The organism is Paenibacillus sp. FSL H7-0942 (genome assembly GCF_045040715.1).
Classification (GTDB): Bacteria; Bacillota; Bacilli; order Paenibacillales; family Paenibacillaceae; genus Paenibacillus; species Paenibacillus amylolyticus.
This window is the reverse complement of sequence record NZ_CP150279.1, coordinates 230,685-288,355: the sequence shown is the minus strand read 5'-3', so window position 1 is coordinate 288,355 and position 57,671 is coordinate 230,685. Positions and strand designations below refer to the sequence as shown.

Below are 57,671 nucleotides of genomic sequence, written 5' to 3'. Positions count from 1 at the left end.
TTGATACTGATTCCGATGTTCGGATTCTACGGAGAGTCCTGCGGGATATTGAAGAACGCGGACGCACGATCCAATCCGTGTACAAACAATATCTCGAAACGGTAAAACCAATGCACGATGCTTTTATCGAGCCATCCAAAAAGTATGCCGATATCATTATTCCAGAAGGCGGACATAATGAAGTAGGTATTCAGATGTTATCCATCCTCACCGAGAAATACCTCACCGGAGAGAATTGGAACGGCGCTTAGTTTGTTTCAAAGCAACACAATAGAAATCCAGGTTACGATACAGCGTAATCTGGATTTTTTGTTGATTTTTCATTTATAATAATCCCCAATAGTTGAAAGGAGATCTCCCCTATGGCTACTTTTGAAGAGTTCATGCAGCATGACATCCGGGTTGGTACTGTGGTGGAAGCCGAACCCTTCCCCAAGGCTCGCATTCCCGCTATTAAAATGACGATCGACTTCGGACCACTTGGCCTGAAACGTTCCAGTGCTCAAATTACCCAGCGATACACGCCTGACATGATCATTGGCAAACAGGTCGTTGCTGTAGTTAATTTTCCACCTCGGCGGATTGCCGGTTTTGTCTCTGAAGTACTTGTGCTGGGCGGCGTGCCTGGTGAAGGCGATGTTGTCTTGCTCACACCGGATAGTCCATTACCTAATGGAACACCGATAGCCTGACTTTATTTTGAGTAAGAAGAATATGGGCTTTTCAAATGTTTGGAAATCGAGTATTCTTGATTTATTGATTGTTGATGGAATTACATATGTTGGAGACCTTAAAGCATAAGGCTATGAATCTACGGATTCGTGGCCTTTTTTTGTGTTTTTTTGAGGAAGTATAGGTCTGGAGAAGTAGTAAGGGTTGAGCAGAGAGGAGGAGTTTTGTTGATAAATCATACCAACAGCCTAGTTATACATGGTAGAATATTGATTATTATTACAAATTTAGTATCTAGCAGCCTGAAAAGTACATATCAAGGAGAGAAATTCACAATTGAGAGGAGTAAGATTCATGAGAAAAATGATGATTTCCGGCGTAACGGCATTGGCTTTATTAACAGGGGGTATCGTAGGTTTTGGAGGTGTTGGGAGTTCTGTAGAAGCCGCACAAGCTACAACTAAATTCAAGGACGTTTCAGCTACACACTGGGCATCTTCAGCGATTAATTTGGCCGTAGAACAGGGGTATTTCAAGGGGTATGCCGACGGGACTTTTAAACCCAGCTCACCGGTCACCAAAGCTGAAATGGCAAGTATCCTGGGACGTCTATCCTATCACCCTAATGCATCGACACAAGAACAAAACAATTTCACGGACATACCCGAGTGGGCAAAAAGCGGTGTCTCTACTGCTATTGCAAAAGGTTTTATCAGCCCTTCTAATTACAAGGGTAAACTGGATGCACAGGGCGCTCTTCAACGAGGTGAAATGGCTACATGGCTGACGCAAGGACTAACCGTGGTTGATCCTGAGTACAAACAAGCACTCTCTGATGTGACAAACACCGTTGTGCCTGCAAAGGAATATTTCACAGGTAAACTCGCAAGCGCTCAAAAAAATGCAGTAGCCGTTTCCCTGGGAACAGGGCTGATGAGTGTAGCAAACGATAAAACATTTGGCGTTGATCGTACTACAACACGAGCGGAAGTTGCTGTGTTGATTGCCCGTTATGCAGCAGTTGCCAAGACAAAACCTGCCGATTTTCAGGGTCTGAATGAACTGCGAGCAGTGGGTTTGACGGGTACGAATTTGAATATTATTGCGCCTAAGTATAAGGTGATTTCAGAGAGCAATTATCCTTACGACTACAGCAAGGTGACTGGGGACTTTTCCAAAATTCGTAATCAAGAAATAGTTACCAAAACTAATTACGCTGATCTCAAGGTGAGAAATTGGATTATTGTTAACCCTTATGTTACAGATGCCGATAGAAGCATTTACTACCCTGTCTTTGTAGATGAGAAAGACAGACTGGTAAGAGGAGCATATTATTCATTTGTTGAATTCGATCTTGAAATAAAGAACACTATGAATCAATTACAAGGTGGAAGTCTAATTAACTCTCCTACTATTAACCCTCTTAAATCACCTAATAGCGAAGCGATTTTTAGTTACAGCGCACCTCGTATCAGTAATTTACTTGGTGCAAAAGGAGTATTTAATGTTAAGAATCCAATTTATTGGGCAGAAGGTTTGTTACATTTCGACAAAGAACTCAATCCAGAAGTTTTACTCACTCTAAAAAATGGGACGGTTTTCAGAGTAAGACCTAATTAATAATTAATGATAAGGGTGAAGTAATGTGTATTTGCTTAAGCTATTGAAAAAAACACTTCTCGCAATTCTCGCATTAAGTTTAGTCTTCATTTCACCTCCTGCTGTTTTTGCAGGAGGTGGTCCTGGGGACAAGCCCATTTTGCAATCTTCCAGAATAGAGCCTTCTACTCCCTCAAAATCCCAGAAAAAAATAATCCCTCTTCAAGGTAAGGGAACTACTAATATCGGGATTTATATTTTTCAACTAGATAATATGAAATGGAAAGTAGTTGGAGAATGTAACGGACAAGAGTTAGGTAATAATCCTGCTACCAATAAGCCAAATTCTTCGATAATATGTGTAAATTTATCTTTAGAAGCCCCTAGCTATGAGCCTACAGAGTATTTAGATAAACAAGGTAATCCGCATCCAAGAACCGAAATTACTTCTACTTCCATATCTCCTATCTATATGGATAACACAGCATACTATCGGCCTGGACTACCTATCCTATTAAATGTAGAATCATTTACTGAGAAAAAGACAAAATTTTCTGTGCAAATTGGTGCAGCTATTGAGCCTACTGAATACAGACCCTATGAGTTACCCAAATATTCTGCAGATTATCTTTTTAACACAGATCTATACTGGGAAGGCCAAGCCGAAATAACCAAAGAGATCAATCTTACCGCTGGTGGGCAACTTAGCTTGAACCAGTCCAAACAATTGAATGCAACGGTCAAAACGAAAAATGGAGATGGAAATTTTGGAGCAGAGACCAATGTTAACACCGGCAGCGGTGGTACAACTACATGGGAATCATCCAATCCTGGTGTTGCTACCGTTAGTAATTCCGGATTAGTCCAAGCTGTCAGTAGGGGAACTACAACCATCACCGTACTGTGGAAGAAAGATGGATTTCAGTTAACTACCACAACAAACATTGGTGTTGAAGAGAACCCAGGTACTGGCGAGGGCGACGGTAACGGGGGCGGTGGTGGAGGTTGCACGCCAACGATTGGACCACCTTCTGCTGGAACCATCATGAGCATGAATGATCTTGATCCAAATGCCAACGGTGTTATTAAGTCAGATAACAGAGATAATGAAACATTCAATGTGTTAAAAGGAATCCCTACTTCCGAGTCACTCTACACAAATGCCTTTGCTGACAATTATCTGTTTAAACAAGCCTGGGCGAAAATGAGCGGTAAAGTTACATACAACTGTAATGTCACAATCTCGTACGACAGAGAGTGGACAGTACCTGGACCAGAGGAATGTGATGATGATGGTTGTACACCAGGGCCACCTGTACCCGCGAACGACACGGTACCCAAGCCATACAACTTCCAGATCACAAGAGACTACTCCTACTGGAAAATTAACAATCTGGAAGTATACAAGATCGCTAAAGCAACCATGAATAATTACGCTTTGCCCGGTGAGACCGTTACGATGAATCCAACAGGATACACACCACCAACACTAGAGTCTAAAAATGATGAAGCCGTAGAAAGCCATGTACGACCAGGACAAACCACTTCAATCTCATATACTCCACCCAAATTAACAGGTGGTTTGAACCAACCTCCCAGTGTGCCTGATGATACATCACGGTTAAAAGGGATAGCTGAATCCAACACACCTCAAAGTAAAGTGAATAATGATTTAGTGAAATTCAACAACACAACCATTATGAATGATGTGGAAGCAACCCAAGATGGCCCAGCGCCATCCAATATTCCTAATCCAACGACGATTGGGCGGGATGTGCTGTACAAACCGGGTAATATGATCAGCAATTCCCTGCTGAATAAAGCAAATACCACAAGCTCTGGTGAAATCTATTATGATTTGCTACCGGGTAACGTGAATGGCGGTTCCAATAAAATATTACCGATTAACGGCATCAACACGGTCACCGTACACACCCCTGTCGTCAACTACGCCTGGGTATCGGATGATCAGCCGCATAATCAGAAAACCGTACCGGACCCAACCAGCGCTGCACTCATTCTGGAACGCCCGTTCATTGTGCGAATTCCCACATCGGGACAGCACTTGGACGCAGCGAGTTATCCCGGTTATGGAAATCGGGACTATGCCAAATATTTTCGAATCAAACAGGTGCAATTCCCGTTTGATGTCTATAACGCAGATCGGAGCCAGTTTATCCCTGCTAAGACATGGGTGGATATTCCGATCAATCAACTGGACACCACATTCTATCTCCCTGTATGGGTAGACGAAGGCAAATACCATATTGTATTCCGCAATATTGCAGAGAATGCACCTGCAAACTTTACCGAGCAACAGGATGCCAATACCAATCTGGCACATCATGTTGCAGCAGATACCGTACCGGTAGATGTCATCGGAAGGTTATATGATTTTCACGTCACTGATATCTCCGATTACAACTGGGAAAATGTATTTCGCAAGCGATTGGGCAGTCCCGACCCAACGGGCTATAGCTACTGGACTGGGATGAATAGCATTGATGGTGATCCACGAGGTAATCTGGCTCCATTTGTATTGCCCATCCGACCAGGAAGCCATCCGGTGCAGGGATTCGCTAACGCGACTGTGAAGACAGGGTACCATTTCAAGTTCGATCTGAAGACCAAGGGCAATATGTTTGGCAAACAGGATGGTATTCGAATTACACCCACTTTTGCTTTTGTGAGTAAAGACGGGTCCTCCCGACAAGAAGTGGATCTGTACTACCATCGAGGCCAAGAACGCCTGATCCGTATCGGATCGTCTCAGGATCTGGAGAAACGCTTTGTTGTGCTGAACTCACGGCTTCGAAATGTACCCGGCACAGAGTTAGGTGATACAGCACGTTATCAGTATACTTATGAACTGACAGCGGAAGAACGCAGCCAGCGTACGTTGGCAGAACATATGGTTCGCCTGGTCGATCAGACTTCTCATCAAAAAACATGGGTAGGTCGTTATGATTGGATGATCCTTTCCGCTCCGATTAGGACACTCATTGGACCTAAAACGGACATTCCTTCTGGGGTCAACGCGGACCGAGCCAATGCAGCAATCCAGCGTTGGTACGGGGAGTACAGCTTGCCAGCCGATGTATATGCTGTACCAAAAGGGACGGATCTCGAACCCCTCGCCCGACAAAATCAGCTGGATGAGAAATCGAAGATTTTTCTAAAGAATGGTTATATCGTAGTCAACTTCAACATGGAGAGCCTGCGGAATGGAAATACAGAGGCGCCCCATCTGCAATACATTCATGCACCACTGATGAATCAATGGCAGATGGAAGGTTTCAACAAAAAGCCAACAGACAGTCAAGGTAGAACCTGGCCGCTGAAGGATGGCGATATTGTCTTTTACCATGCTGATCAGTCTAGCCGGAATGACTTCCAATCCCAAGTACCGCACTAGTTTGAATCTCTCATGTCAGCACGACTGGCTAAGTATATGTAGCCAACTGCATGTGGACCGAAGAGTCTGTATGCGGAGTACCTCTCCAAAAGAAGACTGAATATCTGTAAAGCGATAATCACCCAAGGAAGCAATCAATAATTGTATGATAAAATAGCCATGAAGTGTCAGACTAAGTACTATACAGCCTGCGTAAAACTATGGTGTGCTTAATGATATAGGTGTACTGAACCACATACGATAAAGCATTCACAAGTGATTCCAGTGTCACATCCCAACTACACACAACATGCCTGTTATACAACAAAAGGGTTATCCTGAAAGTCATCTATGGACTTCTGGGGTAACCCTTCTTGCATCATTCTTTTTTCATAACCTTACTTAGACTATAAAGAAAACCCTCACATTAGTATTATCCTAACAGACTTTTTCCAGGAGACAGGTAGGTTAGCAGGAACGTGATGCCGAACAATACGACTACGAGTTGTAATAATCGTTTAACGATATATCTGCTCAATTGCTCTAACGTCCTTCCCCAAAACTTTATTTATGTGTCATGATGATGTTCTTCATCCACAGTTCCGCTGAAAACTTATAAATTCTATCAAAAAAAGCGTCCATCTCCGTGTTACTGGATGAGGACGCCTTAAATAAACAGATTTCCAGAAAAAATCATGCTCTCTAAACACCTTCCTATCTCCCGTAGGGTACTACTGTGTTTGTTAAACCTGGCAGGTCTCCTGGCTCCGGAATCATCGTCACTTGCAGCTCCTTCCCGGCTTAAACCAGTGGATTATCGCTACTTGACTCCTCTGTTACAGTGGCGGGACCGCGCCGGTATTACACCGGACTTCCCTATTAAGCTTCCACCCTGACGGGCAAAGCACCAACTTCCACATATTCAATTACACTTCTGTATCAGTATCGCGGGGGACGACGTTTAATGATCAAAACTTTTCTTTTAAATTTGAAACACTAGATGCGTCTAATCTCGATTTCTCGAACCCTTTGGAGACACACCCGTCACTCGCTTGAACATCTTGGAAAAAAGTAATGGGTCCGTATAGCCGACAGAATGGGCCACTTCACTGACCGACAGCCCTGGATTATGAAGAAGTTCGGCAGCCCGATTCATGCGGTACTCCAGAAAAAAGGACTGTAGCGACATGCCATATCGCTCTTTGAACAATCCCGACAGATACGTGCGATCCAGCCCCACAGCTTGGGCAATATCCAGAATGGAGGTTCGCTGGCTGTACCTGTTCTCCATAAACTGCACCGCCTGCCGGATATACGTATCTTTGCTCGAAAGAAGCTGCCCTATTTCTTCCTCCAAAGGCGAAGAAGAGATTAATTCTGCCATCAAGCGGTACAAGAGACTCTGATTCATCACATCGCCTCCCGGACGCGTAGAAGCCTGGACCATCTCCGTATACAACTGTTCCATCGTATTTGTATCATGGGCATCATATATCGGGCGCTCCGGGCTCAATTGGGCACGTTGCATGAATGCTTTGGCTTGTACACCCTTGAATCCAAACCACGAATACGTCCAGGGCTCCTTCGGATCTGCCTCATAATGAATGAGTGTGTCCGGGAGAATGACAAAACCCTGTCCCTCGCTAAGCTTGTATTCCTGATCTCCCATGTACACGGTGCCCCGTCCTTCATGGATGTAATGAACAATGTAAGAATCACGTACACCGGGTCCCCAATAATGCGCAGGATCACATGCCTCCCACCCGAAAAACAACAACATCAGCTCCATCTGTGTCCAGCCTGCGGGAACCACATTCATCTCAATGCGACTCATTTTTCGCCCTCCATCCTGACTTCGTTCCGCTTACCTCTTCATTTAGTCTATTTATATTATAACAGCTAAAGTGCTTCCATATTAGTTGAAAGCGGGAACAAAAATGGGATTATGCCATGTTTGAAAGGGGTTGAGCCATAGTTATATGTGCCGAATCGGCCTATAGTTGGGGTACAACATTTTTCAGGGAGGCTGAACTTAAATGAATAAAATTACATTTCTCGGTGCGGGAAGCACCGTCTTTGTCAAAAATGTATTGGGTGATGTCATGATGACCGAAGCACTGCAAGATTTTGAATTGGCATTGTTCGATATCGATGCTGAACGTTTGAGCGATTCAGAGCGTTTGCTGACCAGTCTGGCCCGTTCACTCGGAAGTCGTTGCGTTGTGAACGTATATCATGACCGCAAAGAAGCGCTACGCGGGGCCAAATATGTCATCAACGCCATCCAGGTGGGTGGATATGATCCATGTACCATTACGGACTTCGAGATTCCTAAGAAATACGGACTGCGTCAAACGATTGCAGATACACTCGGTATCGGCGGAATTTTCCGTAATCTGCGTACGATTCCGGTCATGCTGGATTTCGCCCGAGATATGCAGGAAGTATGTCCGGATGCGTGGTTCCTGAACTACACTAACCCGATGGCTGTGCTTACCAACGTCATGAACGTACATGGTGGGATCAAAACCGTAGGATTGTGTCATAGTGTACAGGTATGTGTACCACATCTGTTTGATGCACTGGGGATCGATCAGACAGGTGTTGTGGCGAAGATTGCAGGGATCAACCACATGGCGTGGCTACTCGAAGTTACCAAAGACGGGCAGGATCTGTACCCCGAGATTAAACGTTTGGCGAAGGAAAAACAGAAAGAACAGCATGACGACATGGTTCGTTTTGAGTTGATGCAGCGTTTTGGCTATTATGTAACGGAATCCTCCGAACACAATGCCGAGTACCACCCTTACTTCATCAAGCGGAATTACCCGGAGCTGATTGAACGCTTCAACATTCCACTGGATGAGTATCCACGCCGCTGTGTGAACCAGATTGAGGGCTGGAAAGAAATGCGTACCAAGCTGTTTGCCAGCGAAAATATTGAACATACCCGCAGCCGTGAATACGCATCGCATATTATCGAAGCGATGGAGACGAATAACCCGTACAAGATTGGCGGCAACGTCATGAACAACGGACTGATTACGAACCTGCCGCGTGAAGCATGTGTCGAGGTACCTTGTTTGGTGGATGGATCAGGAATCAGCCCTACGTATATTGGGGATCTGCCTCCACAACTCGCGGCATTGAACCGGACAAACATCAACACGCAACTGTTGACGATTGAAGCAGCAATCACTGGCAAAAAAGAACATATTTATCACGCCGCCATGCTTGATCCACACACAGCTGCAGAACTGTCTATCGATGACATCGTAGCCATGTGTGATGAGTTGATTGAGGCTCACGGCGACTGGTTGCCAAAATACACATCATAATACAAAAGCACCGTTTCCTTTGCTGTTAAAGGGGACGGTGTTTTGTTCGTTCCATGGCGCTCACGAACTGAATCGTGCATCACATCATTTATCAGAAATGCCTCACCCCCTTGAACCTTATTCGGCAGGGAGCAAAAAGCGATAACCAATGCCAGGCTCCGTCTGAATATATCGCGGATTCGTTGGATCTTCATTTAATTTTTTACGGAGATGTCCCACATATACCCGAAGATAATGGCTGTCGGACTCATGATGATGCCCTCCCCATACTTGCTGCAAAAGCTGACGCTGAGTAATGATTTTCCCTGCATTGGAGGCAAGCACTTTCAGCATCTCATATTCTGTTGGGGTTAATTTGACCAAATTCCCCTCCAGTTCGACCTGCCTTTGGGCCAGATCAATCGTGAGTGATCCGAAGCGCAGTATTGGCTCATCCGTTGTTTTGGCCACATGACGCAGCGCCACCCGAATACGGGCGACCAACTCACCCATCCCGAATGGTTTGGTCACATAATCATCTGCACCAGCATCCAGCGCGGCAATTTTGTCTCCCTCCTGATCCTTCGCTGTCAGCACAATAATTGGCACTTGTGACCATTCGCGAATCCGGCGAAGTACCTCCATGCCAGACATGCCCGGCAGACCAAGATCAAGGATGATCAGATCCGGATGTACAATACTGGCCTGGATAACGCCCTCTTCGCCATCCCCACACTCGTGGATTTCGAATTGGTGTGCCTGAAGGGTGACCTTGAGTAATTTGCGAATCTGCGGCTCATCATCGATCACCAGTATGCGAGCCCCTAGTGGTGCGTTCATGTTATTCTTCAACCTCTCCTTGTTCTGAATAGGGAAACCGTGATCCGTGAGCCTCCATGGGGATATCTATGCGCATTCTCGTCCCCCCGCCCGGATTCGGCTCTGCAACAATGGTACCTCCGTGGACTTCAACAATGCCTTTGCAGATTGCCAGACCAAGCCCCGTTCCTGTGACATGTTGAGTCGACTCTGAGCGATAGAACTTATCAAATATACGCAATCTTTCCGCTTCCGTTATACCGATGCCTTGATCAGCTACCCAGATCGTCAATTGATATGTACTCTTATCGCTTGCCACAGTGATGACAATCTGGCTCTCATCAGGCGAATATTTGATGGCGTTGCTGACGATATTGACCAGCACCTGTTCCAGCAATACTTCATCTCCGTAGATAAAGGCAGGGTCATCAGGCAGTTTAACTTGAATGTTGCGATGCGGACTGAATCCCCGAACTTGTGTCAGTACAACGCTAATTATGTCTCCCACGTCACACCATTTCCGGTTCAGTTGCAACATGCCGCTCTCCAGCCGAACCATACCCAACAGATTTGTGACGAGACGATTCATACGCAAGGCCCCATCCCGAATGTTGCCTGTTAATTCTCTCCGATCCTCGGGTGTAAAAAGAGTATCATTCTCCAACAATCCCGTAGCCGAGCCGATTATGGCGGTTAGGGGCGTACGCAGTTCATGGGAGACGGAATCCAGCAGTGCTGTGCGTATGCGCTCCGATTCAGCAGTGATCTGCGCCAATCGGGCCTCTTCAGCCAGCTTCACTCGGGCAATGGCACCTGCGGCCAGCCCACCACATGCCTCCAACAGACGAAGCTGTTCTTGCTGCTCATGAATCTCGCCAGCGTCCATGCTCACGGCGAGCACGCCATGAACCTGCTCCTCTGTGCGTAGCGGTACATATAGCCCGAGAGATTCCCGCAAAGTGGATGATCCTTTACCAGCGACCTGTCCGTGATGATACACCCATTTGGCAATGGCAATCTCCGACTCCCCATCTCCCCAGCCATCCTTTTCCCCTTCTGATGCGGGTGTGGATGCGGAAGAGCTTGTAACCAGCAAATCCCCCTGTCCATCCGGAAGATACACAGCCGCCGGCTTACCCAGGGTAAGCGATACTTGGGTTGCAATGTTAACCAGCAACGTATTCAGATCCGTAATGGCTGTCATCTGACGACTCAATGCGTACAGGGAGTTAGTCGTGGCCTCACGTGCTTTTACCATCTCCAGTTGTTGTCGCAATCGACCTGCAAGACTCGCTGTCAGGATCGCCACCGCAAGATACACGACAAAGGAAATGAGATACCTCAAGTCTTCAACCGTAAAGCTCAAATACGGCGGTACAAAAAAGAAGTCAAACATAATGACGCTAAAACTGGCGGCATATACAGCTGGCCCCATTCCCCAATACACGGCACTCACCAGTACGGGAAACAGGTATACAAGCGCTACGTTAACCAGATCACCACTCATGCCGATGGCATGAAGCAGCAAAGTTAGCAGCGTCACCCCAAGGGTCACCCATACATATGCCGAAATCCGTTTCCCATGGGATGGCAGTGTTTCTTTTTTTATTCGTTCAGACAATATCCATTCACATCCCGCTCAGTTCATAATCGTAATCTGCAACGATCAATACATCCAGATGCCGCGACAAGCGTACAAGTCGGTTGACCACCGAACCTGAGCCGCGGTAGCCATTCAGCCACCACACCCGTCTTGCCTGCCCGACTACCAACTGGGTTGCTCTCGCCTCCGATGCCTTTCTTGCCAAAATCTCAGGTACATCGCGCAGCCTTGGACTGTGATGAATATGAAATTGACCACCAAGCCGAATCGTCAGCTGCTCCAACGCTTCCAGATGGCACTTCACTTCGTCACTCATGGACTCACCGATGTGGATATGGTGTACATGCCAGATGGCTTTTAGACGATAAGCCATACGGAATCCACGCCGGATCAGCCGCTCGGCATGACGATCACTGCTTACACATACAAAGACCGCTTCCTGTCTGCGCCAAGGTCCTCGAAGTGCAATATTGGCCTGCTGTGCTTCAAGCCGTTCATCGACATCGTCCGCCAGCTCGCGCAGAGCAAGTTCTCGCAAGGCAATCAGATTGCCAATTTTGAAGAAATTCGCAAGGGCTTGCTCGACCTTGGCAGTTGCATAGATTTTACCCTCCCTCATGCGCTGCCGCAAGGCTTGGGGTGCCACATCAATCAGCTGCACCTCATCCGCCATCTGAATGATCCGATCCGGTACGGTCTCGCGGACACGAACACCGGTAATATGTTCAACGGCATCATTCAGACTTTCGAGATGCTGTACGTTCATTGTGGTAATCACCGAGATGCCTGCATTCAGCAGGAGCAGGACATCTTCATAACGCTTTTGCCGGACACTCCCGGGTACATTCGTATGCGCCAGTTCATCCACAAGCACCACTTCTGGGCAAAGATGCAGAATGGCCTCCGTATCCATCTCTTCCAGACGAGTTCCCTGATAATCGCGCTTCGCGCGAGGGATCACAGACAGGTGACCCATCTGCTCCACGGTTTCTGCCCGCCCATGTGTCTCCAGCAAGCCGATTTGCACATCGATGCCCTTACGGAGCAAATCATTGCCTTCTCGCAGCATCATGTAGGTTTTGCCTACACCTGGTGCGGCTCCGATATATATTTTGAATGTGCCGCGCTGAATCTGGCCAATCTGTTCCTTCATTTCCTGCTCGCTTAGTCTGCGGTATGTCAGTGACTCCACATCGTTAACCTTGGCCGGAACTACACGTTCACCCTCCCTGGCCGCTCGATCAGCAACCAGAAAGAGATCCACACCACGTAATTTGCGTAGTAGCGAGTTAACAACGGACCCTTGCCACAATTCCTGCCAGCGCGTACGCCGGGAGTGCCCCATCACAATCCGGGTAATCTGGTGCTCCATGGCGTAACGCGCCAGCGTAGACGGGATGTTACGACGGTGTAATATAGACAGCTCCTCCATATGGCCGCCAAACTTCTCTACCAACTTGATCATATTACGCCGAAATACGGTTGCCTCCTTGCTTAATGGCTGCTTCATATTCCGAAAAACCACAGCGCACAAATCACCATTCAGCCGTTTGGCAATCTGTTGTCCACGCCGGATATAGATGGAGCCATTCCAGTGATATTGTGTAGACACCAGAATCCGTTCCATGATGCCTGTTGTGACGGTAATTCCCATCTCCTCTCGATGCTCACGCAGGGATTCATTCACCCCTTCCGCAACCAATCTCAGGGCCAGTTCGCGCAGAATACCCAGATTGCCTTGACGGAACACAGCTTCTCCCTCATGCCCCTTCAGATGACCTTCTGCCAGACGGCTCAGTATGGTTTCTGGTGTGACGTCTATCAGCTTCACTTCATCCGCAAGCTCCAATGTATCGGCAGGCACCGTATATTCTGCTGCGATCCCCGTAAGTTGTCGTGCCAGCTCTGTATAGCCTTCCAGCTCATACACATTCACCGTTGTCATGACACTGATGTTGTTTCGGAGCAAAAACTGAATATCCTCCAGCCGGGTAGCATACCGAGCACCTTCTCTGTTGCGATGTGCCAAACCATCCACCAGCACAACCTCCGGATTACGTGCCAATAGTGCATCCAAGTTCAGATCCTTCATCTCTACATCATCACTCTCGCGTAACCAGTGAATGCTTGGAATCCGTTCGAGTGCGCCAAGTTGCTCTACCGTTTCCGGTCTGCGCATCGTGGACACGGCACAGATGACCACATCAATGCCCTGCTCGAGCAACGTGTTCCCTTCCCGCAACATGTGATACGTTTTGCCCGATCCGCTGACTGGGCCGATGTAAATTTTGAGGGTACCCTGCTGCAGCTTCGTAATCATCTTCAACATCTCTTCCGGTGACTTGCGCTTAAAGCTGTCTTCCATCCCTCCTCTCCCCTTTCTTGTTAATGTGAAGATAAATATGGAGAAAGCCCCTCCCGATATATCGAGAGCAGGCTAATATGTTCGTTCGTTAGTTCAGTTCTGCTGTCAGCGCCAGATTCAGAGCCGTTACATTCACACGCGGTTCCCCGAATATACCCATTTGCCTGCCTTGCATATGCTCATTTACAAGTTGTACAAGCTGTTGTTCACTAAGCCCGGTAGCTTCGCTAATGCGCGGGATCTGTGCCTCAGCGGCTTCGGGAGAGAGATCCGGATCAAGTCCAGAGCCTGAACCCGTCACGAGATCAGCAGGGATCTGCTTCAATCCCGGGTTTTCCTGCCTAAGCTGAGCAATCTTTGTCTTCATCTCGCCGATATACTCCTCCGAGGCTACGGCGCGATTCGAACCGGCTGAAGCCGTTGGATCATAATTGGCATTTGATGCCCGGGGCTGGAACAGCCCCGGCGATTGGATTTCCTGCGCCAGCAGGGACGAGCCGATGATTTTCTCATCTTGCGTAATCAGACTGCCGTTCGCCTGCGCAGGAAAGAGAAGTTGAGCTACGCCAGTCGTTACAAGCGGGTAGATTAAGCCGCATATCAGCATAAGCACAACGGATAACCGTACGGCGGGCAAGAACATGTTCATACAGATCACTTCCTGAATTCATTAGGATAGAAGGACAATTTTGATAAGCGTTGTTATCTCGTTAAAGAATCCCCGACAGAACCATATCAATCAGCTTAATGCCGATAAACGGTACAATCACGCCACCTACGCCATAGATGAACACATTGCGGCCAAGCAACCTTTCGGCTGACATCGCCCGATACTTAACCCCTTTCATCGCGATGGGAATAAGCAGCGGAATAATAATGGCGTTGAAGATCAGCGCCGACAGGATCGCAGACTGTGGTGAAGCCAGATTCATAATATTAAGCGCCTGAAGCTGCGGCATGGCGAGAATAAACATAGCTGGAATGATAGCAAAATACTTCGCAATATCATTGGATATCGAAAAGGTTGTGAGTGCGCCGCGTGTAATCAGTAGCTGCTTGCCAATGGAGACAACCGACAATAACTTGGTCGGGTCTGAATCCAAGTCAATCATGTTTGCCGCTTCCTTGGCCGCCATGGTGCCCGAATTCATCGCCAGGCCTACATCGGCCTGCGCCAGAGCAGGAGCATCGTTGGTACCGTCGCCCGTCATGGCGACGAGTTTGCCCTCCTGCTGCTCTTTTTTGATCGCAGCAATCTTGTCCTCGGGCTTCGCTTCGGCAATAAAATCATCCACGCCCGCTTCAAGCGCTATGGTCGCTGCGGTCAGCGGATTGTCGCCTGTACACATAATGGTCTTGATGCCCATGGCGCGCATCTCAGCAAACTTCTCCTTCAACCCTGGCTTCACAGTGTCTTTCAGATAGATCACACCGTAGATTCGTTCATCGATGGCCACAGCAAGCGGCGTGCCTCCGGCCTTCGCAATACGATTTGCAATCTCATCCAGATCTCCCGGTATACGGCCTCCTTCGGAAGCAATATAACGTTTGATTGCATCCACCGCTCCTTTGCGGATCTTCATTCCGCTGATCAGATTCAGACCAGACATCCGGGTCTCTGCCGTGAATTCCACATTTTCCGCATTCGCATACTCCGTCTCAGACCAGCTCTGGTCTTGTTTGCCTGCCAGTTCCACAACAGAACGTCCTTCCGGGGTCTCATCTCGCACAGAAGCCTGTAAAGCAGCCTGCGTCATCTCTGACGAAGTAATGCCCTGAACGGGAATAAACTCAGATGCCATGCGGTTTCCGTATGTGATCGTTCCTGTTTTGTCCAGAATCAAGGTATCAATATCCCCAGCCGCTTCTACCGCTTTACCTGACATGGCGAGCACATTGAACTGCGTAACCCGATCCATTCCGGCAATACCAATGGCGGATAACAATCCACCAATTGTGGTTGGGATCAAGCAGACGAGCAGTGCGATCAATGTCGCCAGATCCAGTCGAATACCCAGGTAATTTGCCATCGGAACCATCGTGAGAATGACGATCAGAAAGATTAGGGTTAATACGGCGAGCAGGGTTGTCAGTGCAATTTCGTTTGGTGTTTTCTGGCGCTGTGCCCCCTCAACCAGAGAGATCATCCGGTCAAGGAATGACTCACCCGGATCGGTCTGAACACGCATGACGATGTAATCGGACACGACGCGTGTACCTCCGGTAACCGAGGAGAAATCGCCTCCTGCTTCCTTGATGACTGGGGCGGATTCTCCTGTAATGGCCGATTCATCAATGGAGGCCAAGCCTTCCACAATTTCACCGTCCGTCGGGATCAGTTCACCAACTTCCACACGGACCATATCTCCTTTTTTCAACTGGGTCGAAGACACTTGCCGGATTGTTCCATCCTTCTGCACCAGATTGGCCATGGTGTCCGACTTCGTCTTGCGTAACGTATCCGCCTGCGCCTTGCCTCTACCTTCTGCAAGTGCCTCCGCGAAGTTAGCGAACAGCAGCGTGAACAACAGAATGAAAAACACGGCGATATTATATCCGCGCCCAGCCTCGGATGCGGTGAAGAGATCTGGATTGATGCATAATAAGAGCGTAATGAATGTACCAATCTCGACAATAAACATGACCGGATTTTTGATCATGACCATCGGATTCAGCTTCTTGAACGCATCCAGCGAAGCCTGAAATATCATATCCTTGCTTAACGACCGTTTCGATCCGGGATCACGTTGAATATTACCGCGATTGATATCCGACTCATTGCCCTTCGTTCTAAACATTTCTGTATCCATGTGTTGCATCGTCTGCTCCTTCTTTCGTTCGACTGCATTCATCGTGCACTGCCACCTCCGTACGTTACGTCCTTATACCATACCAATTCCTCTGTTGCTCCCCTGTCATATCCCTCATTGAATCATCGCCAGATGCTCTGCAATCGGTCCAAGGGCAAGCGACGGGAAGAACGTAAGCGCACCGACTACAATGATCATCATGACCAAAATGCCAGCAAACAGAGATGTGTGTGTCCGCAAAGTACCTGTAGTTACCGGTACAACCCGTTTCGTAGCGAGTGAACCCGCAATAGCCAGCATGGCGATCATTGAAACGTACCTTCCCAGCAGCATAACGATACCAATTGCGATGTTGTAAAAGTCTGTATTGGCATTCAGTCCGGCAAAGGCCGATCCATTATTGGCTGCACCCGAGGCAAAAGCATAGAGAACTTCGGTCAGGCCATGCATGCCCCCGTTCGAGATGGACGCAATGGCTTCAGGCCGCATAAGCGCGATTGCCGTTGGCGCCAGAATAATCAAAGGATGAATGAGCAAGGCGATGGATGCGAGCTTCACCTCTTTGCCCTCAATTTTTTTGCCCAGAAACTCAGGTGTTCGTCCTACCATCAATCCACAGATAAACACAGCCAGAATCACATACAACAGTCCGTTGATCAGCCCTACCCCTTTACCGCCAAACACGTTATTGAGCATCATCTGAGCCAGTGATACCAGACCTCCAAGTGGAGTGAGCGACTCATGCATATTGTTGACCGAACCTGTAGTAGCCGCTGTCGTGACTGCCGTGAATAAAGCCGATTCGGGTATGCCGAACCTGACCTCTTTCCCCTCCATATTTCCCTGCAGACCTACTGCATCCAGCGCAGGTACACCGCGATATTCGGAGACAAATACGGTGGTCAACATCACTAGGAAAAGAAAACTCATCGCCGCGAACAATGCCCAACCCTGCTTCCGGTTATTGACCATCAAGCCGAAGGCGTATACCAGTGCCGTTGGCAGCAACATCATACAGACAATATGCACCAGATTACTCAGGGCCGTCGGATTCTCGAATGGATGTGCAGCATTGGTTCCAAACCAGCCACCACCGTTGGTGCCAATGTGTTTGATCGACTCCAGTGAAGCGACCAGTCCACGTGTGATCGTCTGCTGTCCACCTTCTAGCGTGGTTGCGTTAACCGCTCCCGCGAGCGTCTGAGGCACACCTTGGAACACGAGGAATAAGGCTACGATAAAGCTCAGCGGTAAAAAAATTCTCGTAATCGACCGTATGAGGTCGACGTAAAAGTTCCCCAGTTCATCCCGGCGGCCTATCAGCCCGCGAATGAACGCAATAGCCACCGCGAATCCGGTCGCTGCCGACGTAAACATCGGAAACGTCACGGCCAGCATCTGTGACAGATACGACAAGGCGTTCTCGCCCGTATACGACTGCCAGTTCGTGTTGGTCATGAACGAAACGGCCGTATTAAATGCCTGCGCCGCTGGCATATTGCCGATCCCATCCGGGTTAATTGGCAAATACTTTTGCAGCCGCAGCACCAGAAACATCAATACTAACATCACAAAGTTGGAGAGGAGAATCGCCGTGAGATATTTTTTCCACCCCATGGACTCATTCTCGCGTACGCCCATCACTCGATAGAGCAGTCGCTCCAGTCCACCAAAAACCCGATCCAGCCCCGTTCGCTGTCCATCGAATACATTCACTATATATTTCCCCACCGGTTTCACCAGCAGCAGGATGATCAGTAGCGTCACCGCTACTTGCACTACACCGATACCCATATCCGCATTTCCTCCTTATTCGACGTTCCCTTGTTCCGCATTACGTACATCGTCAGCATCAGAATTTTTCTGGCTTCACCAGCACATAACCGAGATAAATCACCAGTGCGAGTACAATCATGCCGATGACAATCATTCCGCTCCCCCTCTCTACCCTCAAGCCTTTTCGCAAAATTTCACAAATCCCCAAAACACCGCAAACAGCAGCACAACCAATCCAATCATCGTGGCATCATTCACCATACGCCCTTCCTCCCTCTCTCTACCGTTCTCTGCACCTGCTACATGTAAAATCGTAATACGAAACGCTGTAAAAAAGGGGTAAAGAAATGCCTCCATGGGTGTAAAAAAAACGTAAAAAAGACCCGATCTCCTCAGCTCTGGGCTGAAAAGAACGGGTCTATAAGGTTTACTATTATCCAAATGAATTCTGTGCCCACTGCAATAATCTCTTCTTCGTGATTTTGCCATGAGAGGTATGATGGACGACTTTTCCCTGATCGAGCAGAAGTACCTGTGGTGACTCATGGTGAACCTCTGTCTCTTCCGCAATGTGACGGGACAACGAGCGATTTTCAATCACTTTGACGATGCGGTAGTCCATAGGTTGTTTGGGATCTGATGCATGGGTGCCTACAAACGCCATAAACTCTCTGTACGCTCTCGCACTGGTTGGACAAGTCGTGCTGTGTTTCAGGATAAGCACCGGATGATCCTGCGAGCAATGCAGCGCGTCTTCCCAGTCATCTGGTTTGTGCAATTCCCGGACATGCTCGCTGAGCATATGTTCCGAGTCTGACCCCGCACGTTTGCTAACCACCGAACCAATCACAATGCCAAGCGCCACGCCAAAAGCAATCCCGAGTCCAAGCTGCTGTGTAGCCGTACCAATGCTAACTCCCATGGCAACACCTATAGAAAGCCATACAGCTTGATGATTTACTTTTTTCTTCATGCAGATCTTCCCTTCCTGAGATATGTATATCAAGGCAACCTTCCCACCGTATATTCTAATCAAATTATAGCATAGGCCTCTGTGAGCAGGCGTTGATAATCTTCATCTCCGGGTACAGGTTTCAGTGATTGGATTTATGCAAAATGCTCATTTGTGATACACTGGTTGTAATTTGGAAACGATGAACATGAAGAATGGATTGGAAGGGCGGAAATTCCATATGACATACGCATTTATGATTGAACCGCAGGATTTTATTGCGCTGGATAACGAAGATGAACTGATTGAGAAATGTCAGGAGTGGGGCCTGCTTTCTGGTAAAGCGACCAAACTCAAAACGTTCTATTATAAAGGAAACGGATTAAACATGCCGTGTACCATCATTGGATATGTGGATCACATGGCAGCCGTTATTCAACTGGATAATGGACAAAAGCATTGTATTCACCCGTCGTATCTGAAGGAAATGCAAGCGTCCAGTTACAGCGCCAGAAGCATAAGTAATGTCGGGTCAGATCGCAGCACAGAACCCTCAACTTCGGATACAGTCGTACCAGTTACCCCTGTTGAACTTACGCAAACTCCAGATGCCTTGGTTAATCCGGATGAAATTCCGTCGGATCTGGATGATTCGGACGACACGGACACAGATGAATTCTCCTCGGGGATGAAGGGTGATCCAGATGGGCTAGTAGAAGAGTATGTTGGACCTCAGTCTGGGGCAGCCAGTGAAGCCAAACCTAAAGCCAAAACAGCGAGCAAAGCTAAGAGCGTCAAGATTGATCTGCCCGAAGGCAAAGTGAAGATGAGTGCCGTTGTCAAAGAGTTCACCACCGTACCGAATCACTTCTCTGACAATGACGACGAAGTCATCATCTATGAAGCAGTTACCATTACGGAGCCAGACGTCATTGATGTTGGGGAAGCCTGGTCAAGCCACAGTGCCACCGTTAAGAAACAGGAACTGGAAGTGGGCGACGTTATCACGTTTGAAGCGAAAATTATCAAGAAGAAGCTGACACGTAACCCGGTTCCCTATAAAATCAACAATCCTTCCAAGATTCAGAAGGAAGACTAATCAAGGAAGATTAATCACGAGTCATTACAAAAAAAACAAAAAACCTCCAAGACTGCCTGAAGCAGATCGCGGAGGTTTTGGCCATTTGAAGTTTATATTAGTGAAGAGTACACTCTTAAGCTTGTCCCGGCGTAGCACTGATCTGAAACTGTACGCCAAACTTATCGACAACCGAACCGTAGGCTGGACTCCAGAACGTTTCTTGTATCGGCATTTTCACTTCGCCACCGTCTTGCAACTGGTTGAAAATCGCTTTGGCTTCATCCGCCGTATCCGTGTTCACAGTAACCGTAACATGATTACCTACAGTGTACGGCATACCTGGAAACGTATCAGACAACATTAATACCGAGCTGCCAATCTGCAAAGAAGCATGCATAATACGGTCTTTCGCTTCTGGCGGGATGGGGTGATTCGGGTCAGATGGACCGTCGCCAAATGTTTGAAGCGCGAGCACTTCGGCTCCAAATGCCTTTTGATAAAAATCTACCGCTTCACGTCCATTACCGTTTGTAACCAGATACACATTCAAGCTGATCGACATGCGTTCTTCATCTCCTTGGGCTCTTGTAATTATACGATTCACGCCACTTGCGACATGAGTATAAATGAACAGGTTGTCCTTTGACAAGCGTATATTTCTGCACTCATCACTGCGGACCTTTACACGATTAGGGTTACCAACATATTCTTAATCCATCCCTCTCCCACTACTTCTTGCGCCTGCGTATGTAGTAGAGAACCGTGATCAGAACACCCGGAACCAGTGCTGCAAAACTGGCATAGATCAGACACCATTTCAACAGGGTAAATAGCGGAGTGAGTTCAGCAAGCACAGACGTACGTTCAGGATAACGATACATGATCAGGGATGCACCTATATTTTCAAGCATGTCCATAACCCAACCTAAGATCGGAATCAGATTCACCCAACGCCAGCGACTCTTTACCGGAAGCACACGATAGAGTATCGATAACAGAACAACTAAGAGGGACAGATAGGCCAAGGGCCATATGAGGTCAAATGTGAATCGTGCTTGAATATAGGCGCTCCGCCCTGCTTCACCATACTGCTCAGCCATCTGATAAAGATCATCCGCCGTGTACAGAAAAGACGAATCCGGGGACTGCCCTCCACCGGTGGCCTCCTCCGACTTTGCCGCCTGCCAGGGCAGAATGAATGCAATAAAACAGGCAAAAACAACAACCGCAGCTGCAACCCATTTCCAATTCACCCGCTGATAGAACCAACCTGACACTTTATTCAGCACGTTCCGTCCCCTTTCCGATAAAAAAAAGACCACTCTCCCGAATCCTATCGGTAAAATGGTTGTGTTCAATCCTATGAAGTTATCGAGCTTGAACGATGTTATCTATTTCACTTTTCAATAAGAGGTATCGGTGAACACTTCTCATGATCGGGACCTTCGTTAGTTTGTTCTTGTCCACGTACAGTTTCATCTGGTCTTTGGTCAAACCAAGCAAACTTCCAGCTTCCGATACCGTCAATACTACCTCGGGGTTCGTAGCATTAAACGTCCTCTTTACTTTCTGATTCCAGTCCTCGAATACCTGCATAGATCAGTGACATCTCCTATCCATAGCCAGTTATTATCAGGCTGAATATATCCAGTATACCACACTTGTGCTGCTCGTAACTTAATCCTTGCGCAGAACCATATTCTGATAGGCATATTTCCTGCTTGACCCTGACGTTAACTCGAGGGTTTATACTGGCTTCAGGAGGGGATTAGCATGAGTATGTCACCTGAACATGTAACCAAGAAACGACGCAGCAGTGGAATAGCCATTATTGGAATGAGTTGGTTGACGATGACATTGGGTCTGTTTTTTGCTACACTCGCAGGGGAGTTTGTCAGCACTATTGTTGCTGGTGAATGGATGGTTCATCTCATCCAAGCTGTTGTCATTATTAGTATCGTATTGCCCGTACTACTCGTCATTCGAAGGCACTTCCATATGAAGTCCGTTCTTCTTCCTCTGACAGGAAAAAGCATAATTCACTTGCTCTTTGGCGCATTATTTGCCACTTCTCTGGCCTTCATCGGGTTAGCGATAGCTAGTATGAACAACTGGATTACGATTACGGAGTGGCACTTCTCAGCCGAGTTCTTGCTTACTGTTGCACTTAATAGTTGTATTGCTTTCTTGTACGAAGCTTTGCCAGAGGAACTATCCATGCAAGGCATGGTCTATGATGGATTACGCTTCAGACTGCGACTTCCTGTGTTTTTCGCTTATGTAACTCAAATCATACTCTTTCTGCTGGTTCCGATGAGTGTCAGCCTATTGCAAGAGCTCGTCGGTATGGATGCCGGAAACCGGATAACCTTGGATTATATGATCCTACTCTTGACCTATGGAATTACGTTACAGCTTCTGCGCAGTTTGACCGGTTCTCTATGGGCCTCCATCGGATTTCATGTCGCTTACCTGGAAGTAGCCCGATTCGTTGTTATGCCAGGTGATAGACCGGCATTGTTAAGCTATACCGCGCAAGATAATGGGTTGGCCGAAATATTTATTTTGTATATGATGATAATCTTCGTCGGTGGGATCATTCTGGCGGTGCTCAATGCATGGCGCTGGTGGAGAATACATAAATCATGAGGGAGGGTTCTGCCTGTTGTATACCGTTGGACAACTATCCAAACATACCGGAGTATCCATCCGAACACTGCATTATTATGAAAAGCTGGGTTTACTGCGACCGGCCCGTAATGAGAACAATCAGTATCGCTTATATGGTGAAAAGGATATTTTACGGCTTCAGCAGATTACCATTCTGAAGAAAATGCATTTTAAATTTAATGAGATTGGAGAATTCCTCGATCAGGATGCTGCTCGCTCTGAACCAGAGAGTACCCTTACTTTATGGAATAATACGTTGGAACAACAACTGGCCGTCGTTAAGGAACAGCAGGAGAGATTAAGCAAGGTCGAGCATCTTCTTTTTTCAACCATATATGCCATCAGAGCATCTGGTACAATCAGTCTGGATGAAATGTTAGGTTTCATCCGTGAACTGGATCAGCCTCCGGGCAAGTTCCGTCAAGATGTTTTTACACCTGAAGAAATGGAATCGTTACCTCTGAATAATCAGAACAATTCAATATCCATGGAATGGGCTAATATTCTTAAAGATGTTCATACATGCAAGATGGAACCTCCGGATTCCGAAGCCTCACGGTTACTGGCCATTCGAATCTCTGATTATGCTGAAAGGGCTTTTCAAGGGAATGCAGAATTGGCAGAAAAATATTGGGATTATATCACCCCAGAGGATGATCAGTCAGCTCGTGTATATGGTATGACAACGGATACCATGCGTTACATCGAAATGATCCTGGACCGATGGACAGTCCAGAATCCTGATGATCAACAATAAGAGCCACTTCGAAAAGTGGCCCTTGATCCATTCCCTTATTATGTTTCATCATGCTTCGTTACGCCTCTTCCCAGAAGCGGCGCAGGTTGTCCATGGCGATTTTGGATGCGGATTTGCATTCCTCCATGCCTTCGAACTCCACCGTAATGTTGCCATCATAGCCGGAGTCTTTGATCAGCTTTACAATTTTACGGATTGGAATATCCCCTTGTCCAACGATGGCACCACGAAGGAAGTTACCGTAGGCTGTGGTGAACCATTCACCCTCACCCGGATGCTCATCATAAGGACGGAAGTAAAAATCTTTGAAGTGGACCAGAGAAGCGTACGACAGATTTTTCATGACGCCGATGATCGGGTTCTCATCCACACACATGAAGTTGCCAATATCGAGTGTTGTTTTGAAATTCGGACGATCCACAGCATGCAGCACACGCTGCACCCGGTCACTCGCCTGCACGCTAAAGCCGTGATTTTCAATGGTTGTCGTGATGCCAAACTGCGCGGCATAGTCCGCAATGATCTGGCTTCCCCGCACCATCAGCGGCAGATTTTGCTCGAACCAGGCGATGGTCATCTTCTCCTTTGGCAGGGTAAACGCCGTGACGTCATGACGCAGATGTTTTACACCCATCCGGTGTACGACATCCACATGTCTTTTGACCCGAGCCATCTCCTCTTCAAACGCCTCTTCCGTCTCCTGCACGAAGTTCGCTGGCAGCGAGTAGTTGGACAGTTCAATATCCTTAGACGCTGCCCGTTCCCGAATCGCATCCGCCAGATCGTGATTATCCTCAACAGTGTAACCGTAAGGAACCATTTCCATATGCTCGCCGCCGTTCGCCGCAATCCAGTCGATCACATCCAGCACCGTCATCTCACCCGAATTCAAATCGTTCAACAAACTATACGTGCTCAGGCCCACTTTCATCTGCTCAGCTCCCTATCGATATTGTTGGATAAATTGAACCGCTTTGCGAATGTCCTGCTCCGGTTGATGGCCTACTTCACGTTCAATCGTCAGATAACCGGTGTAACCAATCTCCTGAAGCGCTGCAAAGTATCCATCAAAATCAACGCCACCCTCGCCCAGCGGCACCTCACGGAAGAAAGTCCCGGAAGAGACCATCTCGGCAATCTTATCGTGATCCATAGGGGCATAACCGACCGCTCCGTATACGTCTCGTGGGTCAACTTCCTTCAGCCGCACACCATCCTTCACATGAGTATGTACGATGTAATCCTTGAGCAGATGAACGCCCCGCGCTGGATCATCTCCGGTCACCATCACCATATTCGCCGGATCAAAATTCACCGATACTCCGTTGGTCGATAACGTATCCAGGAATCCTTTCAAGTCAGCAGCCGTTTCCGGTCCTGTCTCAATGGCAAAGTATGCGCCAACACTTTTGGCGTATTGGCCCAGTTCCTCACAAGCAGCATGCAGTGTGGCATAAACTTCTGATGAAGGGTCATGTGGAACAATGCCGATATGTGTAGTGACAATGTTGGTGCCTAGATCGAGGGCCAGATCCACGATCCGCTTCGACTTCTCTACTTTCCACGGATTATCTTCCTTGACCTGAAAACCATGTCCACCCAGGTCGCCAACCAGTGCTGAAATTTCAAGACCCAGAGAATCGATGTAACTCTTCAACTCTTTGCGCGCCGCAGGTGACAAATTTTCAGGGTCCATCTCTCCCTTGACGGCGTAGATCTGCACACCTTCTGCACCTACGTCTTTGGCTTTGTTCAACCCTTCCCGTACACCTACGCCAAAGCTATCCACGATGACACCGATCTTATTCGTTAATTTCATGTCATACCTCCTGTGATTGAGTGAGTAACTCTACGTTCTCATGTAAATGTAAGGTTCGACTCATTACTGATATCAACAAGTTTCACCGACTTGATCTCATACGGTTTGAATGTCAGTTCAATTGTGCCGTTTGAACAAGCCAACGGATGGATCTCATCCTCCAGAAGATTAATGATGGACGCTTTGATTTCCTTTTCAGCCCACTGAACCTGCACCGTTTCCCGACCTCCGGATGATTCGTAGAAACGTAGTACTGTTCCGGAACCGTCTTCCGCTGGCTTGATTGCATCCAGAATAACATGTTCACTGTGGAACTGAACCCAAGCATGTTCAGCTGGCAAGTGACCGGAAGACTGACTCGCTGCCACAACTTCGACCGGATGATTCAGCTCCATCGCCCGGCGAACGACGGCAGCTTGTCGCCAATCGCCCTGGTGTGGCAGGATCGAATACGTGAATTCATGATCGCCCTGATCCGCATGTTCATCCGGCCATTTCGGAGCACGAAGCAGAGACAGGCGGATCGTCCGATCCTTGATGTCATACCCGTACTTGCAATCATTCAGCAAACTCACACCGCTGTTGCCCTCCGAGATATCCGCCCAACGATGTCCACAGACCTCTAACTGCGCCTGCTCCCAACTGGTGTTGTTATGAGTTGGACGCTCCAACGCTCCAAACGGAATTTCATAAGCCGCTTTGGCTGCCACCAGATCCACTGGAAAGGCCACCTTGAGCAGCTTATGGCTCTCATTCCAGTTCACTTTTGCATGGAAATCAACACGCCGCTGGTAACGATGCAAAATGATATCCTGGCTGATCTCCGATTTATTCAGCTTCCAGACAAAGCGTAGTACATCTCGCGTAGCCCCACGCTGTACAATCTCTCTGGAGATCAACTGCACCTCACCAGCTCGCTGAGATTCAAATCGTGGATCGATATCCCATGCATCCCAGTACGTCGGTTTGTCGTGGAAAAACTGCCACTCATTCGCCCGATCACCAGGCTTCAGCCAGTCACGTCCTACCGTTTTGTCATACCATCGAGTGATCTCTCCCAAGTCATTAAACTCGAGCGTGTAAAATTCAGTTTCCCACGTGGAAGGGAAGGATTTTTCTTCCCTTACTGGAAGGATAACATCCGATGCTTCGCGCAGCCATATGGTTGTATACCCAAAAGCAGGAATCGACGGAACATGCACGAGCAACGTATACTTGTCTTCCTTTTGTTCAAGATCACAGGCCAGACGGTTTCCTTGACGATCAAATGCTGCCATCCTGGCGAGGTGAGCATCCCCTGTAATGGTGATATTTTCTCCGCGTTTCCAGCCGAGGCTGTTGAATATAATGTAAGGAAGACCATCGAGTTCATCTGTTGCAATGTTCTCCGCAAGGGTATCCAGCGTTTCCCGCAGTGCGGATGTACCCAGTGCAAATACTTTCGTGTACTCGTCGGTGGACGTTACGTAAACTTCTGGAATCGACGTTCCCGGAATAATGTCATGGAATTGGTTGAGCATAATCAACTTCCAGCCTTCATCCAGATCATTCTTCGTGCGCGCGCCGTAAGCCCCGGCAAATTGCCCCCAGATTTCCGCTTCCCGGTACAATACCTCTGCCTTACGGTTGCTACGTTTGTTCCTTGCATGAGTTGTATACGTTCCGCGATGCAGTTCCAGATACAAGTCCCCGTGCCATTTCGGCAACGTCGGATTATTTAATGATATGTCTTCAAAAAAAGCCCCTGCTGTGCTGAATTTACTGATTGGCTGTCCAACCATCAAATGGGATCGCTCCGCAAACTCCACCATCTCATTCGTCACGCCACCACCACCATCGCCATGTCCGTAAAGCAACATTTGCTCAGGGTGCACATCCTTTTGTTTAAATGATTGCCAATGTTCATCCACATCTTTGGGACGCGTATGTTCATTCACCCCATGATTCAGATATGCCAGCACGGAAGTGCCATCTATGCCTACCCAGTCGAAGAGGTCATACGGAAACGCATTGGTATCATTCCAATTCAGCTTGGTGGTCATAAAATAAGGAATACCCGCGAGTTTCAGCATCTGCGGTAAGGAAGCGCAGTAGCCAAAGGTATCCGGCAGCCACTCGATGTTGGAGCGTTTGCCAAACTCCGCCTGATAGAAGTTCTGTCCATACAGAATCTGCCGAACTAACGACTCGCCACTCGGAATATTCAGATCCGGCTCGACCCACATGCCTCCGACCAGCTCCCAGCGTCCTTCGGCAATACGGGCTTTAACTCGCTCATACAACTCCGGGTAATGATCCTTCACGAAGGCATACAACTGCGGCTGGCTCTGGGAATACACAAAATCCGGGTACGTATCCATCAAGGTACACATGGTCGAGAACGTGCGACTGGACTTGCGAACCGTCTCACGTACAGGCCACAGCCAGGCAATATCAATGTGGGATTGTCCAACCAGATGCATGAAGCCACTTCGATATTCCTCCGGGTCTTCCTGCTGTACCGACTGTGCTAATGCATATTCGAAGTTCTGTATCCAGGCTGCATCACTCCAGCGTTCCGGGTCATTGTACATGTTATCCATCACCTGATGAATGGCCTGAACAAGTGCCATCCGCTTGGGCTCCTTCTCGTTATATGCCCGGAGCGACTCGGCGAGTACCGTAACGCTGTACATTAGGCTCTGCAGTGGCTGATTAACATGAACCAATGCTGCCCGAATGCCCTGAATAGGCGGCTGAATAACAGCTTGTCGGTTGAGTGGGTCATCCGGCTCTGGAATCGGATCATAGAGTTCAATCTCCAACTGTGGCGTATTTCCTACCCGACTTCTCGGAAGGGGGACGAACCCATGATTCCGGTCCAGTCCGTGATACGGCATGCCATTCACCTTCAGCAGCCCTTCTCCTCCGGCCTCGAAGATCAGCCCAACAGCCTGATCCTGCCATTCCGCCGGAATCTCCACACGTTTGCTCAGAAAATACGTCGTTCCATGTACGCTGTTCAGCGGATTCAAGCTTTGCATGGCCTTGTCTGCCTGCTCATCTTCATTTACTTCTGCCTGTTCGTACTCGTATTCCCCTGGCCGAATGTATCTGGCCCTCTGCATCTCCCACGCTGGAAGCTCGATCGTATCCAGCCATTGTCGGTGCTTCAGATCTTCGATGAATCGCTGAATTCGAATCATACCTCCACCCCCACCTTCTGAATGTGCAGACTGCAGGCGGTCCAATCCATAGAATTGCGGCCAACCATGAGCCTGAATTCACCCGGTTCTACGACAGACTGGAGACGAGAGTCGATCAGTGCGAGGTGTTCTTTTTGCACAGGGAATGTAACGGTCTGAGTCTGTCCTGGCTCCAGATGAATTTTACGAAAACCCTTAAGTGACATTTCAGCCCGCGTAACCGAAGCTGACACATCCGTGATGTACAACTGCACAACCTCGCTTCCCGATACCGCTCCGGTATTGGTGACTTCAACCATCACCTGTGCTTCATCTTCCGGGCCGATGACTTCTGGCATTACTCTTACATTCTCGTATTTGAATTCGGTGTAGCTCAGTCCATATCCAAACGGATACTGCGGCGCCAGATCCATCTCCAGATACCGCTTGCCACGAGTACGTTTGGCATGATAATAGACCGGAAGTTGCCCAACATGCTTGGGAATGGAGACGGTAAGACGACCCGATGGATTCACATCGCCAAACAGAATATCCGCAATCGCGTTACCACCTTCCTGTCCGGGGTACCACGCTTCCACAATGGCATGGACATGCTCATCAATCCAAGGTTCAGCAATGGGGCGGCCGTTAATATACATCACGATAACGGGTTTCCCGAGCTTATGTACTTCCTGCACCAGCTCCAATTGAACACCCATGAGATTCATGGAAGCCCGGTCAATGCCCTCGCCACACTCCATGTCGTTCCATGGATCATCGGTCACCACTGAAGCACCTGTCCGCAAGTCTATGGTACCTTCACCAAAATCGCGGGCGCTGGACCCGCCCATCACCATCACGATGGCATCTGCCTGTTCCGCACAAGCCAGCGCTTGCGCAAAGCCCTCTCTGGAGTCGCCTTTAATCCGGCAGCCAGGCGCGTACAGCACCTGACCCGAATCCGCGCCAAGCTTGCGCGTAATGCCATCCAGTACGGTGACGATCTGCTCTCTCGGTTGTGGCGAGGTATAGTCCCCAAGTTGGTTATAGATATGGTTCGCGTTCGGACCGATGACAGCTAGCTTTGTACCTGTTTTGGCAAGCGGAAGAGTATTTCCCTCATTTTTCAGTAAAACAATCCCCTCTTGTGCAACTTCCCTCGCCAGCTGAGTATGGTCTTCACATCCGATAATCCGCTCTGCAAACTCTGGATCAACGAAAGGCTTTTCAAATAGCCCAAGTCTGAATTTCATCTCCAGCACCCGCCGCACAGCCAAGTCCAGATCCTTCTCTTCGATCAATCCCTGCTCCAACGCCTGACCGAGATGTTTGCGGTACATGTACCCGGACATCTCCATGTCTACACCTGCCTGAAGGGACTGTGCCACGGCCTGCTCCCCGTTCTCGGCGGTGTTATGTCCATGAACCAGCATCTGAATGGCACCAAAATCAGTAATGACAAATCCCTCAAAACCCCACTGCTCGCGCAGAAGGTCATTCAGCAGATACGTGCTGGACGTGCAGGGTACGCCATCAATCTCGTTATAGGCGGTCATCACGGAGCAAGCCCCGGCTTCCACTGCTTTTTTGAACGGCAACAGATCTATTTCATGTAATTCACGTAAGCCCATATGAACTGGAGCAGCATTACGCCCACCCTCCGAGCTGCCATAAGCCGCAAAATGCTTGAGTGTCGCGACAATTGTCTGGTTGGAATCAAGGCGGTCACCCTGTAGTCCCTTCATGGCTTCTACTGCGAATTCACCGATTAGGTATGGATCTTCGGCAAAACATTCCTCCGTCCGTCCCCATCTCGGGTCACGTACGACATCAAGCACCGGGGAATACGTTGCCGCTCCCCCTTGGCTCCGGGTCTCCACAGCAATGGCTTCACACATCTTGCGGTACAACTCCATATTCCACGTGCTGCCCACTGTTAACGGTACCGGAAATACTGTCGCCCCAATCGCCATATGCCCGTGGGAACACTCTTCTCCAAACAAAATGGGAATGCCTAGCCGAGAATGCTCCATGGCATACTGCTGAATGACATTTGTGGCAACGGCTCCCTGCCGTGGGGTAAGCCCCGTCTCAAGTGTCACTTCAGTCCATGGATCGGCCCGAAGCACACCATACAGAGAACCGACACCGCCCTGTTCCATGTCCGCTTTGAACTCTTCCGTCACCTGTACTGTACCATCAGGTGCTTTATCATACGTCTTCCACCCCATCGGCTGAATGAGTTGTCCAATCTTCTCTGCCGTTGTCATCCGTCCGATCAGATCCTGAACCCGTTCCTGAATGGGAAGCGAAGCATCTTTATAGTCCATATGCACATTCTCCTTATGCGTTCGGAATTAGTTAGGCGCATGCACTCACATGGCTTTGCGGTAGTCACTTGGTGCCACACCCACCACGTTTTTGAAAGCCCGGTTGAAGGAATTATAGTTCGTGTATCCCACTTCCTCACTGATCTCCTGAATAGCCTTATCGGTCTCCTGCATGAGCAGCTTGGCTTTTTCGATGCGATGACTAATGAGCAGATCCACAAACTTCTCCCCAATCTCATCCTTGAAAAGCTTACTCAGATACTTCGGATTAATATCGAATAGATCACTAAGGTAGTTCAGTGACAGATCAGGATTGTTGTAATGCTCTTCGATGTATTTGCGAATCTCCAGAATATGTGATCTGTGTTTTCGGGAACAATGCAGCGTCTGCATCTGCAACGCCAGTTCTCTGAACCCTTCCCAGCACAGCTCACGCAGATCGTCTAACGTCTCCCAGCCCTCCAGCCTTGGAAGAAGTGGGGTGAATATAGCGGCCCATGACTCCTGATACTCTCGTGGAAGTTCGGCGAATTCCCGATTGTAATGTTGAAATAACAATTGGATCGTATTCATAATCTCCTGACGGGACAGAACGGACTCACTGATTTGTTCAAACAGTCTCTCAAAATGCTTTTCCCAAACATCGTCCGACAAGCGCATCGCCTGTACCAGCAGGGAGATGGTCTTCAGGAACTCATACACATCATTGGTCGAATTCGGCACATCACTACACGGAATGATGCGATTTATGCCCAGTACAGCCTTGTACTCCAGCGCATGCACAGCTTCTTTCAATGAAGCTCTCAACCCCCGAATATCAACAGCAACCCGACCAACACCAATGGTCACGGTGAAGTTCAGATACTGATCGATTCTGTCCAGATAACCAGCAAGCAATCGATGCTCAGTCTCCTCGGCCTGTTCCATTGCCGGAATCCAGAGGATGGCGTACAGACGCTGATCGGAGATCCATTCAGCCCATACTTCCGTTCCTTCATGACGCGCACTCTCCTGCAGAATACTGGATAACACAAATTTCAGGAGGGATTGGTCCTGATGATGATACTCCGTCACAAATGCATCATACCGATCCATTTCAACTACCATGACGGCCCAACGATGCTCCAGCTCAGGCAGTTTGAACTTCTTCATCTCGGCTGTCAGCTCCGTGCTCGTAAAGTCTCGTGTGCCCTCCAGCAACTCCTGAAAGAACATTTTTTTCTGCAAAATCAGATTCTCTTCATGCTCCTCCTGATATTGCCTCGTCTGATCAATCATGCGTTCCAGTGTTGTATGGATGAATCGAAACTCATTCTCCTTGCCATAGTTGAGCCCCGATTGCTTCTGCGAAGAGACGGTCTGAATTAACGTAACAATCTGCTGAATCGGCTTGTAGTTTCTGCGGGTCACGTAGATCACCCACACCACCCCGATCAACACAACCACTACAGCAAAGGCAAACCAGATATTATAAAATTGCAGAGTCCATTTGACGATTTTTCCATTATTGAGACCTGTCTGCACCTTCCAACCACTATAACTCGACGTAAATTCGGAGAAGACTTCTCCCGACGTGGTTTTAGTAGAAGCTGCAACCCCTCCTGGCATGCTGCTATCCCACAGATTGCCGCCCGAACGGTTGAAGATGTTCACAAACGTAAATTCCGGATCATACATCTGCATAATGGATTTCCTCAGGGTACTTAGGTCCACATTTGTCACCACAAGTCCTTTGCCGTTTCCTACACTTCGCACAATCGTAATCACCTGCTCCGTCGCTTGTGAAGGAAAAGCTCGGAACGCTCGTGCCCCTGCCCACTTCTGTTCATCCCTTGACCGGCTATCTGCAATAAAGTCTGCATCCGGGAACTCTTCAATCGGAACAGCCTTCCCGTTACTGAAGACCGTGCCATCCCCGTATCGAACGAGATAAATTGAATCAATCAGCGGATACTCTATTTTCAATTCATCAACCACCTGGACCGCCTGAATGCCGGCATACACATCATCGCTGCCAGATACCGAGAAATAATTCTTCAAGTTAGGGTTGGTCAAAATCTCACGCAGTACCTTGAAGTCGATGGAACGCAGGGAGTTGTCCAGATATTGCGTGACCTGAGAGGCCAGAAATTCATTGGCCTTGAGCGCTTCTCTACGGTTCTGTTCATTGAACACTTGAAAGAAAATAAAGAATAGAATAGTCGTCACAATAAAGAAAACAGGCAGATACGATAACAGCAAACGTCTAAACCAATTGTTGTTCATCTCCGAGATCCCCCCACCATTACTGTTCATGCTGAATGACGACAAACATCTGTGCTGATCGCTAATTTTCCATAAATATTCAGTACATTATATCGGATGACGTGGGGTTGTCATAGGAGAAGACCGTCCCGGTCACGGGTGACAGACGGGACAGCCTCTATATTGAATCCTTCAATTATTGATTCTTCTCAATGGCACGCTGGTAGATCTCAAGGTAATTACTCAGTCCGAGACCATCAAAGCCTTTGACATACGAATCCCATTCCTTATCAATGCTCTTGCTGCCAATAATGAACTGTGCCATATTTGTCTGCACATAATCCTTGATGGCCGTAGTCAGTTGTGCAGCTGATTCCGTATCCTCTGGACGAATAAATACGTTCGCAGGGTATACTTCTTTTGGTGCATAAGGTTCATACACATTAGTTGCTTGAGCCAGACGTGTACCATAACCCTCTGCTTCTAAAGGATTCTGTCCTTCCGCAAACAGATTACGGAATGTGTTGGACAAGTCATGTGCTCCGATCTGTGACCAACTCTCGTTCACAACAACGTTCGGATCACGCTCAGGCAGGTTGTAGTAGCTGTATTTGGCAGGCTCGCCATTGATGTTTTTCTCATCGGCATCTGCTTTCTTCCAGCCCTTGCCTTCGGTTGGACCATACTCCGCATACAGTGCGCCTTCTTCACTGAACATGTAATCCACAATTTTGATAGCAGCAATCTGCTGTGCTTCTGTCGCTTTGTTCGTGATGGCAAACTCAAACTCACCTACGCTCTGTGTGGCACCTGTCGTCTGCACTCCATCTGGTCCTTTCAATGGAGGAACGATCTCCCAGTGTTGATGACGGGTGATGTCTTTGTCATAAGTATTCACGAGATAACTGACCAGCGCCGTTGTAATGGAGCCGACCACTTCATCGCCTTCCTTGTTCCCCAGCTGTCCAATCGCCTGATCATTCTGTGTAAAGGAAGCCGGATCAATCAGGCCATCTGCATAGAGCTTGTTCATGTACTCCAGCCCTTTCTTCCAGCCTTCCTGATTGGCGGCAAAACTCACCTTGCCATCGTTCACGATCAGATATTTGTCGTTGTCATTGTATATAAAGCTATTCATCAGGTAGGCATCAATGTTGCCATTCCATACATACTTGTTCGGTGCGCCCGTGAGTGGAATCTCGTCCGCTTTCCCGTTACCGTTTGGATCTTGTGTCTTAAACGCCTTCAGTACGGTATACAGTTCATCAGTTGTGGTTGGCATTTTCAGACCCAGATTATCGAGCCATTCCGTGTTGATCCAGTATTTCTGTGCATACGTACAGTGGTAACACTCATTGAAGATCGGCAGCGCATAGATGTTGCCGTCCGGTGCCGTGATGGCTTCTTTGAAGTATGGCTTCTCCTCCATAATCTTGGTCAGATTCGGACCATACTTCTGAATCAGATCCTGTAGCGGAAGGAACACGCCCTGTTTTCCATAGGTTTGAAGGTCTGAGGTGGTGAACTTGCCGTGAAGAAACACTTCCGGATAATCACCACTAGCCAGCAGCAATTGTCTGCGATCCTGCAAAGCGTCCGTTGGGGCCAGATCCCATTTTAGGGTAACGTCGAACTTGTCTTCGATAAATTGGGTAAATTCATTCTCTTCCATGGACGCTTTGCCTTGCGGAGCAAAGAGGGTCATGGTTACAGGACCGCCGCTCTCCCCGCTACCGTCGCTACTTCCACCCGATTCCTCGGATGAACTGCATGCGGACAACAAAGCCATCGAAGCAAAGACCAGAAACAACATCGAAATCCAAGATTTTCTCAATCTGACTCCTCCTTTTTGTTCATAACGGCAAATTATTGACTTGTACTGCACGTGTATAAAATCGACCCCGGAAGCCGGCGTGTTCCTTCCACCTCCTTTCAAGAGACAACCAGGCTTAACTCACAAGGATTAACCTTTCAGGGAACCAACCATGACCCCTTTAACAAAATGTTTCTGTACAAATGGATACATGATCAGAATTGGAATGCTCGCGACAACAATCAGTGCATATTTCAACACCTGCTCGAACCCTTGGTCCCGCATCTGTTGGCTGGTATTGGCGAGCATCGCCGGATCAGCCGCGTTCAGGATAAGCAGATTGCGAAGCACGTATTGTAGAGGGAACAATTTCTCGGAACGCAGGTAGATCAATGCATCAAAGTACGCATTCCAGTGACCTACGGCATACATGAGTGTCATGACTGCCAGAATGGGCTTTGATAAGGGAAGAACTACGCTGATCAGATACCGGATATCCCGGCAACCATCCATTTCCGCGGCCTCCCCGAGTTCTTCCGGAATGGAAGATTGGAAGAAAGTTCTTGCCACGATGACCTGGAATACTGCGAGCGCCCCGGGCAGCCACATCGCCCAACGTGTATCGAGCAGGTGCAAATCCTTCATCAAGAGGTAGGTGGGAATCAGACCGCCATCAAAGAACATCGTGATCATCATGAAAATAATGATGGCCCCTCGTCCATAAAACGATTTTCGTGACAAAGGATACGCCAGCATGACGGTCAGCACCACGTTAATGAACGTGCCCACCACGGTGTAAATGATCGTGTTATAGAAACCGAGCATAAGCTGTTGGCTTTTGAAAATGGAGATGTACGCCTTGATGTTAAAGTCTACCGGGAACAGCCACACCTGACCGGATGTCACGGCTCGTGAAGAGCTGAACGAAGAACTGATGATATACAAGAGCGGATAAAACACTGTTAGCAGTATGGCGAACAGAAAGATATAGTTGAATGTCATGAAAATGCGGTCACCGAGTGGGTCCTTGATCCGGTTACGATTAATCAGGTTGAACATGGATAAACTCCTCCTTTACCACAAGCTGTTCTGGGATACTTTGCGCGATATGCCGTTGACGATAACCAGCAGGATCAGGTTGATAATGGAGTTGAAGAACCCTACTGCCGAGGAGAAGCTGAAATTTGCCCCGATCAGACCCACCTTGTACACATACGTGGAGATGACCTCCGAAGCGCTTGTGTTGAGCGGATTCTGCATCAGGTATATTTTCTCGAAGCCCACGCCCATAATGCTGCCCAGACTCAGAATCAGCATGATAACGGTGACTGGAATGAGCGATGGGAGGTCGATGTGCCATATTTTCCGAAGCCTTGATGCGCCGTCCATCTTCGCTGCTTCATAGAGAGATGGATCAACACCAGCAAGAGCTGCGATATATATAATTGATGAATACCCCATGCCCTGCCACACACCTGACCAGACATAGATCGATTTGAAGTATTCCGGTATGCCCATGAAGTTCGTCATCGGGAAGCCGAGCAGTGTGAACAGCTTGTCTACTACGCCCACATGCGGGGAGAGCATCAGAATGATAATGGATACCATAACAACCGTTGAGATAAAATGCGGAGCGTAAGTGACCATCTGCACGGTCTTTTTGAAGTAACCCGTTCGAATCTCATTCAGCGCCAGCGCCAGAAGGATCGGAATGGGGAAACCAGCAATTAAGGAATAAAAGCTGATGCCTATCGTGTTTTTGATTAACAGCCAGAAGTTTGGAGATTGGAAGAAGGCTTCAAAGTGTTTGAATCCGACCCACGGGCTTCCCCAGATTCCTTTGACTACACTGAAGTCCTTGAAGGCGATTTGGACACCCACCATAGGGATGTACTTGAAGATCAACAGATACAATACCGGGGGCAACACGAGCAGGTAGAGTTCCCAGTGTTTCTTGAGGCTTTTGATGAATGGATGCTGCCGCTTGGGCTCCACATGTTTCCTCTGTTGGAGTTCCATCTTGGCGGGTATGCTTTCCGTAGCTCGACTCATTTGCGTCACTCCTTCTACACCTCAAGTGTAATAATACATTACATTTACATCCCTTAAACATCCTTTTTTCTGTTCCTAGTTCCTTGTTTAACAAACATGATGTAAACATTCATATCAGGTAGCGCTTTCTTGATTTGATAGTACATCGCCCGATAAACTTTTATCAATTTGCAATTTTCTCCGACTTCTCTTTATTCCACAAACCCTTGTGTGACAAGCGATTGCGAGCCGTTTCTATTGGGAATTGTGTCCCTTATGTATGAATAAAAAAATTCCGGAGGTGGTTATATCTCCCCCGGAATTGACATGGCATTCTTACATGCAAGTTCAAAAAGTTAACGATTCAGCACCGAGAAGGTTGCGAGAACCTGAAGGAGGAGGAGCGGAGTGTAGGCAAACCTACATGACACCGGACTCCGAAGGTGAACGCAAGATTCGATGTCGAGTTCGCTTCGTGGTTTACTTCGTGATCAATTGGGGACTTTTTGAACAACCTCTATGCGCTTGTGACCAATCTGAACGTATGTGTGATGGGAGCTTCATTGGTTGTAGCGGACTGTGGCAGTTCCACGAGAAGTCCGTCTCCCGTCTGTTGATACGAAAGTACGTCATCGCTACCGACGAGTTCGATCCGCTCTACCTTTTCCAGATAAGGAATGATTAACTGTGGTTGTACGGTCTCATTCTCGTTTCGGTATATCCGGAAGGCATATACGGTGTTGATCTCTTCTTTCTGTGTGAAAGCCCAATCTTTCGTAAAATAAGGCCCGCATATCCGGGTTCCATAGACGCCTTCTCCATGAGTACCCAACCATTCACCGAGGCCCTTGATGCCTCGAATTGCCCCTTTTGGCAGACGCCCATCCGGTTGTGGTCCTACATTCAGCGCCAGGTTACCACCCTTGGACACAACTTCGAGTAGAATATGTGCCAGCTGTCTTCCCGTTTTATACTGATCATCGAATCCGAAGGCAAAGGAGTTCCCCACCGTAATACAGCTCTCCCATGGGATGTTCATCGGATGTTCCGGTATGGTCTGCTCGGGGGTAACGATATTCTCATACGGTCCACCGACGGTGCGATCTGCAGACAGAAGCCAAGGTTGTGTGGTCTGACGCGCCCGTTCCACGACTTCTCCCAGCCTGATATCCTGACCGTAGCGACCTTCGCGCACCCAGCCTGCATCCAGCCACAGACATTCGATCCGCCCGTAATTCGTCAGCAGCTCCATGATCTGCTCATGTGTGAACTCCACGAATTTCTCCCACAGCCACGGATACTTATGGGGATCATACGAGGGCCCGCGCCACATATGACGCCCACGTTCCATGCCCGGTGCCCAGTAATACGGGGTATGCCAGTCCGCTTTGGAGAAGTACGCTGAGATGCCGAGTCCTTTGGCCCGGAAAGCGTCAAACAGTGCTCGACAGATGTCCGCATACTTATGGGTATGAAACGGCGTGTCCTTGCCCGTAATCCGGTAATCCGTCGTCTTGGTATCCCACATGCAGAAACCGTCATGGTGCTTGGTGGTGAACAGGAAGTATTTGAACCCGTTATCTGCCACCATCTGTGCCCATTCCTCGGGTTGGAAACGAATCGGATTGAAGGTTTTGTTCAGATCGAAATATTCCCGCTTGAAGTCTTCCATGTCATCCGTCCAGTCGATGTCATCACGCGACCAATCGCCGTCCTCATCGCTCAGCGCCCAAGATTCCACGAGGCCAAGCTGGGAATACGGCCCCCAGTGCATCATCAACCCCAGCTTCTGATCCTTGAACCACTCCAACCGCTCATTCAGCAGCGGATCTTCCGGTTTGATCCACTCTTCCTCTTTGCTAAAATTGTGCACGCCGGCTTCGACGATCTGCTCTTCCTGCTCCAGTACGGTTTCTTTGGCTTCGCTCATCCTGTTTCATCTCCTCTGGATTGGATAAAAGATAAACCATGCATGTTACGCCTGGTCACTCCGAGTGCAGTACCATCTTCCGATCGCTGTTATCCCCGGATTTCTTTTATTTCACTTTATAATTGTTGGATATCCGGTGATAAAGGCGAGCGCTTCGCTTCTTCAGATTGGTTCTGCACTCTCCGTTTTGGCGTAAACGCTAGTTTAACTATTAAGGGCGTAGGTAACTTTGTTATTTTGAGTGCAGTGCGGTGCCATCTTCAATCACTATGGAACCCCTTATTCCCTTATTTCAATAGGGAATACAAGATCAGAAAGAGTGCTCTTCATTGTTTTCCATTTGTTCTGCGTTCTCCGTATTGGTGTAAACGGTTCGCTTAACCTATGAAGGGTTAGTCTGTCCGTCGTTGCGATTGCGGTGCCTTCTCCAATTACTATGGATTCCTTATTTCCCTTGTTTCTATAGAAAATTGGGGAGAAGAACGAGTGCTTCGCTGCTTCGGATTAGTTCTGCATTCTCCGTTTTGGTGTAACGATAAGTTTAACTATTAAGGGGCGCATAACTTTGTTATTTCGAGTTCGGCGTCCTCCCCATTCACTATGGAGCCCCATATTCCATCGTTTCTATAGGGAAATTCCAAGGGTAGTGAGAGTGCGATTCGTTACTTCGGATTGGTTCTGCACTCTCCGTTTTGGCGTAAACGGTAAGTCTTCTATAGGGTGTGTCTTCAACTTCAGTTCAGGGAAGATATACGATGATGGATGTCGGCGTTTAAAGCGTCTTAAAATACAGGCCAGTTTATCCTGGTGAATAGGTAGAGTATTTTCTAAAGAAATCAGGGCGTCTTATTTAGCCTTCTGGTCCTCTTTTTAAATTGTAAGGAATATCAGACACGTTATTTCCCGAAATTAGGTGGTAAAAACGCTGTAAACTGCTGCTTATTCTGATATAACATGTGTCAGGTTCCTTAGATTTCTGCCAGCGCTTCGAATCCTTGAATAAGACGCCTCAGATTCGTTAGCGCTCGCTCCCTACTCTGCTCCAACCGCAAGCGGAGAGGACGAATCCATACCTGCTCGGAGCGGAGCTTTTCATTGAAAAGGAGCGAAGTGCTCATAACTTTCAATGAAACGGAGTAGTAAAGTATCAACGTAGCGTAACAACGCCATACAATCCTACCTTTACAGTGTGATTTCGCGGCCCTGGCGTGCTGATTCGTAGATGGCACAGAGCATTTTCATCACTTCGACGCCGTCTTCGACGGGGCTAAGGGTTTCTTTGCGGCCCTGTGTACTATCTATAAAATGGTTGATTTCGTTGCGGAACGATCCCATAAAATCGAATGATTTGAAATCCACCTGTGGAGTCATGTTCAAAATGGTGTTGAATTTCTCGCCTATGATCGAAATTTCCGGCTCCAGCTCGGCACCGCCTTTGTCGCCATATAGTTTGACCGAAGTCTCATCCGCTTTGGCATGGAGCGTGAAGCTGACATCCACGAGCAGGCTCGCACCGTTCTCGAAACGGATCAGGGCATTTGCCATATCCTCAACGGTGTTCTGTTCTGCGTCATAGTCGGCTGCTTTGTAGAACGACAGATTGTTAATGTTCGAGCGGTTCCCCAATCGGTTAGACACGTTAGCGGAGACGGATTTCACCTTCGGTCTGCCCATCAGATACCAGCAAATGTCGATTACATGCACCCCGATATCGATCAGCGGACCACCACCAGAACGGTTGATATCCGAGAACCAGCCACCCGGATTGCCCAGACGACGAAGACTGGAGGCTTTGGCATAATAGATCTCGCCCAGTTCGCCCTCATCGATGAACTTCTTCAGAATTTGTGCATTGTCGCTATAGCGGCGAACAAAACCAACTTGCAGTAACTTTCCGCTGCGATGAACAGCCTTCTCTACCTCAAGTGCATCCTCCACCGTTTGGCAGAGCGGTTTCTCACACAGCACGTTTTTGCCCGCGTCCAGAGCAGCAATGCTAATCTCTGCATGGGAGTCGTTCCATGTACAGATGCTGACGGAATGAATCTCGGGCAGTGCGAGCAATTCTTTGTAATCGGTAAACACATGAGGTGCATCATATTGTTTTGCCACTTCTGTGGCACGTTCTGCATTCAGGTCGCAGATGGCGTATATTTCAACGTCCGGGTTACTGGCATAAGCTTGCAAATGGCAATCGGATATGGATCCGGCACCGATAACGGCGACTTTTAATTTGGACATAGTGCTGATTCCTCCATCGTTTTCATATGAATTGACTCAAGAAATTATACTCGGCTTAACGTAACGACGGTGAATGCTTGGACTTTCGGCCGCTGTTGTCTGCAAATTTCTTTTATTGACCGCTCTAGCGGTTGAAATCCGCAGACAAAGGCGGTCGCTAACGCTCCTACATTTCCAAGCTTCCCCTCTGTTACTCACGCCTTCTTTAACATTTGATTCAATTTTATTCATTTAAAACAAGTACTCAGCCCTATGCCTCTGCCCATAGGCGGCGGACGTTATCCATGGCAATGCGTGAGGCGGTTTTACAATCTTCCATGCCTTCAAATTCTACCGAGATATATCCGTCATACCCGGATTGTTTCAACACACGGAACACCTCAGGCATGTCGATATCGCCATGGCCCACAATGGCGCCGCGCAGGTAATTGCCATGCGAGGTTTGGAACCAGCCTTCACCGGGATTTCGGTAGGAAGGTCTCCAGTAGAAGTCTTTGGCGTGCACGATCGACGCGTACGGAATGTTATTTTTTACGGCACTCACCGGGTCTTCGTCCACACAGAGGAAATTGCCGACATCCAGCGTGGTCTTAAAGTTATTCCGCGCCGTTTCGTGTAACAAACGCTGAATGCGTTCACTCGACTGCACATAGTATCCATGGTTCTCAATGCTTGTTGTGATTCCAAGACCCGCTGCATAATCGGCTATCCGCTGACAGGCTTTCACCAGTACCGGTAGGTCAATCTCGAACTGTGCTACGGTTCCCTCTGGTGCAGGGCGGAAAGCCACGTCATGACGCATCAGCTTCACGCCGAGCGCAGCAGCCACATCCACATGTCGCATCACATTCTGGATCTCTTGCTCCAACGCTTCGGCGTCCTCCTGCACAGCAAAGTTAGCGCCGATGGCGTAATTGGAAATGTCGATCCCAACCTCTTTTGCCACAGCTTTAATCTCATCAATCAACTGCGGATTATCGATCAGACTGAATCCCATCGGTACAATCTCCACATGTTCCCCGCCCTGATCGGCGATCCAACGAATGGCATCTGGTACGTTTAATTCTTTGCGATCCAATGCTTGTTGCAGACTGTAGGTGCTGAGTCCAACTTTCATTCTTCCTCATCCTCTCTTGTAGTCAATGTCCATACCCAACGTATACCTTTTTCTGGCGGACACAACAATTCTCAATAATCGTTTGGCTCACCTATTTTCCTTTTTCTAGCCCAAATCCGGTGTATCTACAAACGTTACGGCCAGTTCAGACGTCTGATGAAGCTCGAATACGATGATTTCATTATGACCTTCATGAAGGAGCGGAGCAGGTACATACAATGTTTTTTGCGGTCCTTTATTCCAGTAGCGCCCCATATTGAATCCGTTTACAAATACAACCCCTTTGGTCCAGCTATCCAGTCGCAGAAAAGTATCTCTTACATCCGTGATATTAAACTCTCCTCGATAAAATGCTGGTCCCTTTACTTCATTAACTGTTTCGTTAATTGCTTCGCTAATCACATCACTAAATTGCAAACCCGACAGATCAGTTAATGGCAGACAATGAATCGTCCAATCATATAAAAATTGAAAGCCATGTCGTACCCCCTCCGTAATCCCCTTCGGATCTCTCAGGTATGGACCATAATTAATTCGCCCCATATTTTCGACAAGGATCAATAGTTCTGCGCCCTCTGGCGGTACTTCAAAGGAAATCAATAATTCCGTATTGCCCCGCTCGAACACACCTTGAAATTGCCCATCAACAAACACAAGCGCACGGTCACGCACCTCCTGAACCACCAGTTCCTGTCCCTCCCTTGGGCCGGATATTCGGGTTTGATAACAAATAAAGCCATAATCCTGACCCAGCTTCTCCATCGGTTTCGGATTCGTGCGTTGTACCGGGACTGATATCCGGTCCATCTGCGCCAGTAATGACGCCTGTTGGGTCAACTCCACTCGTCCATAGGCGATAGTCCCCTTCGATTTTGGTAGCACAAGCTCACCCAGATCTTCATTGCTATACCGAGCAATAAGATCACGTACGGCATGGAACTTCGCTGTCGGCTCCCCGGATTCGCTGAGCAGTGAATCGTAGTCGTAACTTGTAATTGTGGGTTCGTATTGATCCTTCTGCTGACAGTTCGCCCCATTGTAAAATCCAAAGTTTGTTCCACCGTGGAACATATAAAAGTTAACCGAAGCTCCTGCTCGAAGCATCTCCTCAAACACACCAGCCACATCTGTGGCTTCTCGGGTGTGATGTGACTCACCCCAGTGATCGAACCAGCCGTTCCAATACTCCATGCACATCAAAGGTTCATCCGCCTGATATTCACGCAACTTGGCGAACGCTCCTTCCGTTCCTGATCCAAAATTAACTGTAGCCAGATGCCCCGGGACTGATCCCGCTTGCAGCATGTGGTCTGTCGGTCCGTCCGAGGTAAATAACAACACATCCATACCGCGCTCCACCATGCCCTCACGTAAATATCGCAGGTAACTCGCGTCGTTCCCGAAGCTGCCGTACTCATTTTCAATCTGCATTGCAATGATCGGCCCGCCATGGGTGCTCAGAAGAGGTTTCAACTTGGGCAAAAGCACATCATAATAACGATCCACATTCTCCAGAAATTTTGCATCACTACACCGCAGACGAATTTCATCATCGGCAAGCAGCCAGGCAGGTAATCCGCCAAACTCCCACTCGGCACATATATAAGGACTTGGACGAACAATCACATGCAGACCCACATCTCCCGCAATGCGAATAAAACGTTCCAGATCAGCCATGCCTTCAAAACAATACTGGCCCGGCTGGGGCTCATGAACATTCCACGGCACATACGTTTCCACCGTATTGAAACCGCAGGCTTTCAGCTTGAGTAACCGATCCTCCCAATAGTCGGGGACCACTCTGAAATAATGAATGGCACCCGACAAAATCTGAATGGGCTCGCCATCATACATAAATTGTGAACCTTTATACGTTAGCACGGCCATATTACAACCCTCCCCGCTCGCTCAGATATATGCCTAACCCGGACAACGTAGGGCACCATCTGGATTCATGAATGCTTAAACGCATCTTTCTCGATGTAACCTGTGGGAAACAGCAAATTCGCTTATACCCCACCACCGTCCCCTTGTAAAACTCTTCCCAACCACCATCTGCCCTCTGCGACTCCAGCGTAAAACGCTCAATCCGTTGGCCTGTCTGGATATGTTCCATCAGCACCACCCGGTCAAACGATCGTTCCCCCTGCAAATCCAGCTCGATCCAAGCCTGCTCCGTTCCTTCGTGAGGACACCAATACGTATCCCGTCGTTCCGTGAGCACTTCCGATACGGCATGTTGTTCATCCATCGTCTCCGATGCTTTTACCAGCGCCTGCAAGGCGAAATTTTCCTGAAAAATGGTGCGCAGTGAATCTCCCAATTCCTGTAGTCGCTCCACATCCCGCTCGTGAATGAGACCACGCATATCCGGTGGCAGATTGAGTAAAAAGGTGGCGTTGCCCCCCACTGCGCCGTAATAGACGGCGAGCAGTTCTTCCAGTGTTTTGACCTGATCATCTTCACTGGCATGATAGAACCATCCTGGGCGAATTGAGGTATTCACCTCGGCAGGGTACCAGATCAGTTGGTCACCTTGGGAACGAATGACCTCTCGGCTTCCCAAATCACTGTCCTGCGTATTGATCCTTGTGGCAAACTCACCATCATCCACCTGTTGTGATTGCTCCTGAATCTTCTCATTATCCTGCATATGCGCTGGCACAACGCTCCATTCCGATTCCCGTGTATGCCCCGCCTCATTGCCGCACCAGCGAACATCCGGGCCACATACTGAGATGACAGCCTCAGGCTGAAGTTCACGAATAAGCGCATAATAGGCGTCCCAGTCATAGACCTGCCTTTTGCCATTCGGACCCTCCCCACATGCACCGTCGAACCATACACAGAAGATGTCGCCATAATTCGTAAGCAGCTCGCGTAACTGTTGGAGGAAAAACTCGTTATACCTCTTGGAATCCCCATAAGTGGCTTCATGCCGATCCCAAGGAGACAGGTACACGCCAAACTTCAATCCACCCTGACGGCAGGCATCAGCGACTTCCCGAACCAAATCCCCCGCACCGTTCCTCCATGGACTAGCCGCGACCGTATGCGCTGTAAACTGACTTGGCCACAAACAAAATCCATCATGATGCTTACATGTCAAAATCAGCCCCTTCATCCCCGCAGCCTTGCACGCCTGCACCCATTGCACCGCGCTCAGTTCAGAAGGATTGAAGATAGCCGGGTCTTCCTCCCCAGTGCCCCATTCCTGATCCGTAAATGTATTTACCGTAAAATGAATAAACGCGTAGAACTCCATCTCCTGCCACCTCAACTGGCGTTCCGATGGGCTGATCTGTGCTACGGACTTAATCCATTCGGCTGATTGCAGTTCATAATTCATGGCGTATCACTCCTTTTATTTAGCGCATCCCTATATCATTGGACCACCCTTGCTTGGACCGCTACTCAGTGCACTACTGTCCATGAACGGCTGTGATGAAAGCAATAACTGCTGCTTGGCTTCTTCAACCAAATGTGGATCAATAAGATAATTAAAGCTGCCTTTGTACCTCACGCCAGATCCCATATGGATTTCCGTGATACCCGTCTGACTCACTAGCGTTTGAATTCCCTCTATGGTGACCCCCGACCCTGCCATGACAGCGATGTTCAAGGTTTGCCCCAATTGCTGAAGTTGTTTCAGTTCCAGTATGGCTTCAGGCGCTGTCTGTTTTCCTCCCGATGTAAGAACACGCTCCACGTTGCCCAATGTGTTAATAGCCTTGAGCGCCTCAGTCAGGCTTGTGCTCACATCAATTGCACGATGAAACGTAACGCCCAAACCCTGAGCTTCGGCCATACATGATTGCAAGGACATGAGGTCGACTTCACCATTTCCGGTGAGGGCGCCGATCACAATGCCAGCGGCTCCAAGTTCCTTCGCCACGCGTACATCCCGGGTCATAACGTGGATGTCATCTGCGCTATAGCGGAACGAGCGGCTATGCGGACGGATCATGACATACACTGGGATGGAGACTTGAGACAGCACTTGCTTCATGACACCATAACTGGGGGTAAGCCCTCCTTCAGACATCTCAGACACCAGTTCAATCCGATCAGCCCCTCCCTCCTCAGCTACTTTGGCATCTGCCGCATCTACAGCGATGACTTCCAATACAGGCTGTCTCTTCATAAGGTCGCTCCCTTCACTTCATCGTTGAATATTCCAGAACCGTTAACCCGTATCGATACACATCTCTCGAACTGCACACGGCCTAATCCATGACATAAAGGACCGACTGAACGCTTCATCAGCGCTTCTGCGGTCCTTCTTCATCATTATTTGACGATGGTCAGCTTCCAGATTGCAATCTGCAAAGGCTGGCCGTCCTGAACGATATATGATTTGTCGGCAATGATCTTCATGATTGGATTCTCCTTTGGGGACCGGAATGGGCTAGCAAATAGAGAGTGCAACGGATTTCATCACTTCACCTAATGAATTTTGTTATTTTTGTTATTTATAGTGTTATTATCAATTAGCAATAGTCTAAAACGTTAGGATCAGAACGTCAATACAAAAAAAAGACACCCGGAGGGTGTCTTCGTGTCTTGGATAACCTTCTGGTTATCCGAGTTTTTTCTATTTTCTACGCCGAGCCTTCGTCATTCGATTAAACATAATCAGTGCAGCAATAATCATGGCTATCATGGCAATATTACTCGCCACTTCTTGTGATAGTCCGAAAAGAACTCCCAGGTTAGTCACCAGGCCTCTCACAATCAGCGCCACCACAACCAGCAGGATTGGACTCAAAAAATTATAATTTCTCATTCCTCGCAACACCCCTGACCCCATTGTTCAGAACTACGAATCTCATAACACTATCATAACAGTAGCTATTCTGTGTTACAACAAAGGACACCCGAGTACAGTGTCCTTTGTCATATACCAACGTATTCTGCTTTGGATGACAGAACAACCTTTCGATTGCTCTTATCACCTGATATTTCCGATTATCTTTTACACCTGCTTGAATTCGATCCAATCAATCTGGAGACCTGGTTTGGTGAAGTCCAGTTTCAATTCATACAGTCCTGCTTCAAGGTCTACTTTGACAAGTTTCTGTCTGATCCATTTGCCTTCCGTACCATTCGTTTGAATGGTGGTCACCAACTGATCATTCAGGAGCAGGTTACATGCACTTTGAGCGAGTTCAGGCTCAGGGGACATGATCTGTACGATAATCCGATAATGGCCGGCCTCGTCCACTTTCATGTAGACGGGTTCAGCTACCGCAGGTTTCACCTGTGCGTTCTCAACCAGATCCTGAGCTTGTGCAGCAGACAGAGATGCATTCGCTTGGAATGAAGCGACGTTCTCCACGATCTCGTGTTTTCTGCCGGACACCGGTGCATTCATGATGAACTTGCAGATGTTAATCGCCGAGCGTTGCAGCTCTCCGCGAGTCAATGTTCCATTTTCCAAGGATTCAATCGTGTTGTCGTCCCAGCCATTGATCTCTGCGCCGTAGTTCGGTACAACCATGTAGAGATCATTCTGCGCACGAATCATCCAGTTGGTGTATTTGCGATCAGCCTCTCCACCTTCGGTCACATCATTCATAATCGCCCACCAGTCGGTCATTACGATTCCGTCGAAATTCCATTCGCCACGCAAAATCGTGGTGTTCAGGTCGTAGTTGGATGCCGCCCAGTGTCCGTTAACCGGGTTGTAGGAGGTCATGATGGAGTTTGCTCCGCCTTCTTTTACAGCGATTTCGAACCCTTTCAGGTAAATTTCACGCAGTGCACGTTCGGAGACAACAGCATCTACTTTACTGCGGTGCTTCTCCTGGTTGTTGCAGGCAAAGTGTTTCAGTGTGGCATTGGACCCCCCCTTCATGATACCTTTCGTACATGCTGCGGCAAATACACCCGAGATCAGTGGATCTTCGGAGAAGTACTCAAAGTTCCGGCCATTAAGCGGGCTCCGGCGGATATTGAGTCCAGGTCCGAGCAGGGTATCTACCTGATTTCTTAGCAATTCCTGTCCTTCCATCACATACAACTCTTCAACAAGATCCTTGTTCCATGTCGCCGCAAGCAACGTACCAATGGATACCTGTGTTGCCTTTTCGCCACTATCCATACGAATACCGGACGGGCCATCTGCCGTACATGCTACCGGAATACCGTAGTTAAACAGGCTGTCGCTGACACCACCAAATGCAGATGCCGTCCCCGAAGTAACGAGCGGACTGCTCATGCCTTCACCACGGACAATCGCTGCCAGATCCTGATCACTCAGTTGAGCGATGAAGGTTTCCAGACTCACTTTGCCAGCCTTAACGTCACTCAGCTTGTGGCCCTGGTTACCCGTCTGCTCCAGCGTTTGCGGGAGATTCTGCTCAATCCGGTTTGCCATGGATATCTTACGTTTCGGTACTTCTGCATAAGTCAGTTCATAAGATCCATCTTCCTTGCGCGAACCTGGTTTCATCCGTGTAAAATCTTCAGTTGGGGCCATCGCTTCTTGCAGTTGCTCCACCAATTGAAGGGATTCAATAATATAGCCATCCTGGCCATCAATGCTGATATGCTGCGCTTGTTTCACACTGGTTCCTACGTGCAGTCGGTATGTGCCTTCTTCCAATACGTACGCGGAAGCAAGACCTGTAACGCCTGCATCATCGTAAGATGCCATGGCATGGATCGGGAAGCTGATCGTCAGAAGTTCTGACTCGCCCGGCTGCAACAATCCTGTTTTACCAAAAGCCACCAAAGCCTTCACCGGTTGTCCCAGTTTGCCTTGTGGTGCTTCATAGTAGACCTGCACAACCTCTTTGCCCGCATATGTTGTGCCTGAGTTGGTCACATTTACACGAACTTCAATGTAGGTTTTACCGTCTTTGGACACTGATTTCGCTTCTTCGTGCTGGGCCAAAAACGTCGTATAAGACAGGCCGTAACCGAATTCAAACTGAACGCGCTCAGGTCGAAACGTTTCGAAATAACGATAACCTACATAGATATCTTCCTGATACAGGTTCTTGAACTCATTGCCGTAGTTGCTTGTCGAAGGGTAATCTTCAATGGAATAAGCAATCGTATCTGTCAGTTTACCGCTTGGTGTAACGTCCCCCGCCAGCACATCGGCAATCGCATTACCACCCTCCATACCGCCATGCCAGGAGTAAATTACGCCTTGGATCGGATGTAGATACGTTTCGTTTAACCAGCTCATGTCGATGATATTTGAGACATTCAACACAACGATTGTGTGTTCAAATTGCGAAGTAACTTGCTTTAACATCGCTTTCTCATCTTCTGTCAGTTGGTAACTTCCTGGCGCATCCGCATTATCCTGGTCTTCTCCTGCTGTACGTCCAATCACAATAATGGCTTTGCTGGATTTGCTTCTAGCCTGTGCAACCAGTTCATCCGTCAAAGGCATTTCTTTCTGATTCCATGGCTCGGCCGCCCATACTTTTCCGCCATCATCAAATGGATTTTCCTCAATCCACTTCTCATAGACAGCTGCTAGCTCTTCATTGACCGTTATATTCTTCTTGCTGCGCAGACCATCCAATAGATTCGTTGTGTAGGCCACATGAACACTACCGCCTGAACCCGTGCCGCTCCGATAATAATTGACTTGAATCCGTCCAAAAACTGAAACGTTTTCGTTTTCACGAAGTGGAAGCACTTGGCCTTCATTTCTGAGTAAAACGGCTCCTTCAGCGGCAACCGTACGACTAAACTCTGCAAACCCTTCCAATGGAACTCCGATTTGATGTGTGCTCAATGATTTCCCTCCTGATTGTCATCCCCATATCTACGAATCGCTATATACAAAATGAACTAACAAAACGTGCGCTCATTTGATATAAAAGATATTCTATGATCTGGTAGATTCACTTGTTCATAGTCTCATATTAACAGATTCTATAGAAGAAATTAAATTAGATTTGTGCTTTATTTATATTATTAAAAAATGTCCAGGATTAGCGGCATAATAAAAAGCCACGGACACCTGTTGTCCGTGACTTTTCTTGATTTTATATTACTCATATTAAGTCGTAAGTTTCGCATACACCAAGAAGAATAACATGTCTTCGCCCATGATCACATAAGCAGGAACCCGGTAGACCAGATCCACAAAGACAAATACCACCAGTAACCCCACCATGACTGCCAGATGACGTGGCCGGAGTCGTAGATGTGCGTGTCTGTAACGATGGAACACAAGTGATGTCGACAAGAAATACAGTAACGCTGATCCAAATACAAACCCCAGCATGAACACATAGTTTAACTGATTCTGATATAACAGCTGAATTGAGGCAGCGATCATACTCATAGAGATGTAGATGAACAGATGGCCGTATATGATCGCTTGCCCGGCAGTCTGAATCTCTTTGCTGACTTTTTTCTCCACGTTGTCGAAGTATTGCCACCATATCGCAATGACAAAGATGGACGTAAAGGCGGCAAACAGAATGGATTTCATATCCCAATGATCGGCTTGCAGCACAGCGATAATGCTTACCACCGATTCACCCAGCAGGATAAGTGTAAAGAGCGCGAAACGTTCCAACAAATGATGGGTCTGAACCGGTACTTTCACCAGATTTTTGCGTCCAATCAACGGAAGTACGATGTCAACGGCAATCCCCGCATACAAAATCACGTAACGCAGCCAGGAATCGAAGAACAATGAACCTGATGAGATCAATATGCCAATGAGGAAACAGATACCCAAATAACGGGCCGCTCGCTGCTGATGCTCGCCTTTTGACTTGTGAGCCGTCAGATACTGAATCGCCGTAAATGCCCGCGAGCCGATATATCCTATGAAGAAGGACAAGTAGTATTGGTCAAAATGGGTAGAAAGACTCGCCGTCATGACCATAACGGACAGAAGCTGAAGGATGAGGAATATTCGATGGATCAGGATGTCTTGACCATAACGGTTAATAAACAAGGTCTGACCGACCCATGCCCACCAAACAGGGATAAAAATAAGCACAAACTTCATTAAATATTCAAACGTAATTACTCCATGTTCGGCATGTAACAAGACATGACCCGCTTTGGCGACCGCTGCTACAAAGAGCAGATCGTAAAACAGCTCCAGCCAGGTAACCTTTTTCTCCATCATCCTTCAATGCTCCTTTGGTTTTTCTCATAATCTAACGTCAGCTATATAAGTTGAACTAAAGATGATTCACACATACACTTCGATGACAGAATAACCCTCCAATCGCTGTTATCCCCAGATTTTTCGATTCCCTTTTCCTAAGGGGAAATCCGGGGATAGCATATGCTTCCGATGTAGCTTTCTTTCAGAAAGCTTTTAGGCGAACGCTTCGCTTTTTCAGGTTTTTTCTAGAACTCTTATTAATTCGCAGCTGTAGCAGGTACGAGTGTTCTTACCACGATCGGTTGCAGATTGTCCTCAATTTGAGGGCGGTATTTCTCAAACCACTCTGGCAGCATCAATTTTTGTCCAAGCGAATCAGCAGGTTCATCTTTGGCAAAGCCCGGAGGATCTGTAGCAATTTCAAATAGAATGCCGCCAGCTTCTCTGAAGTAGATTGCGTTAAAGTACTGACGATCCCGAACTGGAGTTGGTTGGTACCCATAATCACGTACAGCTTCACTCCACTGTGCATGCTCCTCATCGTCTTTGGCGCGCCATGCAATATGGTGCACGGTTCCTGCGCCGCCCATACCCAGAGCCGTACGGGTCACTGGTACATCTACGACATTACCGATATCCCCGCTGGACCGGAAACGAGCATACTCTTCATTTTCACTCACTCTGACAAATCCCAAAATTTTCTCAAGAGCATCCATCGTTCTTTGCGGGTTAACACTGAACAGGACAGCACCACCGAAGCCTTTGATTGCTTTATCTGTTGGAATGCCCTCGTGCGCCCAAGTGCTGGTTGCTCCCTCTTCCCGTTCAACAAGCTCAAGCCGCAGGCCTTCGCCATCTTCGAATTGAAGCAGGTCTTCATTGAAGCGACTTGTTTTGGTTACCTCAATGTTATACTGTTCCAGCCGATTCTGCCAGAAGCCAATCGACCCAGGAGGAATGACATAGGAAGTGATGCCGACCTGACCTCCGCCAATTTTGCCCCGTGGTGATCCAGCGGATGGGAAGAAGGTAATGATGGTACCTGGGCTTCCGTGCTCATCGCCAAAATACAGATGATATACATCAGGTGCATCGAAGTTGATTGTTTTTTTCACCAGACGAAGTCCCAGAACTCCGGCATAAAAATCAACGTTGGCCTGTGGATCTCCTGCGAAAGCTGTAATATGGTGAATACCTGCTGTTTGAATAGTCATGATTAATTCCTCCTTGGTTTGGTAAGCATGTTTTAAATTGAGTAGGTGTTATAGTTATTCGAGTTAGTTAAATGAGTTAGTTAGTTGATTTATAGTAAGTTTGTATTATCTTTAAATTAAGATATATGATCTAGCGAATTGTATTCTAGTCGTTATTTTGATTGGCCTGTTTTTGTTTCAATTTATCAGGAGTAACGTCATCGCCGTTTGGATCATAGATGGTTGCATTCAGCAGAATGTCGTTGACCGAACCGCGAAAAGTTTGCAGATATTCCTGGCGAAGACGAACCTGTTCCTCTTTCTCCATCTCCGTCAATCCGCCCTCTTTGGCTTTTCTTGAAAGTTCATTTATTCTGGTCAATGTTGGGATAATCATCTTGATCTCTCCTTGTGTTATGGATTAAAGATATTTGTCGGTTGCTGTTTATATTTAAATTAAATATCTTAAATTAAAGATAAATGATTTGTGATCGGTTGTCAACTCTTTTATCAAAATTAAATAACCGCACTCGTTCCTCTACTCTACGCCATGTTGCTTTAACTATGCACCCACACAAAAAAGGGCTAGCTCCGCAGTAATTTCACTTACTACGAACCTAGCCCTACATGTATTTATTTGATTAGCCCAGCTTTTGACCACAATTCGGACAGAAGTTAGCTCCTTCATTTTTGGCTCCACAGTTCGGGCAGAAGTTTGGCTTCTTGTTGCCTTCTGTAGATGAAGAGTTACCTGAATCACCATTGCTATTTCCCGCTGGTTTCTGGTCAGCATTCTGATTCGAAGACGAATTGGCATTGTTGTTCTGATTCTGGCCTTGGTTCTGGTTCATGTTTTTCATCATTTCATTGGCCATGTTCATACCCATCATCATACCAGCCATATCCGAAGCTGCGCCGCCGCCCTGTACTTTACCGGATGAGATGCCGTCTGTCATACTGACCTGTTGATACTTTTGCAGATTACCAATCATCTCATGCGAAGCGGTCTTTGTAATCATATCCTGAATCTCTTTTGGATAGTTGAAACTCATCACTTGGAAACCGGTAATCCCAATGCCGATGTCCATCATCTGCATATCCAGATCTTCCTGAATACCTTTGGCAATATCCGATGCGTTGGCCTGCAGGTTGAACATATCCTTCCCTTCGCGGCTAATCCACTTCATTAGGAGCTGATCCAGCACGGAAGTGATTCGGATTTTGACATCCTCCACCAGATAACTCTGCTTGATGCCTGCAATCTTATCAATCAGGGTCACATAGTCACTTACTTTAAAATTAAATGTACCATTGGCCCGAATTGGCATCCCGCCCGGGAGTTGTGGTGTTGGAATCAACACCGGACTTTGTGTGCCCCAGCGCACGGTGAACTCTTTTGTATTTACAAACAAGACTTCGACCCGCATGCCGCTGTTGAATCCGAATTTGAACCCTTTTAAGGTAGAAAGAAACGGAATGATCTCGGAATCGATATTGAACGAACCTTCGTCCTCGAAAATGCCTTCCACTTTACCGTTATTCAGGAAAATGGCGTCCTGACCCGCACGGATGATCAGTTTACTCCCCTTCTTGATCTCCCGGTTGCTCCACTTCCAAAATATCATGTCATCTCTGAACTCTTCCCATTCCACCACATTCGAAAATTGATTTCTGAAAAATCCCATACTAATTCCCATCCCTTCTATTAGTAAGCATTGTGTGTCATCATGCCTGCGTTAAGTTATTGCGAGTGTCCGTGATGCTAGAAAGATCGGCTGCTACCGCTATGGGAATGGCCACCTCGGGTGGTTCCTCCACCGCCGCCTCCGCCACCGTTATTATTGTTCTTCTCAATCTTGCGTTTGGTGACCGTTGTACGAATGTACCGATCCTGACGATCAATTACACTGGAATTACTGGAATCCTCATACGTTGCACGATTTACAGTAACTCGCCCGCCAGAACGATGGGTCATTACACCAACTACAATTCCTCCGATTGCCACGGATACAGCAAGTTGAAACCACGTCTTAAAGAGGATATTATCCGGATTTACCCCGGGTTTAAGATCCATATATTCGTAGGAGAGCTCCAAATATTTTTCAAAAGCCAATCTATAATTTCCATCCGATACATCTGGGGCAATTTTGGCCGTGATTTTATCGGCTCTGCCATTGTCGATGTACTCTTCCCCTTTGTAAAAACCAGCCAGATACATCTTCCGATTGTACATGTCTATTGTAAGAATAACTGCGTTTCCATGCTTTTTATCGTAACCAAATCCCTGATCGTCATAAAAATCCTCGGTAAGCAGTATTTCACTTTTATGCTCCTCGTTATTGGAGGTATAGATAACAAAGTCCGTCTGCCGTTCCGCGCCATACTGATTCGCAAGCAGATTCAATTCACTTATCTCCTGCTCACTCAGCAGGTTGGCCTCATCGTAGATGAGATTTTTGCTCTCCGCTGCGGATGCCGATGACATGGGAATCAACGGAGCGACAAGGGTTATCATAAGTAAAATGAGCGTAGCCATCACGGCCAGAGGGGTTCTTTTTCTCATAAGAATCCACCTCCCATCATCCAAGAAACCAGCTTCAGTGACAACAACGAGACCGCAGAGACTCCTGCGAACCATCCGGCCACTTTAGCTTTGCTGATCGGCGGTTTACCGACCACTTTACCTGTCTGACCATTCATGGCAAAGGTATACTGTGCCCGATTGTAGTCATAGTTGACCATCCACACCGGGAGCAGCACATAGTCTGCATTTTTGAGCTTAGTATCAATCTGTTTGTCCGTGTAGCTCACGCTGGTATATCCGGATACAGTTGAGGCAATATAAGAATCAATGTACGATCTCGTTTTATCCTTGGCCCGTGGGAAAAGTTCCTCGTCCGTATAACTGTATTTTTCCGCAATGTACCCCGCCAGATACGGGGTCTTGAACAATTTCAGCTGATTATATGGAAAAGGCTCAAGCTTATCCATCAGTTCATCTTTCATTTTCTCCGATGCATCAATGGGCAGGTTCACGTAATTCAGCCGAATTCGGCGGTATATATCAAAATGCTGTGTTTCCGTGTAATGGTAGTCGCCCTGGGTGTAGGATCTGACCTTGGTGCCACGACCATGCACTTCGATTTTGTTATGTAACTCATACAACCAGAACGGCACGTACATGCCGGTAATGCTCTGAATCCGGTCGGCGGACATGAAGCCACTTGGCGTTAAGAGGCCGTTTTTGCACCACTTTTTGAAAGCCTGCTTGGCTTGATCCTTGTTGATCGAAAAGGGAATCACCATCGCAGGGGCCAGATTGCCCGTCAGCCGATCACTGAGTACAACCGCTGCACCGCAGAAACTGCAGGTCGTCGCACTGGTCTCCGGTTCTGTCACAATGTCAGCTCCGCAGCTGTTACAGTGGTATTCTTTGACCTCATTTTCGGTGAATACTTGTCTTTTCAAGGGATCGGGAATCTGCTCTATGTTGTCCTGGCGGCCGCAGCTGGGGCAGGATAATGCACCTGACACACTGTCAAAGATCATACCACTGCCGCAGTTTGGACATTTATATTCAATAACCGGCATTTGCTCACCTCAATGTTAACGAAATGGTGTAACGTACTACTTATTCTTCAGCTTTTCCTGAATCGCTGCGAGTTCTTCCTCCGCACTTGGCGACGCATTCTCATTATTACCCGCATCTGCGTTCATGTCCCTCTCCAACTGGGCAATTAATTCGTCCAAATCATCTTCCTGTGCGCCAGCTCGAAGTTCTGCCAAAGCCTCTGCTTCGTTCAGCGCCTGATTCGCCTTGTCTTCCATGGCCTTCAATGCAGCATCAGCTCTGCCCGTAGATGCATTCCGTTCGTTGGCCTGTTGCTGCGCCTTTGTATCTGCCATGCGACCTTTCAGTTCTGCATGTCGCGCTTCCAGTTGCCCCAGATCTGCAACCAGTTTATCGTTCATATGCTTCATCATCTTGGCTTTGGCGGAAGCACGTTCATAGGCGGCTTGTAATTCATTCAATTTGTCAGCCAGCTTCACTTTCTTCTCCAGAAAACCACGTGCCTTGTCTTCGTCTCCCGACTCCGCTGATTTTTCCGCATACCGCTGTAATTTCTTGACCTCGGCGCTACACTCATCCAATGCTCGCTTCGCCCGGCTCTCATCCGACAGCACCGCTGCCGTTTCAGCCTTCACCTGACCCAGATCACTGCTCAGGCTTCGCATATATTCATTCACACTCTTCTCCGGGTCTTCCGCCCGAGACAACATGTGGTTCACATTGGCCTTCATCACGTCTCTAAACCTCGATAAGATTCCCATTACTTGTTCCTCCTCCGAAAAGTTCATATGTATACTATAATACATGAATACGGAGACATACGTTTCACATTTCACGATGGCAAGTGGAGTTACTATGATCCAAATACGTACTATAAAACGTAATATAAGAAAAGACGAGCACTTTATAGTGTCGCCTTATAATCAAAAAAATCACTCATAATTATCAGTATCATTCTTCCTCAATCACAGTTCGTTAATGAATTGCATACTTTCATCTGCGATCGGATTTGGATCGGTATTATGGGCTTTAGTCCTTTGCTCCTATCCCACAAATCCCTACCTAATCTATGGCTCAACCGGAAGGCTCTCCACCGCTGTGAAAAACACATCCAATAATTCAACGTTATACGTTTTATGGACGTATTCGGTTATTAACGCCACATCCTCTTCCCTCTGGTACTCAAGACATGGACGGCCTTCACTCCACAGCACTCTGCACGGGAACTTCCCGACAACATCCTTAATGATGTGATCCGGCTCAGCTACTTTATGAATGTCTCCCATATGAAATCTCCTCATTTCTC

45 protein-coding genes and 1 riboswitch (1 of these 46 only partly in view) are annotated in these 57,671 nt (G+C 47.9%); of the genes, 8 read left to right on the top strand and 37 right to left on the bottom strand.

Going from position 1 to position 57,671, the window contains the following annotated elements; all coding sequences use genetic code 11:
• The 4 genes from udk to MHI48_RS01280 form a co-directional block, all read left to right on the top strand.
• On the top strand, positions 1 to 251 hold the final stretch of the coding sequence (gene udk / locus MHI48_RS01295) for a uridine kinase (protein WP_017691162.1). The gene continues 382 nt to the left of window position 1, outside the view; only the last 251 of its 633 coding nucleotides appear in the window; its start codon lies beyond the left edge, outside the window; it ends in the stop codon at positions 249 to 251.
• 111 nt (positions 252 to 362) lie between these two features.
• On the top strand, positions 363 to 692 hold the full coding sequence (gene csaA / locus MHI48_RS01290) for a chaperone CsaA (protein ID WP_062837691.1): 330 nt from the start codon (positions 363 to 365) through the stop codon (positions 690 to 692).
• Positions 693 to 1,026: 334 nt separating this feature from the next.
• Positions 1,027 to 2,292: an S-layer homology domain-containing protein gene (locus MHI48_RS01285; RefSeq protein ID WP_076329654.1), complete on the top strand. Its 1,266-nt coding sequence runs from the start codon at positions 1,027 to 1,029 to the stop codon at positions 2,290 to 2,292.
• Positions 2,293 to 2,827: 535 nt separating this feature from the next.
• Positions 2,828 to 5,686, top strand: coding sequence for a DUF5704 domain-containing protein (locus MHI48_RS01280; protein ID WP_076329653.1), 2,859 nt, complete (start codon positions 2,828 to 2,830; stop codon positions 5,684 to 5,686).
• Positions 5,687 to 6,398: 712 nt separating this feature from the next.
• Positions 6,399 to 6,592: riboswitch (cobalamin riboswitch) on the bottom strand.
• Positions 6,593 to 6,671: 79 nt separating this feature from the next.
• On the opposite strand, the gene MHI48_RS01275 is transcribed toward MHI48_RS01280, so the two are convergent.
• Positions 6,672 to 7,499 (bottom strand): AraC family transcriptional regulator, encoded by an 828-nt coding sequence (locus MHI48_RS01275; protein ID WP_047841510.1) that lies wholly within the window; start codon positions 7,497 to 7,499, stop codon positions 6,672 to 6,674.
• Positions 7,500 to 7,701: 202 nt separating this feature from the next.
• Here MHI48_RS01275 and MHI48_RS01270 point away from each other — a divergent pair, with 202 nt between their 5' ends.
• Positions 7,702 to 9,003, top strand: a complete 1,302-nt coding sequence (locus tag MHI48_RS01270; protein WP_036616368.1) for an alpha-glucosidase/alpha-galactosidase — start codon at positions 7,702 to 7,704, stop codon at positions 9,001 to 9,003.
• Between the two features lie 117 nt (positions 9,004 to 9,120).
• On the opposite strand, the gene MHI48_RS01265 is transcribed toward MHI48_RS01270, so the two are convergent.
• The 9 genes from MHI48_RS01265 to ytxJ form a co-directional block, all read right to left on the bottom strand.
• Positions 9,121 to 9,822, bottom strand: a complete 702-nt coding sequence (locus MHI48_RS01265) for a response regulator (RefSeq protein WP_076329652.1) — start codon at positions 9,820 to 9,822, stop codon at positions 9,121 to 9,123.
• A 1-nt stretch (position 9,823) separates the two neighbouring features.
• The gene (locus tag MHI48_RS01260; protein ID WP_245838465.1) at positions 9,824 to 11,422 is read right to left on the bottom strand and encodes an ATP-binding protein; all 1,599 of its coding nucleotides are present in this window, start codon (positions 11,420 to 11,422) and stop codon (positions 9,824 to 9,826) included.
• A gap of 7 nt (positions 11,423 to 11,429) precedes the next feature.
• A complete protein-coding gene (locus MHI48_RS01255) occupies positions 11,430 to 13,769 on the bottom strand; it encodes a histidine kinase (RefSeq protein ID WP_076329650.1) in 2,340 nt (779 codons plus the stop codon).
• Between the two features lie 88 nt (positions 13,770 to 13,857).
• Positions 13,858 to 14,418, bottom strand: coding sequence for a potassium-transporting ATPase subunit KdpC (kdpC, locus tag MHI48_RS01250; RefSeq protein WP_076329649.1), 561 nt, complete (start codon positions 14,416 to 14,418; stop codon positions 13,858 to 13,860).
• 61 nt (positions 14,419 to 14,479) lie between these two features.
• Positions 14,480 to 16,480 (bottom strand): potassium-transporting ATPase subunit KdpB, encoded by a 2,001-nt coding sequence (gene kdpB, locus MHI48_RS01245; RefSeq protein ID WP_218641014.1) that lies wholly within the window; start codon positions 16,478 to 16,480, stop codon positions 14,480 to 14,482.
• Positions 16,481 to 16,693: 213 nt separating this feature from the next.
• A complete protein-coding gene (kdpA, locus tag MHI48_RS01240; protein WP_076329647.1) occupies positions 16,694 to 18,373 on the bottom strand; it encodes a potassium-transporting ATPase subunit KdpA in 1,680 nt (559 codons plus the stop codon).
• Between the two features lie 58 nt (positions 18,374 to 18,431).
• The gene (locus tag MHI48_RS01235; protein WP_083677573.1) at positions 18,432 to 18,545 is read right to left on the bottom strand and encodes a potassium-transporting ATPase subunit F; all 114 of its coding nucleotides are present in this window, start codon (positions 18,543 to 18,545) and stop codon (positions 18,432 to 18,434) included.
• Complete coding sequence (locus MHI48_RS01230; RefSeq protein ID WP_076329646.1) at positions 18,530 to 18,712, bottom strand: hypothetical protein; 183 nt, start codon at positions 18,710 to 18,712, stop codon at positions 18,530 to 18,532. Before MHI48_RS01230 ends, MHI48_RS01235 begins: the two co-directional genes overlap by 16 nt.
• A gap of 76 nt (positions 18,713 to 18,788) precedes the next feature.
• Positions 18,789 to 19,328, bottom strand: coding sequence for a bacillithiol system redox-active protein YtxJ (gene ytxJ, locus MHI48_RS01225; RefSeq protein ID WP_245838464.1), 540 nt, complete (start codon positions 19,326 to 19,328; stop codon positions 18,789 to 18,791).
• A gap of 220 nt (positions 19,329 to 19,548) precedes the next feature.
• Between ytxJ and MHI48_RS01220 the strand changes: the two genes are divergently transcribed.
• Positions 19,549 to 20,406 carry a hypothetical protein gene (locus tag MHI48_RS01220; protein WP_036674791.1) on the top strand — a complete coding sequence of 286 codons (858 nt, stop codon included), beginning with the start codon at positions 19,549 to 19,551 and terminating at the stop codon, positions 20,404 to 20,406.
• A 115-nt stretch (positions 20,407 to 20,521) separates the two neighbouring features.
• Here the strand turns inward: MHI48_RS01220 and MHI48_RS01215 are convergent, their stop codons facing one another.
• From MHI48_RS01215 to MHI48_RS01205, 3 genes are all read right to left on the bottom strand, one after another.
• A complete protein-coding gene (locus MHI48_RS01215) occupies positions 20,522 to 20,950 on the bottom strand; it encodes a VOC family protein (RefSeq protein ID WP_036674677.1) in 429 nt (142 codons plus the stop codon).
• A gap of 166 nt (positions 20,951 to 21,116) precedes the next feature.
• Positions 21,117 to 21,677, bottom strand: coding sequence for a hypothetical protein (locus MHI48_RS01210; RefSeq protein ID WP_051450031.1), 561 nt, complete (start codon positions 21,675 to 21,677; stop codon positions 21,117 to 21,119).
• A gap of 79 nt (positions 21,678 to 21,756) precedes the next feature.
• Positions 21,757 to 21,984, bottom strand: a complete 228-nt coding sequence (locus MHI48_RS01205; RefSeq protein WP_017691180.1) for a hypothetical protein — start codon at positions 21,982 to 21,984, stop codon at positions 21,757 to 21,759.
• Between the two features lie 177 nt (positions 21,985 to 22,161).
• Between MHI48_RS01205 and MHI48_RS01200 the strand changes: the two genes are divergently transcribed.
• Positions 22,162 to 23,037 carry a type II CAAX prenyl endopeptidase Rce1 family protein gene (locus tag MHI48_RS01200; RefSeq protein WP_076329645.1) on the top strand — a complete coding sequence of 292 codons (876 nt, stop codon included), beginning with the start codon at positions 22,162 to 22,164 and terminating at the stop codon, positions 23,035 to 23,037.
• Positions 23,038 to 23,053: 16 nt separating this feature from the next.
• Entirely contained in the window at positions 23,054 to 23,815 is a 762-nt protein-coding gene (locus MHI48_RS01195; protein ID WP_076329644.1) for a MerR family transcriptional regulator, read from the top strand.
• Positions 23,816 to 23,873: 58 nt separating this feature from the next.
• Here the strand turns inward: MHI48_RS01195 and MHI48_RS01190 are convergent, their stop codons facing one another.
• The 24 genes from MHI48_RS01190 to MHI48_RS01075 form a co-directional block, all read right to left on the bottom strand.
• Entirely contained in the window at positions 23,874 to 24,746 is an 873-nt protein-coding gene (locus MHI48_RS01190; protein ID WP_076329643.1) for a sugar phosphate isomerase/epimerase, read from the bottom strand.
• Between the two features lie 12 nt (positions 24,747 to 24,758).
• A complete protein-coding gene (locus tag MHI48_RS01185; RefSeq protein ID WP_047841499.1) occupies positions 24,759 to 25,634 on the bottom strand; it encodes a sugar phosphate isomerase/epimerase in 876 nt (291 codons plus the stop codon).
• Between the two features lie 38 nt (positions 25,635 to 25,672).
• Complete coding sequence (locus MHI48_RS01180) at positions 25,673 to 28,819, bottom strand: alpha-mannosidase (protein ID WP_076329642.1); 3,147 nt, start codon at positions 28,817 to 28,819, stop codon at positions 25,673 to 25,675.
• A complete protein-coding gene (locus MHI48_RS01175) occupies positions 28,816 to 31,128 on the bottom strand; it encodes a glycoside hydrolase family 3 N-terminal domain-containing protein (protein WP_405142787.1) in 2,313 nt (770 codons plus the stop codon). Before MHI48_RS01175 ends, MHI48_RS01180 begins: the two co-directional genes overlap by 4 nt.
• 45 nt (positions 31,129 to 31,173) lie before the next feature.
• Complete coding sequence (locus MHI48_RS01170) at positions 31,174 to 33,393, bottom strand: helix-turn-helix domain-containing protein (RefSeq protein ID WP_076329640.1); 2,220 nt, start codon at positions 33,391 to 33,393, stop codon at positions 31,174 to 31,176.
• A 175-nt stretch (positions 33,394 to 33,568) separates the two neighbouring features.
• The gene (locus MHI48_RS01165; RefSeq protein WP_083677571.1) at positions 33,569 to 35,206 is read right to left on the bottom strand and encodes an extracellular solute-binding protein; all 1,638 of its coding nucleotides are present in this window, start codon (positions 35,204 to 35,206) and stop codon (positions 33,569 to 33,571) included.
• Between the two features lie 129 nt (positions 35,207 to 35,335).
• Positions 35,336 to 36,244 (bottom strand): carbohydrate ABC transporter permease, encoded by a 909-nt coding sequence (locus tag MHI48_RS01160; protein ID WP_017691189.1) that lies wholly within the window; start codon positions 36,242 to 36,244, stop codon positions 35,336 to 35,338.
• 15 nt (positions 36,245 to 36,259) lie between these two features.
• Positions 36,260 to 37,237, bottom strand: coding sequence for a sugar ABC transporter permease (locus MHI48_RS01155; RefSeq protein WP_017691190.1), 978 nt, complete (start codon positions 37,235 to 37,237; stop codon positions 36,260 to 36,262).
• 496 nt (positions 37,238 to 37,733) lie between these two features.
• A complete protein-coding gene (locus MHI48_RS01150; protein ID WP_076329639.1) occupies positions 37,734 to 39,146 on the bottom strand; it encodes an alpha-L-fucosidase in 1,413 nt (470 codons plus the stop codon).
• A 1,182-nt stretch (positions 39,147 to 40,328) separates the two neighbouring features.
• Positions 40,329 to 41,387, bottom strand: coding sequence for a Gfo/Idh/MocA family protein (locus tag MHI48_RS01145; RefSeq protein ID WP_076329638.1), 1,059 nt, complete (start codon positions 41,385 to 41,387; stop codon positions 40,329 to 40,331).
• A gap of 250 nt (positions 41,388 to 41,637) precedes the next feature.
• Positions 41,638 to 42,504, bottom strand: coding sequence for a sugar phosphate isomerase/epimerase (locus MHI48_RS01140; protein ID WP_076329637.1), 867 nt, complete (start codon positions 42,502 to 42,504; stop codon positions 41,638 to 41,640).
• A 105-nt stretch (positions 42,505 to 42,609) separates the two neighbouring features.
• Complete coding sequence (locus tag MHI48_RS01135; protein WP_076329636.1) at positions 42,610 to 44,391, bottom strand: beta-galactosidase; 1,782 nt, start codon at positions 44,389 to 44,391, stop codon at positions 42,610 to 42,612.
• A 1-nt stretch (position 44,392) separates the two neighbouring features.
• A complete protein-coding gene (locus MHI48_RS01130; RefSeq protein WP_076329635.1) occupies positions 44,393 to 45,853 on the bottom strand; it encodes an alpha-L-fucosidase in 1,461 nt (486 codons plus the stop codon).
• 30 nt (positions 45,854 to 45,883) lie between these two features.
• Positions 45,884 to 46,648: a copper homeostasis protein CutC gene (locus MHI48_RS01125; protein ID WP_076329634.1), complete on the bottom strand. Its 765-nt coding sequence runs from the start codon at positions 46,646 to 46,648 to the stop codon at positions 45,884 to 45,886.
• A 450-nt stretch (positions 46,649 to 47,098) separates the two neighbouring features.
• On the bottom strand, positions 47,099 to 47,290 hold the full coding sequence (locus MHI48_RS01120; RefSeq protein WP_017691199.1) for a hypothetical protein: 192 nt from the start codon (positions 47,288 to 47,290) through the stop codon (positions 47,099 to 47,101).
• Positions 47,291 to 47,479: 189 nt separating this feature from the next.
• A complete protein-coding gene (locus tag MHI48_RS01115) occupies positions 47,480 to 50,263 on the bottom strand; it encodes a glycoside hydrolase family 3 C-terminal domain-containing protein (protein WP_405142782.1) in 2,784 nt (927 codons plus the stop codon).
• Between the two features lie 267 nt (positions 50,264 to 50,530).
• The gene (locus MHI48_RS01110; RefSeq protein ID WP_405142780.1) at positions 50,531 to 51,619 is read right to left on the bottom strand and encodes a low temperature requirement protein A; all 1,089 of its coding nucleotides are present in this window, start codon (positions 51,617 to 51,619) and stop codon (positions 50,531 to 50,533) included.
• 239 nt (positions 51,620 to 51,858) lie between these two features.
• Entirely contained in the window at positions 51,859 to 52,815 is a 957-nt protein-coding gene (locus MHI48_RS01105) for a ring-cleaving dioxygenase (protein ID WP_405142778.1), read from the bottom strand.
• 145 nt (positions 52,816 to 52,960) lie between these two features.
• Positions 52,961 to 53,191 (bottom strand): DUF896 domain-containing protein, encoded by a 231-nt coding sequence (locus tag MHI48_RS01100; protein WP_340937329.1) that lies wholly within the window; start codon positions 53,189 to 53,191, stop codon positions 52,961 to 52,963.
• 244 nt (positions 53,192 to 53,435) lie between these two features.
• On the bottom strand, positions 53,436 to 54,479 hold the full coding sequence (locus MHI48_RS01095; RefSeq protein WP_076329629.1) for an SPFH domain-containing protein: 1,044 nt from the start codon (positions 54,477 to 54,479) through the stop codon (positions 53,436 to 53,438).
• Positions 54,480 to 54,556: 77 nt separating this feature from the next.
• Entirely contained in the window at positions 54,557 to 55,357 is an 801-nt protein-coding gene (locus tag MHI48_RS01090) for a YgcG family protein (protein WP_076329628.1), read from the bottom strand.
• A complete protein-coding gene (locus MHI48_RS01085) occupies positions 55,354 to 56,385 on the bottom strand; it encodes a hypothetical protein (RefSeq protein WP_076329627.1) in 1,032 nt (343 codons plus the stop codon). Before MHI48_RS01085 ends, MHI48_RS01090 begins: the two co-directional genes overlap by 4 nt.
• 36 nt (positions 56,386 to 56,421) lie before the next feature.
• A complete protein-coding gene (locus MHI48_RS01080; protein ID WP_076329626.1) occupies positions 56,422 to 57,126 on the bottom strand; it encodes a PspA/IM30 family protein in 705 nt (234 codons plus the stop codon).
• Positions 57,127 to 57,432: 306 nt separating this feature from the next.
• Positions 57,433 to 57,651 carry a hypothetical protein gene (locus MHI48_RS01075; protein ID WP_076329625.1) on the bottom strand — a complete coding sequence of 73 codons (219 nt, stop codon included), beginning with the start codon at positions 57,649 to 57,651 and terminating at the stop codon, positions 57,433 to 57,435.
• Between the last annotated feature and the right edge of the window lie 20 nt (positions 57,652 to 57,671).

Excerpts from the sequence above, each read along its gene's own strand:
- csaA (WP_062837691.1), top strand. The coding sequence starts at position 363 with ATGGCTACTTTTGAAGAGTTCATGCAGCATGACATCCGGGTTGGTACT.
- MHI48_RS01285 (WP_076329654.1), top strand. The coding sequence starts at position 1,027 with ATGAGAAAAATGATGATTTCCGGCGTAACGGCATTGGCTTTATTAACA.
- MHI48_RS01275 (WP_047841510.1), bottom strand. The coding sequence starts at position 7,499 with ATGAGTCGCATTGAGATGAATGTGGTTCCCGCAGGCTGGACACAGATG.
- MHI48_RS01270 (WP_036616368.1), top strand. The coding sequence starts at position 7,702 with ATGAATAAAATTACATTTCTCGGTGCGGGAAGCACCGTCTTTGTCAAA.
- MHI48_RS01265 (WP_076329652.1), bottom strand. The coding sequence starts at position 9,822 with ATGAACGCACCACTAGGGGCTCGCATACTGGTGATCGATGATGAGCCG.
- MHI48_RS01255 (WP_076329650.1), bottom strand. The coding sequence starts at position 13,769 with ATGGAAGACAGCTTTAAGCGCAAGTCACCGGAAGAGATGTTGAAGATG.
- kdpC (WP_076329649.1), bottom strand. The coding sequence starts at position 14,418 with ATGAACATGTTCTTGCCCGCCGTACGGTTATCCGTTGTGCTTATGCTG.
- kdpB (WP_218641014.1), bottom strand. The coding sequence starts at position 16,480 with ATGATATTTCAGGCTTCGCTGGATGCGTTCAAGAAGCTGAATCCGATG.
- kdpA (WP_076329647.1), bottom strand. The coding sequence starts at position 18,373 with ATGGGTATCGGTGTAGTGCAAGTAGCGGTGACGCTACTGATCATCCTG.
- MHI48_RS01230 (WP_076329646.1), bottom strand. The coding sequence starts at position 18,712 with ATGGAGGCATTTCTTTACCCCTTTTTTACAGCGTTTCGTATTACGATT.
- ytxJ (WP_245838464.1), bottom strand. The coding sequence starts at position 19,328 with ATGAAGAAAAAAGTAAATCATCAAGCTGTATGGCTTTCTATAGGTGTT.
- MHI48_RS01220 (WP_036674791.1), top strand. The coding sequence starts at position 19,549 with ATGACATACGCATTTATGATTGAACCGCAGGATTTTATTGCGCTGGAT.
- MHI48_RS01215 (WP_036674677.1), bottom strand. The coding sequence starts at position 20,950 with ATGTCGATCAGCTTGAATGTGTATCTGGTTACAAACGGTAATGGACGT.
- MHI48_RS01205 (WP_017691180.1), bottom strand. The coding sequence starts at position 21,984 with ATGCAGGTATTCGAGGACTGGAATCAGAAAGTAAAGAGGACGTTTAAT.
- MHI48_RS01200 (WP_076329645.1), top strand. The coding sequence starts at position 22,162 with ATGAGTATGTCACCTGAACATGTAACCAAGAAACGACGCAGCAGTGGA.
- MHI48_RS01190 (WP_076329643.1), bottom strand. The coding sequence starts at position 24,746 with ATGAAAGTGGGCCTGAGCACGTATAGTTTGTTGAACGATTTGAATTCG.
- MHI48_RS01185 (WP_047841499.1), bottom strand. The coding sequence starts at position 25,634 with ATGAAATTAACGAATAAGATCGGTGTCATCGTGGATAGCTTTGGCGTA.
- MHI48_RS01180 (WP_076329642.1), bottom strand. The coding sequence starts at position 28,819 with ATGATTCGAATTCAGCGATTCATCGAAGATCTGAAGCACCGACAATGG.
- MHI48_RS01175 (WP_405142787.1), bottom strand. The coding sequence starts at position 31,128 with ATGGACTATAAAGATGCTTCGCTTCCCATTCAGGAACGGGTTCAGGAT.
- MHI48_RS01170 (WP_076329640.1), bottom strand. The coding sequence starts at position 33,393 with ATGAACAACAATTGGTTTAGACGTTTGCTGTTATCGTATCTGCCTGTT.
- MHI48_RS01160 (WP_017691189.1), bottom strand. The coding sequence starts at position 36,244 with ATGTTCAACCTGATTAATCGTAACCGGATCAAGGACCCACTCGGTGAC.
- MHI48_RS01155 (WP_017691190.1), bottom strand. The coding sequence starts at position 37,237 with ATGAGTCGAGCTACGGAAAGCATACCCGCCAAGATGGAACTCCAACAG.
- MHI48_RS01150 (WP_076329639.1), bottom strand. The coding sequence starts at position 39,146 with ATGAGCGAAGCCAAAGAAACCGTACTGGAGCAGGAAGAGCAGATCGTC.
- MHI48_RS01145 (WP_076329638.1), bottom strand. The coding sequence starts at position 41,387 with ATGTCCAAATTAAAAGTCGCCGTTATCGGTGCCGGATCCATATCCGAT.
- MHI48_RS01140 (WP_076329637.1), bottom strand. The coding sequence starts at position 42,504 with ATGAAAGTTGGACTCAGCACCTACAGTCTGCAACAAGCATTGGATCGC.
- MHI48_RS01135 (WP_076329636.1), bottom strand. The coding sequence starts at position 44,391 with ATGGCCGTGCTAACGTATAAAGGTTCACAATTTATGTATGATGGCGAG.
- MHI48_RS01130 (WP_076329635.1), bottom strand. The coding sequence starts at position 45,853 with ATGAATTATGAACTGCAATCAGCCGAATGGATTAAGTCCGTAGCACAG.
- MHI48_RS01125 (WP_076329634.1), bottom strand. The coding sequence starts at position 46,648 with ATGAAGAGACAGCCTGTATTGGAAGTCATCGCTGTAGATGCGGCAGAT.
- MHI48_RS01120 (WP_017691199.1), bottom strand. The coding sequence starts at position 47,290 with ATGAGAAATTATAATTTTTTGAGTCCAATCCTGCTGGTTGTGGTGGCG.
- MHI48_RS01110 (WP_405142780.1), bottom strand. The coding sequence starts at position 51,619 with ATGATGGAGAAAAAGGTTACCTGGCTGGAGCTGTTTTACGATCTGCTC.
- MHI48_RS01105 (WP_405142778.1), bottom strand. The coding sequence starts at position 52,815 with ATGACTATTCAAACAGCAGGTATTCACCATATTACAGCTTTCGCAGGA.
- MHI48_RS01100 (WP_340937329.1), bottom strand. The coding sequence starts at position 53,191 with ATGATTATCCCAACATTGACCAGAATAAATGAACTTTCAAGAAAAGCC.
- MHI48_RS01095 (WP_076329629.1), bottom strand. The coding sequence starts at position 54,479 with ATGGGATTTTTCAGAAATCAATTTTCGAATGTGGTGGAATGGGAAGAG.
- MHI48_RS01090 (WP_076329628.1), bottom strand. The coding sequence starts at position 55,357 with ATGAGAAAAAGAACCCCTCTGGCCGTGATGGCTACGCTCATTTTACTT.
- MHI48_RS01085 (WP_076329627.1), bottom strand. The coding sequence starts at position 56,385 with ATGCCGGTTATTGAATATAAATGTCCAAACTGCGGCAGTGGTATGATC.
- MHI48_RS01080 (WP_076329626.1), bottom strand. The coding sequence starts at position 57,126 with ATGGGAATCTTATCGAGGTTTAGAGACGTGATGAAGGCCAATGTGAAC.
- MHI48_RS01075 (WP_076329625.1), bottom strand. The coding sequence starts at position 57,651 with ATGGGAGACATTCATAAAGTAGCTGAGCCGGATCACATCATTAAGGAT.